This window comes from Mesorhizobium sp. M0340 (assembly GCF_040321535.1).
Lineage (GTDB): Bacteria > Pseudomonadota > Alphaproteobacteria > Rhizobiales > Rhizobiaceae > Mesorhizobium.
The window spans coordinates 224,275-280,565 of sequence record NZ_JAMYRR010000004.1; the positions used below are offsets into that span (position 1 = coordinate 224,275).

Annotated in this window: 54 protein-coding genes and 1 pseudogene; 19 read left to right on the forward strand and 36 right to left on the reverse strand. The window is 63.7% G+C overall.

Annotated elements, in window-relative coordinates:
* Positions 1 to 231: 231 nt before the first annotated feature.
* The gene (locus tag NKI79_RS07840) at positions 232 to 1,332 is read left to right on the forward strand and encodes a GGDEF domain-containing protein (protein WP_352800846.1); all 1,101 of its coding nucleotides are present in this window, start codon (positions 232 to 234) and stop codon (positions 1,330 to 1,332) included.
* On the opposite strand, the gene NKI79_RS07845 is transcribed toward NKI79_RS07840, so the two are convergent.
* Positions 1,302 to 1,553, reverse strand: coding sequence for a hypothetical protein (locus NKI79_RS07845; protein WP_352477031.1), 252 nt, complete (start codon positions 1,551 to 1,553; stop codon positions 1,302 to 1,304). The two genes, NKI79_RS07840 and NKI79_RS07845, sit on opposite strands and share 31 nt — an antisense overlap.
* A gap of 129 nt (positions 1,554 to 1,682) precedes the next feature.
* Between NKI79_RS07845 and dapE the strand changes: the two genes are divergently transcribed.
* Positions 1,683 to 2,882: a succinyl-diaminopimelate desuccinylase gene (dapE, locus tag NKI79_RS07850; protein ID WP_352800848.1), complete on the forward strand. Its 1,200-nt coding sequence runs from the start codon at positions 1,683 to 1,685 to the stop codon at positions 2,880 to 2,882.
* A gap of 2 nt (positions 2,883 to 2,884) precedes the next feature.
* A complete protein-coding gene (locus NKI79_RS07855; RefSeq protein ID WP_254815875.1) occupies positions 2,885 to 3,493 on the forward strand; it encodes a transporter in 609 nt (202 codons plus the stop codon).
* Here the strand turns inward: NKI79_RS07855 and truA are convergent.
* Genes truA through def form a run of 4 tightly spaced genes read right to left on the reverse strand, consistent with a single transcriptional unit; the run spans position 3,475 to position 6,231 of the window.
* Positions 3,475 to 4,230, reverse strand: a complete 756-nt coding sequence (gene truA, locus NKI79_RS07860; protein WP_352744267.1) for a tRNA pseudouridine(38-40) synthase TruA — start codon at positions 4,228 to 4,230, stop codon at positions 3,475 to 3,477. The two genes, NKI79_RS07855 and truA, sit on opposite strands and share 19 nt — an antisense overlap.
* An 18-nt stretch (positions 4,231 to 4,248) precedes the next feature.
* The gene (locus tag NKI79_RS07865; protein WP_352455966.1) at positions 4,249 to 4,758 is read right to left on the reverse strand and encodes a GNAT family N-acetyltransferase; all 510 of its coding nucleotides are present in this window, start codon (positions 4,756 to 4,758) and stop codon (positions 4,249 to 4,251) included.
* The gene (gene fmt, locus NKI79_RS07870) at positions 4,755 to 5,684 is read right to left on the reverse strand and encodes a methionyl-tRNA formyltransferase (protein ID WP_352801085.1); all 930 of its coding nucleotides are present in this window, start codon (positions 5,682 to 5,684) and stop codon (positions 4,755 to 4,757) included. Before fmt ends, NKI79_RS07865 begins: the two co-directional genes overlap by 4 nt.
* Before the next feature lie 16 nt (positions 5,685 to 5,700).
* The gene (def, locus tag NKI79_RS07875; RefSeq protein WP_352800851.1) at positions 5,701 to 6,231 is read right to left on the reverse strand and encodes a peptide deformylase; all 531 of its coding nucleotides are present in this window, start codon (positions 6,229 to 6,231) and stop codon (positions 5,701 to 5,703) included.
* A 103-nt stretch (positions 6,232 to 6,334) separates the two neighbouring features.
* On the opposite strand from def, the gene NKI79_RS07880 reads away from it, so the two are divergent.
* Complete coding sequence (locus NKI79_RS07880) at positions 6,335 to 7,597, forward strand: DNA recombination protein RmuC (RefSeq protein ID WP_352800853.1); 1,263 nt, start codon at positions 6,335 to 6,337, stop codon at positions 7,595 to 7,597.
* A 45-nt stretch (positions 7,598 to 7,642) separates the two neighbouring features.
* Here the strand turns inward: NKI79_RS07880 and NKI79_RS07885 are convergent, their stop codons facing one another.
* The 3 genes from NKI79_RS07885 to NKI79_RS07895 form a co-directional block, all read right to left on the reverse strand.
* Complete coding sequence (locus tag NKI79_RS07885; protein ID WP_254815871.1) at positions 7,643 to 8,047, reverse strand: GFA family protein; 405 nt, start codon at positions 8,045 to 8,047, stop codon at positions 7,643 to 7,645.
* Between the two features lie 79 nt (positions 8,048 to 8,126).
* The gene (locus NKI79_RS07890) at positions 8,127 to 9,092 is read right to left on the reverse strand and encodes a cation diffusion facilitator family transporter (protein ID WP_352477025.1); all 966 of its coding nucleotides are present in this window, start codon (positions 9,090 to 9,092) and stop codon (positions 8,127 to 8,129) included.
* Between the two features lie 122 nt (positions 9,093 to 9,214).
* Positions 9,215 to 10,024: a transglutaminase-like domain-containing protein gene (locus NKI79_RS07895; protein WP_352800856.1), complete on the reverse strand. Its 810-nt coding sequence runs from the start codon at positions 10,022 to 10,024 to the stop codon at positions 9,215 to 9,217.
* Between the two features lie 215 nt (positions 10,025 to 10,239).
* Here NKI79_RS07895 and NKI79_RS07900 point away from each other — a divergent pair, with 215 nt between their 5' ends.
* Positions 10,240 to 10,365, forward strand: a complete 126-nt coding sequence (locus NKI79_RS07900) for a hypothetical protein (RefSeq protein ID WP_013528464.1) — start codon at positions 10,240 to 10,242, stop codon at positions 10,363 to 10,365.
* 179 nt (positions 10,366 to 10,544) lie between these two features.
* Here NKI79_RS07900 and NKI79_RS07905 read toward each other — a convergent pair whose 3' ends face one another.
* A complete protein-coding gene (locus NKI79_RS07905) occupies positions 10,545 to 10,973 on the reverse strand; it encodes a DUF6481 family protein (RefSeq protein WP_023718183.1) in 429 nt (142 codons plus the stop codon).
* 229 nt (positions 10,974 to 11,202) lie between these two features.
* Here NKI79_RS07905 and NKI79_RS07910 point away from each other — a divergent pair.
* The 3 genes and pseudogenes from NKI79_RS07910 to NKI79_RS07920 all read left to right on the forward strand — a co-directional run bounded on the left by NKI79_RS07910 (position 11,203) and on the right by NKI79_RS07920 (position 14,710).
* A pseudogene (locus NKI79_RS07910) lies at positions 11,203 to 12,256 on the forward strand (LLM class flavin-dependent oxidoreductase).
* Between the two features lie 133 nt (positions 12,257 to 12,389).
* Positions 12,390 to 13,550, forward strand: a complete 1,161-nt coding sequence (locus NKI79_RS07915) for an AI-2E family transporter (protein WP_352477022.1) — start codon at positions 12,390 to 12,392, stop codon at positions 13,548 to 13,550.
* A 158-nt stretch (positions 13,551 to 13,708) separates the two neighbouring features.
* Positions 13,709 to 14,710 (forward strand): LLM class flavin-dependent oxidoreductase, encoded by a 1,002-nt coding sequence (locus NKI79_RS07920; protein WP_352800859.1) that lies wholly within the window; start codon positions 13,709 to 13,711, stop codon positions 14,708 to 14,710.
* 156 nt (positions 14,711 to 14,866) lie between these two features.
* On the opposite strand, the gene NKI79_RS07925 is transcribed toward NKI79_RS07920, so the two are convergent.
* Entirely contained in the window at positions 14,867 to 15,490 is a 624-nt protein-coding gene (locus NKI79_RS07925; RefSeq protein WP_352736707.1) for a L,D-transpeptidase, read from the reverse strand.
* 254 nt (positions 15,491 to 15,744) lie between these two features.
* The gene (locus NKI79_RS07930) at positions 15,745 to 16,764 is read right to left on the reverse strand and encodes a LacI family DNA-binding transcriptional regulator (RefSeq protein WP_254815864.1); all 1,020 of its coding nucleotides are present in this window, start codon (positions 16,762 to 16,764) and stop codon (positions 15,745 to 15,747) included.
* 217 nt (positions 16,765 to 16,981) lie between these two features.
* Between NKI79_RS07930 and NKI79_RS07935 the strand changes: the two genes are divergently transcribed.
* From NKI79_RS07935 to NKI79_RS07945, 3 genes are read left to right on the forward strand one after another with little or no spacing between them, the layout of a single operon-like run.
* Complete coding sequence (locus NKI79_RS07935) at positions 16,982 to 18,565, forward strand: sugar ABC transporter ATP-binding protein (RefSeq protein ID WP_352800862.1); 1,584 nt, start codon at positions 16,982 to 16,984, stop codon at positions 18,563 to 18,565.
* Positions 18,562 to 19,875, forward strand: coding sequence for an ABC transporter permease (locus NKI79_RS07940; protein WP_352477019.1), 1,314 nt, complete (start codon positions 18,562 to 18,564; stop codon positions 19,873 to 19,875). Before NKI79_RS07935 ends, NKI79_RS07940 begins: the two co-directional genes overlap by 4 nt.
* Positions 19,872 to 20,837, forward strand: a complete 966-nt coding sequence (locus NKI79_RS07945) for a substrate-binding domain-containing protein (RefSeq protein WP_254815861.1) — start codon at positions 19,872 to 19,874, stop codon at positions 20,835 to 20,837. The genes NKI79_RS07940 and NKI79_RS07945 overlap by 4 nt, the downstream gene beginning before the upstream one ends.
* Positions 20,838 to 20,905: 68 nt before the next feature.
* On the opposite strand, the gene NKI79_RS07950 is transcribed toward NKI79_RS07945, so the two are convergent.
* From NKI79_RS07950 to NKI79_RS07975, 6 genes are read right to left on the reverse strand one after another with little or no spacing between them, the layout of a single operon-like run.
* Positions 20,906 to 21,367: a MarR family winged helix-turn-helix transcriptional regulator gene (locus NKI79_RS07950; protein WP_023718174.1), complete on the reverse strand. Its 462-nt coding sequence runs from the start codon at positions 21,365 to 21,367 to the stop codon at positions 20,906 to 20,908.
* The gene (locus NKI79_RS07955; RefSeq protein WP_352467809.1) at positions 21,364 to 21,948 is read right to left on the reverse strand and encodes an amino acid synthesis family protein; all 585 of its coding nucleotides are present in this window, start codon (positions 21,946 to 21,948) and stop codon (positions 21,364 to 21,366) included. Before NKI79_RS07955 ends, NKI79_RS07950 begins: the two co-directional genes overlap by 4 nt.
* Positions 21,941 to 22,816 (reverse strand): UPF0280 family protein, encoded by an 876-nt coding sequence (locus tag NKI79_RS07960; RefSeq protein ID WP_352800864.1) that lies wholly within the window; start codon positions 22,814 to 22,816, stop codon positions 21,941 to 21,943. Before NKI79_RS07960 ends, NKI79_RS07955 begins: the two co-directional genes overlap by 8 nt.
* Positions 22,813 to 24,357, reverse strand: a complete 1,545-nt coding sequence (locus NKI79_RS07965; protein WP_352477017.1) for a 6-hydroxynicotinate reductase — start codon at positions 24,355 to 24,357, stop codon at positions 22,813 to 22,815. Before NKI79_RS07965 ends, NKI79_RS07960 begins: the two co-directional genes overlap by 4 nt.
* Positions 24,354 to 27,107: a molybdopterin-dependent oxidoreductase gene (locus NKI79_RS07970; protein WP_352477016.1), complete on the reverse strand. Its 2,754-nt coding sequence runs from the start codon at positions 27,105 to 27,107 to the stop codon at positions 24,354 to 24,356. Before NKI79_RS07970 ends, NKI79_RS07965 begins: the two co-directional genes overlap by 4 nt.
* Complete coding sequence (locus NKI79_RS07975; protein ID WP_352477014.1) at positions 27,107 to 27,967, reverse strand: FAD binding domain-containing protein; 861 nt, start codon at positions 27,965 to 27,967, stop codon at positions 27,107 to 27,109. Before NKI79_RS07975 ends, NKI79_RS07970 begins: the two co-directional genes overlap by 1 nt.
* Positions 27,968 to 28,239: 272 nt before the next feature.
* Between NKI79_RS07975 and pncA the strand changes: the two genes are divergently transcribed.
* A complete protein-coding gene (gene pncA / locus NKI79_RS07980; protein WP_352506043.1) occupies positions 28,240 to 28,839 on the forward strand; it encodes a bifunctional nicotinamidase/pyrazinamidase in 600 nt (199 codons plus the stop codon).
* Between the two features lie 40 nt (positions 28,840 to 28,879).
* A complete protein-coding gene (locus NKI79_RS07985) occupies positions 28,880 to 30,307 on the forward strand; it encodes a sodium:proton antiporter (protein WP_352800867.1) in 1,428 nt (475 codons plus the stop codon).
* Here the strand turns inward: NKI79_RS07985 and NKI79_RS07990 are convergent, their stop codons facing one another.
* The 8 genes from NKI79_RS07990 to gcvA (NKI79_RS08025) form a co-directional block, all read right to left on the reverse strand.
* A complete protein-coding gene (locus NKI79_RS07990; protein ID WP_352800869.1) occupies positions 30,308 to 31,051 on the reverse strand; it encodes an ABC transporter ATP-binding protein in 744 nt (247 codons plus the stop codon). It lies immediately after the preceding gene.
* On the reverse strand, positions 31,044 to 31,772 hold the full coding sequence (locus NKI79_RS07995; RefSeq protein ID WP_352506045.1) for an ABC transporter ATP-binding protein: 729 nt from the start codon (positions 31,770 to 31,772) through the stop codon (positions 31,044 to 31,046). Before NKI79_RS07995 ends, NKI79_RS07990 begins: the two co-directional genes overlap by 8 nt.
* Positions 31,769 to 32,731: a branched-chain amino acid ABC transporter permease gene (locus NKI79_RS08000; RefSeq protein WP_352800871.1), complete on the reverse strand. Its 963-nt coding sequence runs from the start codon at positions 32,729 to 32,731 to the stop codon at positions 31,769 to 31,771. The genes NKI79_RS07995 and NKI79_RS08000 overlap by 4 nt, the downstream gene beginning before the upstream one ends.
* On the reverse strand, positions 32,728 to 33,609 hold the full coding sequence (locus NKI79_RS08005; RefSeq protein ID WP_352800873.1) for a branched-chain amino acid ABC transporter permease: 882 nt from the start codon (positions 33,607 to 33,609) through the stop codon (positions 32,728 to 32,730). Before NKI79_RS08005 ends, NKI79_RS08000 begins: the two co-directional genes overlap by 4 nt.
* 107 nt (positions 33,610 to 33,716) lie before the next feature.
* Positions 33,717 to 35,021 (reverse strand): ABC transporter substrate-binding protein, encoded by a 1,305-nt coding sequence (locus NKI79_RS08010; RefSeq protein ID WP_352800874.1) that lies wholly within the window; start codon positions 35,019 to 35,021, stop codon positions 33,717 to 33,719.
* Between the two features lie 161 nt (positions 35,022 to 35,182).
* Entirely contained in the window at positions 35,183 to 36,640 is a 1,458-nt protein-coding gene (locus tag NKI79_RS08015; RefSeq protein WP_352800876.1) for a hypothetical protein, read from the reverse strand.
* A gap of 22 nt (positions 36,641 to 36,662) precedes the next feature.
* Positions 36,663 to 37,967, reverse strand: a complete 1,305-nt coding sequence (pncB, locus tag NKI79_RS08020; RefSeq protein WP_352800878.1) for a nicotinate phosphoribosyltransferase — start codon at positions 37,965 to 37,967, stop codon at positions 36,663 to 36,665.
* A 190-nt stretch (positions 37,968 to 38,157) separates the two neighbouring features.
* The gene (gene gcvA, locus NKI79_RS08025; protein ID WP_352477004.1) at positions 38,158 to 39,132 is read right to left on the reverse strand and encodes a transcriptional regulator GcvA; all 975 of its coding nucleotides are present in this window, start codon (positions 39,130 to 39,132) and stop codon (positions 38,158 to 38,160) included.
* Between the two features lie 183 nt (positions 39,133 to 39,315).
* Here gcvA (NKI79_RS08025) and speB point away from each other — a divergent pair, with 183 nt between their 5' ends.
* From speB to NKI79_RS08045, 4 genes are all read left to right on the forward strand, one after another.
* Positions 39,316 to 40,377, forward strand: a complete 1,062-nt coding sequence (gene speB / locus NKI79_RS08030) for an agmatinase (protein WP_352800880.1) — start codon at positions 39,316 to 39,318, stop codon at positions 40,375 to 40,377.
* 136 nt (positions 40,378 to 40,513) lie between these two features.
* Complete coding sequence (locus tag NKI79_RS08035) at positions 40,514 to 41,323, forward strand: transporter substrate-binding domain-containing protein (protein ID WP_352800882.1); 810 nt, start codon at positions 40,514 to 40,516, stop codon at positions 41,321 to 41,323.
* Positions 41,324 to 41,329: 6 nt separating this feature from the next.
* Positions 41,330 to 41,998 (forward strand): amino acid ABC transporter permease, encoded by a 669-nt coding sequence (locus NKI79_RS08040; RefSeq protein WP_254815843.1) that lies wholly within the window; start codon positions 41,330 to 41,332, stop codon positions 41,996 to 41,998.
* Positions 41,995 to 42,642, forward strand: coding sequence for an amino acid ABC transporter permease (locus NKI79_RS08045; RefSeq protein ID WP_352800884.1), 648 nt, complete (start codon positions 41,995 to 41,997; stop codon positions 42,640 to 42,642). Before NKI79_RS08040 ends, NKI79_RS08045 begins: the two co-directional genes overlap by 4 nt.
* 17 nt (positions 42,643 to 42,659) lie before the next feature.
* Here NKI79_RS08045 and NKI79_RS08050 read toward each other — a convergent pair whose 3' ends face one another.
* Positions 42,660 to 44,063, reverse strand: a complete 1,404-nt coding sequence (locus tag NKI79_RS08050) for an MATE family efflux transporter (RefSeq protein ID WP_352800887.1) — start codon at positions 44,061 to 44,063, stop codon at positions 42,660 to 42,662.
* Positions 44,064 to 44,295: 232 nt separating this feature from the next.
* Between NKI79_RS08050 and NKI79_RS08055 the strand changes: the two genes are divergently transcribed.
* A complete protein-coding gene (locus NKI79_RS08055; RefSeq protein WP_352801087.1) occupies positions 44,296 to 44,877 on the forward strand; it encodes a histidine phosphatase family protein in 582 nt (193 codons plus the stop codon).
* A gap of 18 nt (positions 44,878 to 44,895) precedes the next feature.
* On the opposite strand, the gene NKI79_RS08060 is transcribed toward NKI79_RS08055, so the two are convergent.
* From NKI79_RS08060 to gcvA (NKI79_RS08100), 9 genes are all read right to left on the reverse strand, one after another.
* Entirely contained in the window at positions 44,896 to 46,482 is a 1,587-nt protein-coding gene (locus NKI79_RS08060) for an FGGY-family carbohydrate kinase (protein WP_352800889.1), read from the reverse strand.
* Entirely contained in the window at positions 46,479 to 47,162 is a 684-nt protein-coding gene (locus tag NKI79_RS08065) for an HAD family hydrolase (protein WP_352800891.1), read from the reverse strand. Before NKI79_RS08065 ends, NKI79_RS08060 begins: the two co-directional genes overlap by 4 nt.
* A 15-nt stretch (positions 47,163 to 47,177) precedes the next feature.
* Complete coding sequence (locus NKI79_RS08070) at positions 47,178 to 48,656, reverse strand: mannitol dehydrogenase family protein (protein WP_352800893.1); 1,479 nt, start codon at positions 48,654 to 48,656, stop codon at positions 47,178 to 47,180.
* A gap of 70 nt (positions 48,657 to 48,726) precedes the next feature.
* Positions 48,727 to 49,497, reverse strand: a complete 771-nt coding sequence (locus NKI79_RS08075) for an L-iditol 2-dehydrogenase (RefSeq protein ID WP_352800895.1) — start codon at positions 49,495 to 49,497, stop codon at positions 48,727 to 48,729.
* Complete coding sequence (locus NKI79_RS08080) at positions 49,494 to 50,498, reverse strand: ABC transporter ATP-binding protein (protein WP_352800897.1); 1,005 nt, start codon at positions 50,496 to 50,498, stop codon at positions 49,494 to 49,496. The genes NKI79_RS08075 and NKI79_RS08080 overlap by 4 nt, the downstream gene beginning before the upstream one ends.
* A gap of 51 nt (positions 50,499 to 50,549) precedes the next feature.
* Positions 50,550 to 51,374, reverse strand: a complete 825-nt coding sequence (locus tag NKI79_RS08085; protein ID WP_352476993.1) for a carbohydrate ABC transporter permease — start codon at positions 51,372 to 51,374, stop codon at positions 50,550 to 50,552.
* Between the two features lie 11 nt (positions 51,375 to 51,385).
* A complete protein-coding gene (locus NKI79_RS08090) occupies positions 51,386 to 52,258 on the reverse strand; it encodes a carbohydrate ABC transporter permease (protein ID WP_031195183.1) in 873 nt (290 codons plus the stop codon).
* Between the two features lie 114 nt (positions 52,259 to 52,372).
* Positions 52,373 to 53,683, reverse strand: a complete 1,311-nt coding sequence (locus NKI79_RS08095) for an ABC transporter substrate-binding protein (protein WP_254815834.1) — start codon at positions 53,681 to 53,683, stop codon at positions 52,373 to 52,375.
* A 214-nt stretch (positions 53,684 to 53,897) separates the two neighbouring features.
* Complete coding sequence (gcvA, locus tag NKI79_RS08100; protein ID WP_352476992.1) at positions 53,898 to 54,809, reverse strand: transcriptional regulator GcvA; 912 nt, start codon at positions 54,807 to 54,809, stop codon at positions 53,898 to 53,900.
* Between the two features lie 110 nt (positions 54,810 to 54,919).
* Here gcvA (NKI79_RS08100) and NKI79_RS08105 point away from each other — a divergent pair, with 110 nt between their 5' ends.
* Complete coding sequence (locus tag NKI79_RS08105; protein WP_254815832.1) at positions 54,920 to 55,105, forward strand: hypothetical protein; 186 nt, start codon at positions 54,920 to 54,922, stop codon at positions 55,103 to 55,105.
* A 76-nt stretch (positions 55,106 to 55,181) separates the two neighbouring features.
* Here the strand turns inward: NKI79_RS08105 and NKI79_RS08110 are convergent, their stop codons facing one another.
* On the reverse strand, positions 55,182 to 56,141 hold the full coding sequence (locus NKI79_RS08110) for a sugar-binding transcriptional regulator (RefSeq protein ID WP_023722533.1): 960 nt from the start codon (positions 56,139 to 56,141) through the stop codon (positions 55,182 to 55,184).
* Positions 56,142 to 56,291: the final 150 nt, after the last annotated feature.

Genomic DNA, 56,291 nt, shown 5'->3' on the forward strand with positions numbered 1-56,291 from the left:
CCGGCGACCCGGCGGCAGATCCGCTAGAGCGACAGAGCGCGGAGTTCCGAAAGCCCGGTTTTGCGCCGGATGCTCTAAGCGAATGTTAATCACCCTGGCCCAGCATGCCGGCGAAGACTGTGTCGACCGGCACGGAGCGCTCGACTGGCAAGCGACCTATCCCTGATCACCAAGGAGCCGCGCAAAACGTGGAGCGCCGCCGCTCGCCTGTTTGCCTGGTTCTCTTCGCCAATGAAATTGGAACCGGAAGCTGTCCGCGCCCGGCTTCTCGACACCACCTTCGACCGCAAATTCGCAGTCCTGTTCGGCACCATCAGCGTTCTGTTGGTTGCGGTCAGCGCCGCTCTCGCCACCGGGGATTGGTGGCCCTACGCCTGGATTGCCGCCGACCTGATGCTTTTCACCGTCCGCGTTCTGCTGATGCGGGAATGCGAACAGGCCCGCACGCGCGGCTCGAAAGGGCCGCTGGCGGGCCTGATGGCAGCCAGCGGCGTCTGGTCGGTCGTTTTCGGCCTCGGCTGCTATGGCTGTGTTGCCAGCGGGAATATGGCGCTTTCCGTACTTGCCGCCTTGAATGTCGCAGGCGTCGTCGGCGTGGTGTCGTCACGCAATGCGGCGACCCCGCGCTTCGCCATATTCGTCATGTTGGCCGTAAGCCTGCCTTACGTGGTCGGTGCATTGTTTTCTGCGGCGCCCGGAATGCCGATCGTCGGAATTCAAACGCCGTTCTATGTGGCCGGCGTCATCATCGTGCTGCTTCAGAACCACGCAATCAATGCCCGCATGATCCGCGCCGAACTGGACAATCGCGACCTGGCCATCAAGGACGCGCTGACCGGCCTGCCAAACCGCATCTTCCTGCAGGAGAAATTGCGCGACATGTGCCGCGAGCTTGCGGCGCCGGCCGCCAATGGCGGCAAGCCGTTTGCAGTGCTCAGTATGGATCTCGACGGTTTCAAACAGGTCAACGACCGTTTTGGCCACGCCGTCGGCGACGTGCTGCTGCGCAAGGTGGCCGAACGATTGAAGCGCGGCTTCCGTCCGGGGGACGTTGTCTTCCGCATTGGTGGCGATGAATTTGTCATCCTTTTGCCCGCAACCTCGGAGATCGAGGCCACCTACCTGGCAAAGCGGGCCATCGAAAAGGTCTCGGTGCCTTTCGACCTCGGGGTCGGTTCCGCCATCCATGTCGGCCTGAGCGTCGGCAGCGCCTTCGCACCCGCCGACGGCGGCGATCCGGAAATCCTGCTCACCTGTTCCGACCATGCGCTCTACGAAGCCAAGCGCACCGGCAAGGGCCGTTACTGGGCACCTGTGCGGGCTACCATCTGACGGCGACGGCTTCCGGCGACAGGCAGGGCGATCCGCTTCTCTCCTGCCCGGCCGGCCATGCCTTGCATCGCGCCGCTCTTGACCGTTGCTTGCAGCGCCTTCTCGATGCGCGGCCGCGCCAGCAAAACCATTTTTCGCCCGGCAAGTATCGGGCAGCCGCCGGCGTAGCAGCCGATACTGCCGGCACCGGCGATTACGATTGTCTTGCCATGCGTGATCATGCGATGGCCCTGCCCTGGTCGAGAGGCCTTGCCGCAATCATACGACGTGAAAACCATAATGTCGGCGGCATGTCTGGCCCTTATGTCTGGCCGTGACAGTCCCTGCGCTTTCGACTATCGCTTTTGCCCATGACGCTGCCTACCGATCCGACCAGAAATCTGGCTGCTCTCATCCGCTGCGCTTCCGTGACGCCCGCCGAAGGCGGTGCGCTGAGCGCGCTGGAAGAAATGTTGAAGCCGCTCGGCTTTGCCGTCGAGCGCCCGGTGTTTTCCGAATCCGGCACACCTGACATAGAGAACCTTTACGCGCGGCGTTCCGGCAACGGCCCGCATCTGATGTTTGCCGGCCATACCGATGTCGTGCCGGTGGGCGATGAAACAGCCTGGACGCACCCGCCCTTTGCCGCCGACATCGCCCATGGCGAGATGTTCGGCCGCGGCGCCGTCGACATGAAGGGCGGCATTGCTTGTTTCGTCGCGGCGGTAGCGCGACACATCGCGCAGAAGGGCGGCCCGAAGGGGTCGGTCTCGCTGCTGATAACCGGCGATGAGGAAGGTCCGGCGATCAACGGCACGACGAAACTGCTCGAATGGGCGGCCGCCAAAGGCGAGAAATGGCATGCTGCGATCGTCGGCGAGCCGACCAATCCCGACGTGCTCGGCGACATGATCAAGATCGGCCGGCGCGGCTCGCTATCGGGCACGGTCGTCGTCAACGGCCGCCAGGGACACGCCGCCTATCCGCAACTGGCCGACAACCCGGTGCGCGGCCTGGTGACGCTGGTCGACGCCTTGCTTCACCCCGTCTTCGACAACGGAACAGGGGATTTCCAGCCGACCAATCTTGAGGTGACCTCCATCGATGTCGGCAATCCTGCCACCAACGTCATCCCGGCGAAGGCGGCGGCTACCTTCAATATTCGCTTCAACGACACATGGACCGCCGAGACGATCCAGGCCGAGATCCACAACCGCCTCGACCGGGCGGCGAAACGCAAGAAATACCGCGCCGGCAGGACGACGCCCGTCGACTACGAGATCGCTTGGCGCGACGGACCGAGCCACGTTTTTCTGACACGCGACGACAGGTTGATCGAGACGCTTGGCGGCTCGATCAAGGCGGTGACCGGCAGGAAGCCGGCGCTGTCCACCTCCGGCGGCACCTCCGATGCCCGCTTCATCAAGGATTATTGTCCGGTGGTCGAATTCGGCCTTGTCGGCAAGACCATGCACATGGTCGACGAACGCGTGGCGATTGCCGACCTCGAGACGCTGACGCAGATTTATCTGCGCTTCGTTGAAGACTGGTTTGCGCAGGACATATCCTAGTGATGCTTTCAGCGGATGAAACCTACGCTTCGCTTGCCGGTGCCTGGCGGCTGATGCTCGGCAAGGCCGACGGATTTCGCCTGCTCGACCTTTCGGCGGACGGATTCTGGAACTCCTTTTTTGCCATCGTCGTCGCGGCGCCGGCACTGATCGTCGGCTGGGTCGGTATTGCCAACGAGATCGGCGACCCCAACGCATTCGTCGGCCGTTTCAGCATGTTGATCCGCCTGGCCACCGTCGATATCGGCGCCTGGGTGCTGCCGCTCATAGGCCTCGCGCTGGTGGCGCCGCGGGTCGGCGTCGGCGGCCGTTTCGTCCATTATGTCGTGGCCAGCAACTGGGCCTCGGCGATCATCGCCTGGATGATGCTGCCATCGGCGTTGATCCGGCTTTTCCTGACGTCGGCCAACGAAGTCTCCGGACTCGTGTCGCTGCTGTTGTTCGCGCTGTCGATGGTCTTGACCTGGCGGATGACCAACGTTGCGATCGGCAGGGGTGCGGCGGTCGGCAGCGCCGTTTTTGCCGGCATGTTCGTGGCGTCGCTGATCGTCCTGTTCGGACTGCAGGCGCTGCTCGGGATCAGCGTTCCGGATCAGCCAGGCGTCGGATAATCGACGCCGACGAGAAACAGCCCGTCGGGCGGCGCCACCTGACCGCAGGCCGCACGGTCGCGCGCCTCAAGCGCCGCCTTGAGGTCGGCAACAGTCCAGCCGCCTTCGCCGACGCGTTTGAGCGAGCCGACCATAGAGCGCACCTGGTTGTGCAGGAATGACCGCGCCGAAGCGCGGACCTCAATGAAATCGCCCGCCCGGCTGACATCCAGCCGGTCGAGCGTGCGGACCGGGCTGGTGGCTTGGCACTGGGTCGAGCGGAAGGTGGTGAAATCATGCCGGCCAAGCAGCACCTTTGCCGCTTCGTGCATGGCCCCGGCATCGAGCTGCTTCGGTACCCACCAGATCTTGCCCTTGTCGAGCGCCGCCGGCGCGCGGCGATTGACGATGCGGTAGAGGTAATGGCGGCCGATCGCCGAGAAACGCGCATCGAAACCATCCGGCACGACGGCGGCCTTCAGGATGGCGATGCGCACCTTGGCCGCCTGCAGATGCGCGTTGACGGCGTCGCGCACCTTGTCACCGGGCCATGCCTTGATCAGATCGACATGCGCCACCTGAGCTGTCGCATGGACGCCGGCATCGGTGCGGCCGGCGGCACGCAGCGAAACCTGCTCGCCACAGAACTTCTCGATCGCCTGCTCGATCGCCTGCTGCACCGAAGGCTGGTTGGCCTGGCGCTGCCAGCCGGCGAAGAGACTGCCGTCATATTCGATGTCGAGGCGAAAACGCGGCATTCCCGGATCGAAGCGAAATCAGGCGGCGAGGGCTGAGCCGAAGGCCGAGGCGTAGACCAGCCTGCCGGTCTCCGGCGCCTCGCCCCAGGCAAGCGCCTGCAAAGCCTCGCTTTGGTAGTCGCTCTCGAATTTCGCTGCACGGGCGCGGCTGTAACCGAAACGTCCATAGTAAGCGGGATCGCCGAGCACCACGGCGAGCGTCTCGCCAGCAGCCTTCAGGCGGATATGCGCCTCGCGGACCAGCGCACCGCCGATGCCGGTGCCGTGGAACGACGGCTCGACCGCCAAAGGAGCCAAAGCCACCGCCGGGAAGCTCTTGCCGCCATTCTGCACGAACAGCCGTGAAAACAGGATATGCCCGACCACTTGCCCGTCTTCGTCCGCCACCAGTTCGACGACGGCATCACCGCCGGTGACCAGCGCGTCGACCAGTCCGGCCTCCGTCTGCTGGCCGAATGCGTGTTCTTCGACAAGGCGGATTGCCTCGCGGTCCCGCGGCGTCGCCGCGCGTATGGACATCATGCTCATGACAATTTCATTCCTTTTTCGAGCTTGGCCCCGCGCAGAAACTCCTGCGCGGCAATGGGCCTTGCGCCCGCACGCTGAACTTCGACCAGCCTGATCGCGCCTGACTCGCAGGCGACCGTCAGCCGGTCATCGAGAATTCCTCCCGGTTCGCCGGCGCCTTGCGAGAGCGTCGAGCGAAGCAGTTTCAGCCGTTCTACACGGCCGCCGATTTCGGCCTCGCACCATGCACCGGGAAAGGGCGACAAGCCGCGAATCTGGTTGTGCACGTCGCCGGCAGGTCGCAGCCAGTCTATGCGAGTCTCCGATTTATCGATTTTCTTGGCGTAGGTCACCCCCACCTCCGCCTGTGTGGTAAATGTCAGCGTATTTCGTTCCAGCCGTTCCAGCGCTTGCACCATCAGCGCAGCACCGAGGACCATCAGCCGGTCGTGCAGATCGCCGGCCGTCATGTCGGGTCCAATCGGACATTTTTCAACCATTGCCACCGGCCCGGTGTCGAGGCCTTCCTCCATCCGCATCACCATCATGCCCGTTTCGGTATCGCCGGCCATGATGGCGCGCTGGATAGGGGCAGCGCCGCGCCAGCGCGGCAACAACGATGCGTGGCCATTGAGGCAACCGAGCCGCGGCGCCTCGAGAATGGGTTTGGGCAGAAGCAGCCCGTAGGCGACGACCACGGCGACATCGGCGCGCAAGGCGCGGAACGCCTCCTGCTCCGCCTCGCCCTTCAGCGACACGGGCGTCCGCACCTCGACGCCCAACTGATCCGCCTCGCGCTGCACCGGCGACGGCGTCAGCTCGAGCCCGCGCCGGCCGCCGGCGCGCGGCGGCTGCGTATAGACGGCGGTCAACCCGTGCCCGGCCCCGGCAATCGCCCGCAGCGTCGGCACGGAGAATTCGGGCGTACCCATGAAGATGACACGCAGGGGCATTCGTCGACCCCTACCCCACCATCTTGCCCGGCGCCTTGTCCCTGGCGAGCTTTTTGAACTTCTTGACCACCATGTCGCGCTTCAGTTTTGAGATGTGGTCGATGAACAGCACGCCGTTGAGATGGTCGATCTCGTGCTGCAGGCAGGTCGCCATCAGCCCCTCGGCCTCGATCTCCTGCAGCTTGCCGTCGCGATCGAGATATTTCACCCGCACCGCCGCCGGACGCTCGACCTCGGCGTAGTAGTCAGGGATCGACAGGCAGCCTTCCTCGTAGACCGAACGCTGGTCGGCGCTTTCGAGGATTTCGGGATTGATGAAGACGTGCGGTGCCGGCGTCTCGTCCTCCTTGGCGAGGTCGATCACCAGCATGCGCAAGGGTTCGCCGACCTGGATCGCTGCGAGGCCGATGCCGGGCGCGTCATACATGGTGTCCAGCATGTCGCCGGCCAGTTTGCGCAAATCGCCATCGACACGCTCGACCGGTTTTGAAACCTGGCGCAGGACGGGATCGGGGAGGATGATAAGCGGCTTGATCGACATAGCGTCTCACCTAAGACCTCGCAGGAAAAGCGTCAACCGGGACGGCTTCGGGTCGTTCACGTTTTGATCTGTGCCGGCAGACCGAATCATCTATGCTGTCGGCATGAACGATCTGGCCACCATCCTGTCCGAACCTGTCGCCCGCCTCGGCGCCACCACGCTCACGCTCGGCCAAGCCCTGGGTTTCGGCGCAATGCTATTCCTTGGACTGTTCGTGGCGCTCGTCGTTGCGCTCTGGCGATCGGCCAAGGCGCGTGCAGTGGCGGCCGCCGAAGCCGCCGACCACGCCCGTGACGCCGAGCTGCGGATGGCCGGCATCTTGGCAAGCCAGGCGGAAATGCAGGGCCGCATGGGCGCCATCGCCGAAGTGTTCGGGGCGCGCCAGGCGGAACTGACCCAGTCGATCGGCCAGCGCCTCGATGCCATGACCGGCCGCCTGGGCCAGACCATGACCGAGCAGACGAGATCGACGCATGAGAGCCTCGCCAAGCTGCAGGAACGGCTGGCGGTTATCGATATCGCGCAAGGCAATATCCAGTCGCTGGCCGGCCAGGTCGTGCAATTGCAGGCGATCCTTTCCAACAAGCAGACGCGCGGCGCCTTCGGCCAGTCGCGCATGGAGGCCATCGTCGCCGACGGATTGCCGCACGGCGCCTATGAATTCCAGGCGACCTTGTCGAATGGCAGCCGGCCCGACTGCCTGGTGAAGATGCCGAACGGCGCGCCGTCACTTGCCATCGACGCAAAGTTTCCGCTCGAGGCGTGGAATGCCATCCGTGCCGCCGAAGGCGCCGACCTGCAGAAGTCGGCCGCACAGGCTTTCCGCCGCGACATCGAGGTGCATGTCCGGGATATTTCCGAAAAATACCTGATCCAGGGCGAGACGCAGGACACCGCCTTCATGTTCGTGCCCTCGGAATCGGTGTTCGCCGAAATCCATGAGAATTTCGAGGCCGTTGTCCAAAAGGCGCATCGATCGCGGATCGTCATCGTCTCGCCATCGCTTTTGATGCTGTCGATCCAGGTCATCCAGGCAATCCTCAAGGATGCACGCATGCGCGAGCAGGCGCACCTGATCCAGGGCGAAGTCATCCGGCTGATGGAAGATGTTTCCCGGCTCGACGAGCGGGTGCGCAAATTGCAGACGCATTTCGGTCAATCGGCCAAGGATATCGAGGACATCCTTGTCTCGACATCGAAGGTGACCCGGCGCGGACAAAAGATCGAGGCGCTGGAGTTTGGTGTACAGCCGGCGGAGGATACCGCTGGTTCGAATGGCAGCGGAGCAAAAGCGGAAAGCAGTGCGCGTGTCGCCGATTCGAAAACCGGGCAGTTGAGGCTAAGGGTCGTCGAAGGCGACGATTGAGAGCTACGCCGGAACCGGAGGCGAGCGCTTCGCCCCGGTCTGGCGCTACTGCTCCTCGATGATGGTGGTGCCTTCGAATTCCGGCAGCCAATGCAGCGCCGAGCGATGCCAGATCTGCTTTCTCGGCACCAGTTGCTCGCGCTGCCGTGCCGTGCCGACCCTGATGCCGTAAACCTTCGGTCCCTCGCCCGCCGACGTGGCGTAGAGATGCGAGCCACACTCACCGCAAAACGCCTGGGCGCGCTTGGCGCCGCTCGAACCGGTCTTGATGTAGATTTTCGGCTTGCCCTTGGTGATCCTGTAATTGTCCTCGGACGCCGGCACGGTGACGCGAAAGGCCGTTCCGGTTAGCTTCTGACAATCGATGCAGTGACAAATGGTGGTCTTTTCCGGATCAACCTCGGCCTCGTAAGTGATGGCGCCGCAATGACACCCGCCGTCGATTTTCATCTTCGTTCCTCCCGAGCTTTTGCCTGCGATCATAGCCGGGACTGCCCGACGGCGCATCGATTTCCTCAAGCCATTTTCCTTAGGCCGGTTCTTGTCCGGATGCCCCCGCCAAGGCCTTGCTCCGGCGTTCCCAGGTGCCGGTGGTCTGAGGCTTGACGAACAGCCGCGTCACCTCCGGCATCTCCGCTTTCAGCCGCGTCTCAAGGCGTTCGACGCAGGTCTCTATCTCGGGCGCCGACAAGTGGTCCTCGAACTCGATGCTCAGAGCGGCGACGATCTCCTGCGGACCCATATGCAGCGTCAGCGCGCCATTCGCCCGCTGCACCGCCGGGTCCTGCTGGACGATGTCCAATACTTTCATTTGCACCTCGGGCGAAGCCGGCTCGCCGAGCAGCAGGCTTTTGCTTTCGCGCGCCAGGAAGATCGCGGTTGCGCCCAGGATCAGCGCGATGCCGATCGACGCGGCGCCGTCGAGCTTCGGCATGTCCAGCAGTTCCGCCGCCGATATGCCGGCGAAGGCGACAACGAGGCCGAGAAGTGCCGCGCTGTCCTCGAAGAGTACGGTGTAGACGCTCGGATCCTTGCTGAGCTGCACCGCCTCGAGCCAGCCGTGGCTGCCTTTTTGGTGGCGGAACTCCTTCAGCGCCACCAGCCAAGAGGTGCCTTCGAAGAGGAAGGAAAGGCCAAGGACAGCGTAGTTCACCTTGGCGTTGGCAATCGGCTCCGGCGTCATGATGTGCGTCACGCCTTCGTAGAACGATATGCCGGCGCCCAGTGCAAAGACGAGGAGCGCAACGATGAAGCTCCAGAAGTACAGCTCGCGGCCATGGCCGAGCGGATGCGTACGGTCGGCCGGGCGCGCGGCACGGTGCATGCCGTAAAGCAGCAGGCTGCCATTGCCGGTATCGACGAGCGAGTGGACGCCTTCCGAGAGCATTGCCGAGCTGCCCGTGAACAAGGCAGCGGCGAATTTGGTCAGTGCGATCGCAAGATTTCCGGCGAGCGCCGCATAGATCACTTTTTTCGACCCGCCATGCGCCGCCACGGTGTGCTGCCTTGGTTGATGCACCGAGATTGGCGGAGCGTCCGCCCACGCTCCACAGCTCTCACAACGCCTGAAGCGCCGAGTTGTTCACAAGGTCAGTTGTTCAAAAGGGCGGCGCGGGGCTATTCGACGACCTCGTGCGTCCAGACCTTGAAGCCAGCCAGCGCGCCCGGCCCGAAAATGTGGGTCAGCGGCACATCCGCGGCATCGCGCCCGGAGGCAATCAGGATGCGGCCGATGCGCGGCGCGTTGTTGCGCGGGTCGAACGCGTGCCAGCGGCCGCCGAGGTAGACCTCCATCCAGGCGGCGAAATCCATGTCCGACCACGGCTTTGGCAGGCCGATGTCACTGATATAGCCGGTGCAGTAGCGGGTTGGAATATTCAGGGCGCGGCAGAAGGCAACAGCGAGGTGAGCAAAGTCGCGGCACACACCACTCTGCTCGCGGTAGGCCTCGGCGGCGGTGCGCGTCGGCCGTGCATTGAAATAGTTGAAGACGATGTGGTTATGGACGAAGTCGCAGACCGCCTGGACGCGCGGAATGCCGAGCGGGGTGCTGCCGAACAGCCGCCACGCTTCATTCGACAGCACGTCGCTCTCGCAATAACGGCTGGGCAGCAGGAACAGCAGCGTCTCCGACGGCAGATCGCGCACCTCGTGCTGCCACGCCGTCAGCTCGCGCGTCTCAAAGGAGCCGGGGTCGCGGATGACCGCGTCGGTGCCGAAGGCAAAGCGCCCGGCCGGCGCAACGAGACGGTTGCACCAATTGCCGAAACTGTCGCGGTAGCTCTCGATCGGCGCCGGCGGGTTCGACGTCAGAAAGTCCGGCCGCTCAAGATCGGATGCACGCGAATAATGGACATTTAGCATCGCGATCAGCGGTGTTTCCTGCGGGAAGTCGAAGCTCATCTGGCAACCGATGTGGATCCGCATTGTCGTCCTGACCGGCCTGCCTGATCATCAGCCGGCGAAACGCGAGGGCTGATGCTGCAGTGCGAAGAAGACCATGGCACGGACCACTGCGGTTTACGAGGGAATTAGAAACCGGTTGACAGCCATCGGTCAGGGCGACTGCCCGGCAGCGGCCTCTTGCAGTCGAGCGTTTTCTCTTGTTTCACTTCGCCAGACATCAACTGGAGGAACGAATCATGGCTAAGGGTGCGATGAAGGCAGGCAAGGAAGCCCGCAAGCCGAAGAAGGACGCGAAGAAACCAGCTCCGGCGCCGGCCCTGAAGGCACCGCCGGTGAAGGCGATGAAGCTGAAGGACAAGTAGGGCCGCAGCTACCGTTTCGGCTTATTTCGACCGGCCGCAAACGCGGCTGGTATGATTGTTCATTAAGCTCACGCGCATCCCCTATGGATGCGGCGAAGACAGATTTCGCGCATTCAAGAAATCGGCCGAAAGCCATCGAAACGGAGCGTTCCGATGGCTTGAATCAGTGCCGGAAGGCGTTATCGCGCGGAGAAGCCGGGTGGCGTCCTGCCGGTGCGCTGCTTGCGCGCGGCATAGCGTGCGTCACGCTTGGCCTTGCGTTCGGCCTCGTCGGCAAGAAAACGGGCGATGCGCTCGTTCTCTTCAGCTTCCCGGATCTTCGCTTCGGCCTGTGCGGCCTCTTCGGCGGCGATGCGTGCCGCTTCGGCGGCTGCCTCGCGCTCGGCCTTTTCGGCCGCTTCGCGCGCCAGCTTTTCCTGCTTCAGCCTGGCCTTTTCGGCCTCGCGTATCGCGCGGGCCTCGAGGATCGCCTTGCGCTCGGCCTGTCGTGCCAGCACCGCTGGATCATCTGCCGCCGGCTTTGCCTTGAAGCGCTCCAGAAGCGCCTTCTTTGCCTCGTTCGCGGCATTGCGCCGCTCGAAAACGTCTTTTTCCCTATAGATAGCCAAGTCCACTTCCCTGAAGTCAATTTGCGAGGCTTACATACGCGTGAAAACCGAGAGTTCAAGCGCCAAAACGGTATGCCAGCCATGAAATTCTGATCTGTTGCAGCCGGGAGACGCCATTTCGATTGAATTCGGCTGAAAGGCACCCGCACTGTTCACCATCCAGCCATCTGGCGGGGCGGCGGACTGATCGCTACCTGTAGCGCCAGGACAAACGCTGGGATGACACGCTATGGAACTCGGTCTCTACACTTTCGCCGACGTCAGCCCGGAACCGGGTCCCGGTGCGATTGGTGCGCACGAGCGGCTGCGCAATTTGATCGAGGAGATCGAGCTCGCCGACCAGGTCGGGCTGGACGTCTTTGGTCTCGGCGAGCACCACCGTCCCGACTACGCTGCCTCCGCTCCGGTGGTGGCACTGGCGGCGGCCGCCGAACGAACCAGGCGCATAAGGCTGACCAGCGCTGTCACCGTGCTGTCGTCCGACGATCCGGTGCGCGTCTTCCAGCAGTTTGCTACCCTCGACCTTCTGTCCGGCGGCCGGGCGGAGATCATGGCCGGGCGCGGCTCGTTCATCGAGTCGTTTCCGCTGTTCGGCTACAATCTCGAAGATTATGACGAGCTCTTTGCCGAGAAGCTCGACCTGCTGCTCGCCATCCGCGATCATGTCAAGGTGACCTGGTCGGGCAGTCTGCGCGCTCCGATCAATGATCGCGCCCCGGCCCTTGCAGGACAAATTGCCGATCTGGATCGCCGTCGGTGGAACACCGCAATCCGTCGCCCGCGCCGGCGTGCTCGGGTTGCCGCTGGCACTGGCGATCATCGGTGGCGAGCCGGCGCGGTTCGCACCGCTGTTCGACATCTACAGGGATGCAGCCAGACGCGCCGGCAACGATCCGGCAAGCCTTGCCACCAGTCTCAACGTGCACGGCTTCATCGCGGACAGCACGGACCAGGCAGCCGACGATTTTTACGGGCCGCAGGCCGAGGTGATGAACCGTATCGGCCGCGAGCGCGGCTGGGGGCCGACATCGCGGGCGCATTTCGACCAATCGCGCGGCCCAAACGGCGCGCTGTTCGTCGGCAATCCAGAACAGGTGGCCGAGAAGATCATTGCCCAGCACAGGATATTCGGCAACGACCGCTTCCTGCTGCAAATGGCGATCGGCACCATGCCGCACGCCAAGGTGATGAAGGCCATCGAACTCTACGGCACCAAGGTGGCGCCGATCGTGCGCCGGGAAACTGCGAGGGCCGTTCCCGCCGTGGCGGCGCCGGTTGCCTGATTCCCAGTCACCTGATTCATTGCCAAGGCCGCGAGGCGGCCTTGCCGGTGACGCCGGCTAACGGAACCTTGAAGCGACAGAGGCGTTTTCGCCAACGGTCTGCACCAATCGCGGTGTGCCGCCGAGGGTCAGAATGAAAGCCGAACCCGCCGCTTCGGGCGCAAGCGCTGCCGAAAGCCCGGATCCGCGCGTCGAGGCGCGGGCGGATGCGCATCTGATGCGTTCGCTGCTCGTCGGCATCTTCATCCTCATGGCGATCTACGCGCTTTACTTCGCCCGCGCCTTCTTCATGCCGGTCATTCTGGCTTTCCTGCTGGCGCTGACGCTGACGCCGATCGTTCGCTTCCTGCGCAAGCATGGCATGCCCGATGTCATTTCGGCGACACTGCTGGTGCTGCTTTCGTTCTGCCTCGTCGCCGTCGCGGGATATCTGCTCAGCGGCCCGGTCATCGACCTCATCAACAACACCTCGACGATCGGCCAGCAGCTTACCGAACGTCTGGCACAACTGCGCCGTCCGTTCGAGCGGATCGTGGAGATTTCGCGCCAGATCGAGGGCCTGACACAGACATCCCAGGAGCCGGGCGTTCAGCGGGTGGCGATGGCGCCATCCGGTATTCTCTCGCAGGCGGCCGGCAATGTGCTGTCGGCTGGCGTCAGCGTTACCATCGTCTTCGTCCTGTCGCTGTTCCTGCTCGCCTCGGGCACGATGTTCTATGAAAAGATCGTCCAGTCCTTCCCCAGTCTCAGCGAAAAGAAGCGGGCGCTACGCGTCGTCTACGACGTCGAACGTGAAATCTCGCATTATCTGCTTACCGTCACGGTGATCAATACATGTCTCGGCATTGTCATCGGGCTCGGCCTTTGGGCGCTCGGCGTGCCCAACGCGCAGGTCTGGGGCGCGGCAGCGGCTCTGCTCAATTTCCTGCCTTATATCGGGGCGCTGACCACCATCACGCTGGTCACGATCATCGCGCTGATCAGCTTCGACACGATTTCCTATGCGCTGCTGGCGCCGGCCTTCGTCCTTATGTGCGATGTCGTCGAAGGCCAGTTCGTGACGCCGACGGTCGTCGGCCGCCGTCTTGAGATCAACGCAGTGGCGATCCTCATCGCCATCGCCTTCTGGTCCTGGCTGTGGGGTTTCGTCGGCGCGTTGCTGGCGGTGCCGCTGCTGGTCGTGATCAAGGTGTTCTGCGATCATTTCGACGGCCTCAGTCATGTCGGCAATTTCCTCGCGGCGCAGCATACGGCGGTGATCGAGGACGAAGAAATTCACGAGGCGAAAAAGTAGCGGCTTAAAGGGTCAAAAGCGTCCCCCCGATTGGGGCGGATCACGACCTTGCATCGGTCGCACGTCCGTTGTGCCTGCAGTGCTCAATCAACATTTTGAATTTGCCGCCTCGGCAACGGCTTCCTACATCCGTTCGGCCCACAGGAAACCCCGCGCCGATGACCGCTCTTTCCGTTCTCGACCTGTCGCCGATCGTCGAAGGCAGCAACGCTTCGCAGTCACTCGCCAATTCGCTCGATCTCGCCCGCCATGCCGAGCGGCTGGGATATAAGCGCTACTGGCTGGCTGAACATCACAACATGCCGGGCATCGCCAGCGCCGCCACCTCCGTTGTCATTGCCCATGTCGCCGGAGGTACCCGTACGATACGCGTCGGCGCCGGCGGTATCATGCTGCCCAATCATTCGCCGCTGGTCATCGCCGAGCAGTTCGGCACGCTCAACGCTCTGCATCCCGGTCGCATCGATCTCGGCCTCGGGCGGGCGCCCGGCACCGACATGGCCACGGCACGGGCGCTGCGCCGCAACCTCGATGCTGGCGCCGACAATTTCCCGCAGGACGTCGTCGAGCTGATGGGTTACTTCCAGCCGGCCGAAGACGGCCAACGCATCCGCGCGGTGCCCGGCGAAGGCGAAAAGGTGCCGATCTGGATTCTCGGTTCCAGCCTCTACGGCGCGCAGCTTGCCGCCATGCTCGGCCTGCCCTACGCCTTCGCTTCGCATTTTGCGCCGGCCGAGCTCGACCATGCGCTGGAGATCTACCGCTCGCGTTTCCAGCCTTCGGAGCAGCTCGACAGGCCCTATGTGATGCTCGGCCTCAATGTCTTCGCCGCTTCTTCCGATGCCGAGGCGCGGCTTCTGTTCACCTCGCTGCAGCAGGCCTTCGTCAATCTGCGCACCGGCCGGCCCGGCCGATTGCCGCCGCCTGTCGAAGGATATGAGCGCGACCTCGATCCAATGGCCAAGACCATGCTCGGCCAAGCGCTTTCCTGCGCCGTCGTCGGCTCTCCCGAAACGGTCAGGCAAGGCATCGAGGCCTTCGTGCGCCGCACCGGCGCCGACGAGCTGATGGTCACAGCGCAGATTTTCGACCATGCGGCGCGGGTGCGCTCGTTCGAGATCCTGGCCGACGCTCACGAATCGCTGTCGGAAGCTGCCTGAGAGTTGGTTCGCCACTTGCCACTGTTGCGGGCAAGGCCGGCCTTAGGCAGGGAACATCGCGAACCGGTGCGCGAAGACATAGCGAACATTTCCCGCGTTTTACGCGGAGGTTTTCGATCCGTCATGCTCGTCCGTTTGCGGGAAACGCGGCGTCCACTAAACGACGATCACCTTGGTGCCGATTGTGGCGCGGTCATAGAGATCGATGATGTCCTGGTTCATGAGGCGAATGCAGCCCGCCGACACAGCTTTGCCGATGGACCACCATTCAGGGCTACCGTGCAGGCGATATCCAGTGTCACCTTTCTCGTTAAAAAGATAGAGCGCCCGCGCCCCGAGCGGGTTCATGAGTCCGCCCTCCATATGGGCCGGTATGATGCGGCCTCGCTTCTGCTCGCGCACGATCATCGCAGACGGCGCGCTCCAATCCGGCCATTCGCGCTTCCTCGCAACGTGAGCAGTGCCATGCCACTCGAAGCCCGCCTTGCCAACGCCGATTCCGTAGCGCAGCGCCTGACCGTCTCCCAACACGTAGTAGAGGAACTTCGCTCCTGTATCGACAATGATGGTGCCCGGCGCCTCTTCAGTCGCATAAGGTACTGTCTGCCGATGGAACTTTGGGTCAACCTTGTAGATCGGAACCGGCGGAACGCGAAAACCGGCGTCGGTGAGGCCGCCATAGGCCGAGGGGAAAGTCTTTAATGCGCCGCCGGTAGTGCAGCCGAAGAATACGGCCATCCCAGCAAGAACCAGCCCGATTAGGATCGATTTCACGCGCATGACTCAAGCCGGCGCCCGTGTGAACGATCAGCCGCATCTCGTCATATTCCTAATCCGACATGCTTCGATTGCCAAGATTTTCCTGACTGTCGGCTGGCTGATCGTTGGCCACTTGGCTCGATCGGCGCCGCGTCCTTCCATTGCTCGGTTTTCGAACGACGAACGCCCGTAGTGGCTGCGAAGGCCCGGGTCGGCAGGACAGGGGGAGCGCTGGTCCGTCCGGCATTGCAAAGTTTCTGAACGGAGCCCAAGCGCTACGCGCTGACGCTCTGCGCAGTCGCACCTAGCGGACGGCATGAATTGCGGATCATCAGGCGACCCTTGAGCGTCAGCTTGCGCGGCGGCGCATCCCTGTTTCCGGCGAGCCGGTCGAGCAGCAGATTGGCCGCCTGTTCGCCAATCGCCTGCACCGGCTGGGCGACCGTGGTCAATTGCGGCCGGAACACATCCGACCACGGAAAGTCGTCGAAGCAGGCGACCGAAATATCCTCCGGACAGGACAGGCCGATATCGCGAATGGCCTTCATCGTGCCGATCACCATCGGGTTGTTGGCCGAAAAGATGGCGCTCGGCCGGTCGTGCAGCGAAAGCAGCTGCATGGTGGCGTTGTAGCCGTCGACTTCATGGAAGTTGCCGAAGCGGACGAGCTCGGGCTCGGCCGGCAGGCCGGCGGCCTGGAGGGCCTCGCGGTATCCCGCCATGCGGTCATGCATCGGCGAGATATCGAACGAGCCGGAGATGTAGCCGATGCGCCGATGGCCGAGATCGATCAGGTAGGTGATGGCGTCGAACACCGCGCGCTGATTGTCGAGAACGACGGCATCGGTATCGACACCCTGGCAAACACGGTCGAGCAGCACGACCGGCACGTTGGCGTCGTCGACAATCCGTTTGAGGATCGCGCCGTCGCCGACACGCGCGACGATCAGTCCGTCGACCATGCGGTCGAGCAGCAGTCTGATCTGGTCGTCCTGCGTGTTGAGGTGCTCGTCGGTGCAGCACAGCATTACGGCGTAGCCGGCCCTGTCGAAAGCCTGCTGGATGACCGAAACCACGTCGGTGAAGAACGGGTTGGTGATGTGGGGGACGGTGAGCCCGATGGTGCGTGTGGTGCCCATCTTCAGGCTGCGGGCGATGGCATTGCGCTTATAGCCGATGTCGCGGATCGCCTGTTCGATGCGCTGGCTGAGCTCGGGGCTGACGGTCGCGGTGCCGTTGATCAGCGCCGATACCGTGGCCACGGAAACGCGCGCGGCCTCGGCCACGTGAAGCATGGTCGGAGCAGTGAATTTGCGCTGCTTTTTTCGTCCTGACGCTGTCATTTTCGAAACGTTTCACCACTCCACGGCAGCAATACGTACGGAATCTTATGATTTTGCGCAAGAATTGAAATGGAACAATCTCGGACTCCAGATATTGCCTTGACATGATCGAAACGTTTAGATTAGCGTTTGAGGTGTTCGGTGGCGACGGAGGGAGGCCGTCCTTGTCATGCAGCACGGCAATTCCATCCCTGCGCAAGGCGTTGTGGCGGACGGCTCGGCTATCGTGCTGAGCGCCGAGCACATCTCCAAGTCCTTCGGTGGCATCGCCGCGCTTGTCGATGTCGATTTCGAACTGCGGCGCGGCGAGGTCCATGCGCTGATGGGCGAGAACGGCGCCGGCAAGTCGACGCTGATGAAGATCCTGTCCGGCGTCTATACGGACTATAACGGAACGGTCAGTATCGATGGCGATGCGGTGCGCTTTGCCGGCGTCCGCGAAGCCGAGCGCGCCGGCATCGCCATCATCCACCAGGAGCTGAATCTCGTCCCCGAACTCAGCGTCGCCGACAATATCTTTCTCGGCCGCGAGAAGCTGATCGCCGGGCTGATCGTCGACCGCAAGGCGAGCAGCCGCGCTGCCGGCGCGCTGCTGCAAAGGCTCGGCATCGAGCTCGATCCGGATGCGCGCGTCGGTGCCTTGCGCGTCGGCGAACAGCAACTGGTCGAGATCGCCAAGGCGCTGTCGATGTCGGCACGCATTCTGATCATGGACGAGCCGACCTCGGCGCTTTCGCCAGCCGAATGCCAGCGGCTGTTCCGCATCATCCGCCAGCTCGCCGACAGCGGCGTGGCGATCGTCTACATTTCGCACCGCATCGACGAAGTCATGCATCTGGCCAGCCGGGTCACCGTGTTCCGCGATGGACGCCACGTCCTGACGCGGGCGATGGACAAGCTCGACGAAGACGCCATAATTTCTGCGATGGTCGGGCGAAACCTGCTGGCTTCCTCCCAGGAGCACCGCGTCCCCGGTGTCAACACCGTCCTTTCCGTAAGCGAGCTGTCGCTGTCGAAACCCAATCGCCATGGCTGGCGCGCCGTGCTCGACGGCGTCAGTTTCGATCTTGCCGCAGGTGAAATCCTGGGTATCGGCGGGCTGCTGGGCTCGGGCCGGACCGAAATCCTGGAAACCATCTTCGGGTCCAGCGGCGGACGTGCCGGCGGTGAGATCAGGCTCGATGGCGAGGTGGTAGAAATCCGTTCGCCGCGCGATGCGCGCCGGCTCGGCATCGCCCTGGTCACGGAAGACCGCAAGACGCAAGGCCTGCATCTCGAGGCCTCGATCACCGACAATGTCGCGCTGCCGCTGGTCGGTGCGCTGGCGCGGTTCGGCCTGCGCTCGCTGGCCGGTGAGCAAGGGCTGGCACGGGACGCCGTCAAGGCGCTCGGCATTCGCTGCGAGACCGTCGAGCAGCCGGCCGGCACGCTGTCCGGCGGCAACCAGCAGAAGGTCGTCATCGGCAAATGGCTGGCGACGAGGCCGCGGGTGCTGCTGCTCGACGAGCCGACGCGCGGCATCGATGTCGGCGCCAAGCGGGAAATCTACGATCTCATCATCAAGCTGGCGCGAGACGGGCTGGCGATCGCGGTAATCAGCTCGGAATTGCCGGAGCTGCTGCATCTTTCCGACCGTATCCTGGTCATGGCCGACGGCCGCCAGACGGGAATCCTGTCCCGCGCGCAAGCCAGTGAGGAGGCCATCATGCGGCTTGCGGCGCCGCGACGGACGATGACGAGGCCTGCCGCATGAGCATTTTGCATATCCTGTCCCGGACGAAGCTCTATTGGGGCCTGATCGCCATCTTCCTGATCGGCGTGCTCGGCTCGCCGATCAGCTCCAAGGGCAACAACATTTTCCTGTCCTACGGCAACCTGCTCGACGTGCTGCGCCAGGTGTCGACCACGGGCCTGATTGCCACCGGCATGACGGCCGTGATCATTACCGGCGGTATCGACCTTTCCGTCGGCTCGCTGATGGCGATCTGTACGGTGGTCTGTGCCATGCTGCTGACGGTCCCCGGCGTGACGCCGGCGGTGGTGCTTGGGGTGCCGACAGTTGCCGTGGCAGCCCTTTGCCTCGGCATTCTCGTCACTCGTTTCATCCTGCTGAACGTCGAAAAATCCCGTGCCGGCGCGCAGGCGACGCACGACATCAGGCTGGACAGCGTTCGCGGGCTGGTGACGCCCGGCATTGTCGGGGTGATCCTGTGCAGTCTGGTGCTGTGGTTCCTGCTGCCGCAGGTAGGCTCAAAATTCGGCGTGCTCGGCGTGCTGCTGGTGGCGCCTTGCGTCGGCCTGCTGTTCGGCGCGCTCAACGGCTTCATCATCGTCGCGGGGCGGCTGCAGCCCTTCATCGTGACGCTGGCGATGATGGTTACTGCGCTCGGCATCGCCCGGCTGACAGCCGGCCAGAACAATGCGGTGCTGCCGGTCTATACCGGCTCGAACGCCACGGCCGATTTCGAAATGCTGCGCTCGCTGGTATTCGGCGTGATCCCGATGCCGGGCCTGTTCTTCCTCGGCGCCATCCTGATCTACGGCGCCGTGCTGCGCTTCACCCCGTTCGGCCGCTATGTCTATGCAATCGGCGGCAATGAGGAGGCGGCGCGGCTGTCGGGCATCGCCGCAGGCCGCGTGAAGATCGCCACCTATGCCGTGTCAGGGCTGCTGGCCGGCATCGCGGCGGTGCTCTATGTCGCGCAGTACCGGCAAGGCAAGCCGGACGCCGGCGCCGGCCTGGAGCTCGACGCGATTGCCGCCGTGGTCATCGGCGGCACCAGCCTGATGGGCGGACGCGGCAGCCTCACCGGGACGTTCTGCGGCGTGCTGATCTTCGGGCTGCTCTCCAACATCCTGCAGCTGCACAACATCAATTCGAACCTTCAGCTGGTGCTGAAGGGGATGATCATCATCGGTACCGTGCTCGTACAGGAGCGCAATGCCGGTGATCTTCTCTTCTATCTGCGGCTGCCCGGTGGGCAAGCGCACAAGGAAACGGCCGCGGCAAAGCGGCCGTCGCAAGAGACCGCGTCTCTGAATATTGGAGGAAACAAGAAATGAAACGACGTGAATTGTTGAAGCTCGCCGGGCTGACAGCGGCACTCCTGACCACGACCGCCATGCTTGCCGGCGGCGCCCATGCGCAGGACAAGAAGTGGAAGATCGGCTTCTCGCAGGTGACGACCATCGAACCCTGGCGGGCTCAGTTCAACAAGGACATCCTGGCCGAAGCGGCCAAGCATCCGGAAGTCGAACTGATCATCACCGACGGCGAGGACAAGACCGAGAAGCAGGTGGCCGACGTCGAGAACCTGATCCGTCAGGAGGTCGATGCGCTCTTGGTATCGCCGAAAGAATCCGCCGGTCTGACCGGTGTCGTGCAGCAGGCGATCGATGCGAAGATCCCGGTCTTCGTGCTCGACCGCAACGTCGAAACCAATGACTACACGCAGTTCGTCGGTGGCGACAACAAGCTGATCGGCCGGGCTGCCGGTGAATATGCCGTCGAGCTGCTTGGGGGCAAGGGCAAGGCCGCCGGCAACGTCGTCGAGATCTGGGGCGGCATGGGCACCCAGCCGGCACACGATCGCCATGACGGCTTCCATGAATTCACCGACAAGGAGCCGGGCATAAAATATCTGCTCGACCAGCAGTCGGGCGACTGGAAGCAGGACCAGGCCTACAACATCATGGCGACCGCGTTGCGCAACAACGAGAAGATCGATCTTGTCTACGGCCATAATGATCCGATGGCCTATGGTGCCTATCTTGCCGCCAAGGACGTCGGACGTGAGAAGGACATCAAGTTCATCGGCATCGACGGCCTGCCCAATGAAGGCGTGCAGCTGGTCGCCAATGGCGAACTGACGGCGACGTTCACTTATGTGACGCCGGGCGCCGAAGGGCTGCGGCAGGCGATCAAGTTCCTGAACGGGGAGAAGGTGGAAAAGACCATCACCCTGCCGACGCAGAAGATCACCAAGGAAAATGCCGCCCAGATACTGAAGGACAACGGCCTCTGAGACGAGGCCTTCCTGCCGGGCGTTCAGCGCCCGGCAGGAACAACAATCAAACGCCGGCAGGCAGCAGATTAAGCCAGCTTGGCCAGCAGCTTCATGAAAATGGCCGCCTCCTTGGCGGAAAGCGGCGCCAGCGTTTCCTGCGTGATCTCGCGGGCAAGCGGGATCAGCCGCTCGATCGCGTCGCGACCCTCGGCCGTCAGATTGACCAGCAGGCGCCGTTTGTCGACTTCGTGTTTGCTAAGTTCGACAAAGCCACGCGCTTTCAGCCGGTCGATGACGCCCTTCACGGTCGCCGCATCCATGGCGATCAGGCTGCCAAGCTGGTTCTGCGAGGTCTCGCCAACATCGCGCAATTTGGCCAAAGCGGCAAATTGCGGCGGCGTCAGATCGGCGATGTGTGCGGCGAAGATCGAGACATGGCGCTGATGCGCCTTGCGCAGGATGAAGCCGACCTGCTCCTGCAAGCGATAGTCGTTCTCGTCAGGTTCCTCGGCCTCGACCAGCTTGAGCAGATTGTCTTCGGCGCTCACCGCAGCCCGTCCCATGCCTTGATATCCTTGGCCGCCAGCCCGCCCATGCGGTCGTGCACACGCGGGCCGCAGGTCATTGCGAGGCAGAACAGGATCTCGTCGGGACGCGGGCCATCGCTGATGCCGATTTCCATGGCATCGAAATGGCTGCGCACATAGGCGGCGTTGATGTGGCCGAGCGGCACATCGAGCCGCGCACCGAAAGCGCCGACCTTCTTTGCCGACGGCACGATCGCCTTGGCGTCGCCGAGCCGCTCGCGCATGGCATAGCCGCCCGGCACATGCCACAGCGCGCCATGCTCCAGCTCGCCCGCCATGCCGACGATGGCGCCCTTGCCGTAACCGTCGATCTGTTTCACGTCGCCGCCCAATGCGGCAATAAGCCTGTCGGAGAGCAGCAGCCCGAGCGGCTTCAAATCCTCCATGGCGCTCTGCAGTTCCTCGACGTAACGGCCGGCGAACGGGTTCTTGACCACAGCCATGGCCGCGGCGCGGCGCCGCGGCACCTTCGCCACCGGCCCGCCCTCGTGAAAAATCTCTTCGGTCAGCACGGCGATCTTGCGGATCGGAAACTCAGGCATGAGCAATTTCCCTCTCTAAAGCTTTATCGGCGAGCGCCATCGGACCTGCGATGCGCGCCTGACCGCCGAGGAAAAGCGCCGCGGCGGCAATCAGGCCGCGCCGCCGAAACTCCTCGGCAACGGCAAATCCACCTTCGAGTGCAATAGCGATTTCAGCGGCGGAAAGCGGCCCCACGCCCTGCGTCACCAAACGGTCGCCGAGATCGCTGTCAGGCGCGAGATCGCGCGCCCGTACGCGCCTAACGGCTGGATGACCGGGCAGGTCGACGGCGTTGGCGATCAAGGTCGCGGCGGCATCGGCTTCAGCACCCGTCCGCGCCAGCACCGTGACCGCGTCTGCGATGCCCAGCGAAAAGGAGCGGCCGCGCCAGCCGCTGGTCGCGACGCCGCGGATCCCGTCTTCGGCGCGGATCGTGAGACGATCTGCCAGCCCATGACCTGTCCCGGCAATGGCAAGCGTCATCGACTGCCCGCTGCCGAGATGGATCGCGCTGTCGCCGCCATTGTTGACATAGGCGCGCTCGAGCCGGCGGCCGGCAAGCAGCGCCCCAAGCACTTCGTCGGCTACCGAGCCGGCGACGGCCGCCATCGGTGTGATAAATTGTTTCGCTAGCGGAACGACCGCCGCTTCCATGCGGCGCGCCGTCGGGCCAGCGAAAGGACGTGGCCGCGAGGCGGCCGGGCGCCGTAGTTCGGGCAGCTCTTCGACCAGTTCAACCAGGATTGGCTGGAAGCGCGCCACTGCCTGGCCATAGGCAGTCCGGCATTCGCTTGCCTCGCCGAAGGCCTCGACGATCAGGTCGATCGGCCCATGATTGAGGTGAAGCCTCCGGCCGTCCTCGAGCCAATGCGCCTGCGGGCCGTTCATCGCCCGGCCCCGTTTGCGGCCGCGCGACGCAACTGAGCCAGCGGCGGCCAGGGATTGTCCCGGGGTGCGGCCGTGCCGCGGCGCGGATTGAGATATTCGCCGCCCTTGGCCAGGATATCGTCGACGCTGCGGATTTCGGCTTCGTAGCCGCCAAGCCTGACATAATCGTCGCGGCGCATGGTGAACTCGATCGGCGCCACCAGCGCCGGCGTCGGCACATAGCCGAAGGCGCCTTCCGGCACGCGGGTGACGTCGACCATCAGCGTGATGCCGCCGCCCGGCCAGACATAGACCGGCGCGCCGCCGACCGTCACATAGGTCTTGAGGCCCTGCACCGAGCGGGTCAGATTGACCGGGTTCTCGGTGACGCCGGCGCGCAGCGAGCCGCCGGCGCCGCCGACGAAAAGCACGGTGCAGAGCGCCGGCTCACAATTGTCCTCGATCAGTTCAACCGACTTCCGCAGCCGCTCCGGGAACGGTTTCTGCACAGGCTTCAATTCGTCGTCGAGCTCGTAATAGGCGAATTGCTCGCCGGTGGTCGAGACCATCAGCAGCGACATGCCGGGGCGCGCACCCTTTTTGGCGTTCCATTCACCAAGGATCGACAGCGGGTCGGAGATACTGGTGCCGCCCCAGCCGAGGCCGGGCTCCGACACCTTGAAATAACGGCCCGGCGTCGAACGGCGGCCGATGATCTTGATGCCGGTATCCTGCCAGCCAAGCACCTTGCCGGCCTGATGCTCGGAGACGACGCCGGTGATGTGGTCATCGACCACCACCACCTCGTCGACAAGGCCGCGCCATTGGGTCGCGAACATGCCTATGGTGGCCGAACCGCAGCCGACGCGCATGCGCTGCTCGAGCTTGCCGTCGATGACCGGCGGCTTGCCGGCTTCGACGATGACGGTGGCGCCGCCGTCGATGACGAGTTCGACCGGTTTGCGGTTGCACAGGGCGAGCATGGCGTCGCAGGTGGCGCGCCCTTCAGCCTTCGAGCCGCCGGTCAAATGATGCACGCCGCCCAGCGACAGCATCTGCGAGCCGTATTCGCCGGTGGTGACATGGCCGATCGCCTCGCCTTGGGCACGGACCGTCGCCGTTTCGGGGCCGATATGACGGTCGGTGTCGATCTTCACCTTGACGCCGCAATAGGAGAAGATGCCCTCGGTGACGACGGTGACCAGATCGACGCCTTCGACCTCCTGGCTGACGATGAAGGGCGCCGGCTTGTAATCGGGATAGGTGGTGCCGGCGCCGATGGCGGTGACGAAGCGGCGGCCGGTGTTGACCAGTTCGCCGTTCCATGCCTCGCCTTCTTCGGCAAAGGGTACGATTGCGGCTCCGGTCTCGGCCGCGTGATCGAGGATGGTCAGCGGATCCATCCGCACGATCCTGCCGCCAACATTGCCGTAGCGGTCGCAGGCGCCGGTGCGGCCATCGGCGATGTAGCACATGACCGGACAGGCATCGCAGCGGATCTTCTCGGCCACCAGCTTCTCGCCGGGATCATGCGTCTCGAAGCGTTCGGCAAGCTCGCTCATCGGGGCGCCTCCTTGTCGAGGATGGCGGCGCGGATGCGGGTCGGCGTCGCCGGAATTTTGGTGACCAGCACACCTGTTGCATGGCGGATGGCGTTGAGGATCGCCGGCGCCGTCGGAATCAGCACATGCTCGCCCAACCCCTTGGCCCCGAAGGGTCCTTCCGGATCCGGAACTTCTATCAGGATGGTCTCGATCGGCGGCACGTCGCCGATCGTCGGGATCAGATAGTCGTGCAGGTTTTCGGTGCGGCCGGGGATATATTCTTCCATCAGCGCCATGCCGATGCCCTGGGCGATGCCACCCTCAATCTGGCCCTCGGCAAGCAAGGGATTGATGGCCTTGCCGACATCGTGGGCGGCGGTGATTTTTATCAGCTTCACGGTGCCGAGCTTGAGATCGACCTCCAGTTCGGCGATCTGAGCGCCATAACCATAGACGGCGTAAGGCTTGCCCTGACCTTTTGCATCGAGCGGCTGTGTCGGCGGGTCGTAGCTTTCCTCGGCCCGGAAGACAAAACCTTCGGCGTCTGCCTTCAGCGAGGAAAGATCGATGCGGCGCGTCGCTTCGCCTTCCCTAATGCTCAGGCTTGTGCCGTCCAGCGCAATCGCCGCCTTTTGCGAGACATTGGCAAAACGCAAGATCTCCTCGCGCAAGGCGCGGCCGGCCTTTTCGGCGGCCTTGCCGGTGACGAAAGTCTGGCGCGAGGCCGAGGTCTTGCCGGCGTCGGGGGTGATCGCCGTATCAGCGCCTTTCAGCCGCAACTTCTCCAATTGCAGACCCAACGCGTCGGCGCAGATCTGCGCGATGACGGTGTTGGAGCCTTGCCCGATATCGACCGCCCCCTGATGCAGGACGACTTCGCCCGATATCGAGATGCCGACCTTGATGGTCGACGGATTGGGCAGCGAGGTGTTGCCGCAGCCGTACCAGCAAGAAGCGATGCCGACGCCGCGTTTTTTGATGCTGCTACCGGCATTGAACGCTTCGGCATCGCGAACGGCACGCTGCCAATGTGAACGGAGGGCCTCCAGGCAGTCGGCGATGCCGACACCCGACTCAAGCCGCTGCCCGGTAACTGTTTCGGATCCGTTCCGAAGGCAGTTCTTCAGGCGAAAGGCGAGCCGATCCATGCCGAGCTTGTCGGCCAGCTCGTCATAGAGGGTCTCCTGCATGATCGTCGCCTGCGGCACGCCGAAACCGCGAAAGGCGCCGGCAATCGGGCCGTTGGTGTGGATGGCACGGCCTTCGGCGCGATAGTTCGGCGTAGCATAGGGGCCGGAGGCGTGCACCGGCACGCGGTTGGCGACCGTCGGCCCCCAGCTGGCATAGGCGCCGGTGTTGAAATCGCCGGCGAAGACCATGCCGGTGACACGGCCGTCGGCATCGGCGCCGATGCTCGCTCTCATTAGGGCCGGATGGCGCTTGGTGGTCGAGATCATCGATTCGGTGCGGCTGTAGGCGAGCGCCGCCGGCCGGCCGGTTTTCATGGCGACGAGGCCGATGAGCGGTTGCAGCGAGACGTCGAGCTTCGAGCCGAAGCCGCCGCCGGTCGCGGTCGGCACGATGCGCACCTTTTCCGGGGTAAGGCCGAGCACTTTTGCCGTGTCGTCACGGTCCATATAGGGCGCCTGCGTGCAGGCGACGACGACCAGCGTGTCGCCGTCCATGAAGGCATAGCCGGCTTCCGGTTCGATATAGGCGTGCTCGACATAGGAGGTGTCGATGGCGCCAGAAACGACGAAAGCCGCACCGGCAAGCGCGGCTTCGGGGTCGCCACGCTCGACAAAGCCGGAGGTGAGCAGGTTCGCGGGCCGGTTTTCATGGACCAGTGGCGCGCCGCCGGCCTGCGCTTCGCCAGTTTCCAGAAAATGCGGCAACTCGGTCCAACTGACAGGGAAATCGGCCAGGTCGAGATCGAGGATAGCCTCGCGTTCGCCGGCAACCAGCGCCACCGCCTCGCCGCGAAAGCGCGAAACCCCTTCGGCCAGCGCCGGCTGGTCGGCGAAGGGCGCGATGACGCCGAAACAATTCTTTCCCGGAATGTCGGCGGCGGTGAAGACGCCGGCAATGCCGGGACGGGATTTCACCCAGCTGCCGAGATCGCCGAAGCTGAAGGCGGCATGATAGTGCGGTGAGCGGACCACCAGCACCGACAGCGCATCGGCGGGGAAGGAATCGCCGCCGAATTTTTCGCCGCCAGTGACTTTCGGCACGCCATCGAGGCGGATCGGGGAGGAGCCGACGGCATGGCCAGAGGATGGCATGCGCTGATCGAGACCGCCGTCGTGGCGCCAAGCATCCATCACCGCCGCGACGATCTTGCGGTAGCCGGTGCAGCGGCAGAGTACACCGCCGAGCGCATCCTGCGTTTCAGCCTCGCTCGGGTAAGGCGTCCTGTCCAGGAGTGCCGTTGCGGCGACCAGCAGGCCGGGCGTGCAGGCGCCGCACTGTGCTGCGCCATGGCTGAGAAACGAGGCCTGCAGTGCCGACAGCCTGCCATTGCCGAGACCTTCGACGGTCGTCACGACGGTGCCGGAGGCGGAAGCCGCGGGCATCAGGCAGGCGCAGACCGGCTCGCCGTCGACCAGCACCGTGCAGGCGCCGCAATCGCCGGCATCACAGCCGACCTTGGTGCCGGTCAGCCGCAGCTCGTCGCGCAACACCGCGGACAGCCGCCGCACCGGCGGCACGCAAACGCTGACGGCGGCGCCATTGACCTCGAAGGCGATGTCGGCGCGCTCCATCCCCATCAGGCCACCGCCCTTTCGCCAGGGATTGCGCCCACAGCACCAAGCACAGCACGGACGACGATCTCGCGCGCCGCATCCAGCCGATATTCGGCGCTGCCGCGTACGTCGCCGATCGGCGACAGCTCGTCCATCGGCGCGGATTGGATCGCAGTGGCCAGCGCGGGGCCGACGGGCAGGCCGTGCAGCGCCGCCTCGACACTCGCCAGGCGCCTGGCGAGTGTCGAGCAGGACCCGACGGCGACGGCCGCGTTCCTGACGATACCATTTTCGACGGCCAGGCGTGCGGCGGCCATGGCGATGGAGATGACGAGATAACGCCGCGCGCCGAGTTTCACGAAGGCGGAGCCGCCGGCGGTAGCAGGTTTGGGAATACGGATTGCCGTCACCATTTCGCCGGACTGCAGAGCGGTGCGACGGTTGCCAAGGATGAACTTTGCAAGGGGCAGATGCCGGGTCGCGACCGAGGAACGCAGTTCGACTTCGGCATCGAGCACCAGCAGCGCCGGCACACCGTCGGCGGCCGGCGAGGCATTGCAGAGATTGCCGGCTATCGAGGCAACGTTTTGGATCTGCACCGAGCCGACTTCCCGCGCCGCCTGCTTCAGCGCGTCGAAGGCCGCCGGCAGTGGATGACGGACGAGATCGGTCCAGGCGGTGCGGGCGCCAATGAGCCAATGGTTTTCGGCTTCGGCAATGCCGCGCAATGCCGCCAAGCCATTGATGTCGAGGATATTGTCGCGGAAAGGCTTGCTGCCCTGTGCCGGGTAAAAATCGGTGCCGCCGGCAAGGATGCGCCATTGTCCTTCGCCCAGCAACGCGAGGGCGTCGTCGACCGTCGTGGGTTTTGCGTAACGGATCACGCTTTGCCTTCCCAGAATGGGCTTCCCGAGAGGGGATCCTGCCGAAAGACTTTCCCGAGCATTCAAGGCAGGAAATTCATTCGTATGCAAATGATATCAAGCCGGCAGGAATTGTCAAAGCCAGAGTTTGCACGGCTGTTGGCACCGGTGCGCCCGGAACGCATTTGTTATGCCGTGAGAGGTTGACGCAGCCGGCCATCTGGTCAAGTTTCTGCGTCCGGTCGCGTTTTCATTGGAGCCTAAGCTCAGGACGAAGAAAATAAGGAGGCTCCATGGCCGACGAAGCGCTTGTCATTATCGACCTGCAGAACGATTTCTGCCCGGGTGGCGCCCTGGAAGTGGCCGGTGGCGACGAAATCGTGCCGTTGGTCAATGATCTGATCCGGCGGACCGAGCACGTCCTGCTGACGCAGGACTGGCACCCTGCCGGCCATTCGAGCTTTGCCTCCAGCCACCCCGGCAAGCGACCGTTCGAAACGATCGACATGCCTTATGGCGAGCAGACGCTGTGGCCTGATCACTGCATCCAGGGCAGCCTTGGTTCGGACTTCCATTCCGGCTTGGCCTGGAGCAAGGCCGAGCTGGTGATCCGCAAGGGGTTCCGTCCTGCGATCGACAGCTATTCGGCATTCTTCGAGAACGACCGGACGACGCCGACCGGCCTTGCCGGCTATCTCCGGGAGCGAAATATCGATACGCTGACCCTGGTCGGCCTGGCGACGGATTTCTGCGTCGCCTTTTCGGCACTCGACGCGGTCAAGCTCGGCTTTGCGACATCAGTGCGGCTCGACGCCTGCCGCGGCATCGATCTCAACGGCTCCATGGAGACGATGCTGGGCCGGATGCGCGATGCCGGCGTGGCACTGATTTGAACGTCATCCAGCCGAACCTGACAGACTTTTGAGGGGCTTCATGCGTTTTGCGGCGTTGACGGCAGGTGCTGCACTTATTGCCGCAATCCTTTCTCCAGGAGCGGTTCTCGCGGCCGAAGCGCACGAATTGCCGGGCGCCGCCATGTCGCTGTGGTGGGTGTTGCCGTTTGCCGGGCTGTTGCTTTGCATCGCGACCGGCCCGCTGCTGTTCCATCATGCCTGGGAGCACCATTACGGCAAGATCGCTGCCTTCTGGGCGGCATTGGTGACCGGGCCGCTGGCAATCGCCTTCGGCATCCCGTCGGCCACGCAGGCGGTGCTGCATGCGCTGCTCACCGAATACATGTCGTTCATCATCCTGTTGTTTGCGCTGTTCACCATTTCGGGCGGCATCTTCGTTGCCGGCAACATACACGGCACGCCGCTGGTCAATGCCGGGCTGTTGCTGGGCGGGGCGGTGCTTGCCTCGATCATCGGCACAACCGGCGCCTCGATGATCCTGATCCGGCCGCTCATCCGCGCCAACGATAACCGGCGCTTCAACGCCCATGTCGTCATCTTCTTCATCTTCCTGGTGTCCAACATCGGCGGCTCGCTGACGCCGCTCGGCGATCCGCCGCTGTTCGTCGGCTTTCTGCGCGGCGTCGATTTCTTCTGGACGACAGTTCACCTGTTGCCCGAGACGCTGTTCGTCGCCGGCGTGGTGCTGGTGGTTTTCCTGGCGATCGACATCATCATGCATCATCGGGAGGAAGGCGCGCCGAAGATCAAGGATCCGACGCCCGACAGCAAGGTGCGCATCCGCGGCCTGGCCAACATCCCGCTGCTGGCCGGTGTAATCGCCGCGATCCTGATTTCTGCTGCCTGGAAGCCGGGAGTGAGTTTCGCTTTTCAGGGCGTCAGCCTCGAGCTGCAGAATCTGGTGCGCGACGCCGTCATCCTGATACTGGCCTTCATGTCGCTTGTCGTCTCGCCGAAGGAGTTTCGCGGCGCAAACGCCTTCAGCTGGGGGCCGATCGCCGAGGTGGCGAAGCTGTTCGCCAGCATCTTCATCTGCATCGTTCCGGTCGTCGCCATATTGCGGGCCGGCCTCGATGGCGCGCTGGCGCCGTTGGTGCTGCTGGTCAGTTCGCCGACCGGCGCGCCCGACAATCTCGCGTATTTCTGGCTGACCGGGGCGCTGTCATCCTTCCTCGACAATGCGCCGACCTATCTGGTGTTCTTCGAACTGGCCGGCGGCGATGCGCAGCATCTGATGACCGAGCTCGCCTCGACGCTGGCGGCGATCTCGGCAGGCGCAGTGTTCATGGGCGCCAACACCTACGTCGGCAACGCGCCGAATTTCATGGTCTACGCCATTGCCAGGCATCGCGGCATCAAGATGCCGAGCTTCTTTGGCTATATGGCGTGGTCGGGCGCCGTGCTGATCCCGACTTTCCTGCTCGCCGGCTTGCTGTTTTTTGCCTGATCAGCCGACGCCGACATAGCGACGGACCGCCGAGGGATCGGCACGCAGTTCCTCGACATCGACCGTCTCGCGGTTGCGGCCGTTTTCGATGAAGCAAACGCGGTCTGCGACCGAGAGCACGGCATCGACGCGCTGCTCGACAAGAATTGTCGACACGCCGAGCGCTCGCAGTTTCGACACGGTTTCACGGATCTTGGCGATCATCGACGGCATCAGCCCTTCGGTCGGTTCATCGAGCAGGAGCACCTGCGGTTCCAGACACAGGGCGCGGGCCATGGCCAGCATCTGCTGCTCGCCGCCGGACAGCGTGCCGGAACGCTGCCTGAGGCGCTGGCGCAGCAGCGGGAAAAGATCGAGCACGTTCTCGCGCGTCGCCTTGCCCTTGTTGCGGGCCATCAGGCCGATCTCGATGTTTTCCGCCACGGTCATCTCGGCGAACAGCCGCCGGCCCTGCGGCACGTAGGCGACGCCAGCCTTGGGCACCTCATGTGCCGGCAGACCGGTCAATTCCCGGCCTTCGAGCCGGATCGAGCCGGCGCTTGCCGGCACCAGGCCCATGATCGCCTTCAGCGTCGTCGTCTTGCCGGCGCCGTTGCGGCCGAACAGGCAGAGCACCTCGCCCTCGTTCAACACAAGATCCAAGCCATAGAGCACCTGGACTTCGCCATAGAAGCAATCGAGCCCGGATATGGCCAACGCCTTGGACTGGGCCTTGGACTGAGCCTTGGACTGGACCTCAGCCATGGGTGGTCCCCAGATAGGCGTCCTGCACCGCGGCATTGGCGCGGATCTGCTCGGGCGTGCCTTCAGCCAAGATCCGGCCGGCGTTGAAGACGGTGATGCGGTCGGCGAGTTGCATGACCACCGGCATGTTGTGCTCGATCAAAAGCACGGTGGCACTATCGGCGATCTCGCGCACCAGCTCGATGAAATTGTCGATTTCGCTATCGGCCAACCCTTGCGTCGGTTCGTCGAGGATCAGCAGCCGCGGCTTCAGTGCCAGTCCCATTGCCACTTCCAGCAGCCGCTGGTGACCGTAGGACAATTGCCCGGCCGGCATTTGCGCCCGGTCGGCAAGGCCGGTGCGCTCGAGAGCCGCCATGACGCCGGTGTGAACCGCGCCCTTCGAGCGGCCGTCGGTCAGCGTGCGCTGCACCGGCAGGGCAACATTGTCGTAGGCGCTGAGATTGGCAAAGACGCTGGTGATCTGGAACGTGTAGGCGATGCCAAGGCGAACCCTGGCGTAAGCAGGCAGGCTGGTGATGTCGGCGCCGTCGAAGACGATCATGCCCGACGAGGGCTGGATGCGGCCGCTGACCAGGCTGACGAAGGTGGTCTTGCCGGCACCGTTGGGGCCGATGATGGCGCGGATCTCGCCCGGCATCAGCGCGAAGTCGACGCCGTCGACGGCGCGCAAGCCACCGAAACTGCGCGACAGGCCTTTGGTGGTGAGCAACGGCATCATGGCAACCACCCGAGCCAGCGCTGGCGGATGCTGCCGAGAATGCCTCTCGGGAAGAACAGCACCAGCAGGATGAGCGCTATGCCGACGATCAGCAGATAGGCCGAGGTGTAGCCGCTGGCGATGTCGATGACATAATACATGAACAGCGTGCCGATCAGCGGACCGAGCGTGGTGGCGGCACCGCCTAGCAGCACCCAGAGCAGCGGCAGGATGGAATACTGCACCGAAGCGAAGCTCGAGCCGACATAGCCGAACAGCAGCGCATAGGCGGCGCCGGAAGCCGCGCAGATGCTGCCGGAGATGACGACGGCGGCAAGCTTGCTGGAGAACGTGTCGTAGCCGAGCATCTTGGTCCGCTCCTCGTTCTCGCGGATCGCTACCAGCACACGGCCATAGCCGGAGCGGACTATCGCCAGGCTTATGAGCAGCACGATCGAGAACAGTGCCAGCGCACTCATATAGCGCACGGTCGGGTTGGTGAGGTCGAATGACGTGCTGCCCAGGACAAGGACCCGCATCGGCTGCGGCACCACCAAGCCCTGGTCGCCGCCGGTCCAGGCGGCGAAATAAAGAATGAGGAGATAAAATACCTGAGCGAACATCATGGTGACGATCATGAAGGCGACACCGGAGGTGCGCAGCGCCAGCAGCCCGATCACCAGCGCAAGCAGGGCGCCGCAGGCAAGCCCGGCTGCGAAGGCGGCCGGCACGCTCCAGCCGAGATGGATGACGGCAAGGCCGGCGCCATAGAGTCCGGCTGAAAAGAACATGGCATGGCCGAGGCTGAGCAGCCCGACATAGCCGAACAGCAGATTGTAGCCCATGGCGAAGACCGCCAGCACCATAATGCGGGCGAGCAGGCCGTGATGATATTCCGGCAGGACAAAACTAAGCCCGAAAAGCAGGGCGATGACGCCGAGATGCAGCGCATATGGCTTTGCCGGCGAAGCATCCTTCATCGCGATGCTGTCCCGAACAGGCCCTGCGGCCGGAACACCAGCACCATGGCGACAAGCAAGGTGGCTATGATCTTGGCCAGCGTCGGCGAGAAGAACACCGAGATAATGCCGTCGGACAGGCCGATCAGCACTGCGGCGAGCACCGTGCCGCGCAACGAGCCGAGGCCGCCGATGATGACGACGATGAACGAGAGCAGCAGCGGGTCCTGTCCCATCAGATAATGCGCCTGGCTGATCGGCACGATCAGCACCGCAGCCACAGCCGCCAGCATGGCGCCGAGCGCGAAAACGCCGGCATAGACTCTGGTCACCGGGATGCCGAAGGCCTGCGCCGTCTCGCTGTCATATTGCGTAGCGCGCATGACGAGGCCGATTTTCGTGCGCGTCAGCACCAGCCAGGTCGCGATCAGCAGCAGCGCCGACGCGGCGATGATCGACAGCTTGTAGCCGGAATAGCCGAACCACGGCAGGAGGATGCGGTAGCTGAACGGCGGCTCGACCGGCCGCGCCTCCGGGCCGTAGAAGGTCAGCGCCAATTGCTGGATGATGTAGAGCATGCCGATGGTGGCGACGATGGTGGCTTCCGGATTGTAGTTGAGCCGGCGCAGCACCAGCCGTTCGGCGACCAGCGCGATCAGGCCGACGATCAGTGGCGCCAGCGCCAGGGCGGCCAGGAAGCCGAGCGCGGGATGGCCGGATATCGCCGTAGAGATCGCCCAGGCAAGCACCGCGCCGAGCATGAAGAACTCGCCATGCGCGACATTGACGACGCGCATGACGCCGAACACCAGCGACAGGCCAAGCGCGGTCAGCGCCAGCACGGCGGAGGTGACGAGGCCTTCGAGAGCGGCGAGGAGAAGGTGGGGTCCGAAGTGCATCGGCTAAGCACCGGCGGATGCGCGAAGCACCCCCCTCTGGCCTGCCTGCCTGGCCGGCAGGCCGGAGGGGGGTGTCTTGGCGCTCACGCTTGCTGCGGCAGCCAAGCTCACAGCGCCTGCGTCGTGTAATCCCCTTCCGGCTCGTAGAGGCCGTCCTCGATCTTGGTCTTGTGGACGACATTCAGCCGGCCGCCTTCGACCTTGGAGATGTTCTGGATGCCAAAACACTGGTGGATCTTGCCGTTGAAGGTTTTCGGCCCCTGCGGATGCTCGGGCCCTTCGGCGAACTCGGTCAATGCCTCGGTCGCCTCGACCAGCTTGGCGCGGTCTTCCGGGCCCTTGTAGCCGGCATCTTCCATCGCCTTCTTGACGACATAGAGCGTTTCCCAGCAGCCGAACATATGCGCGGCGGTGGAGACGTCCTTGGGGTCGCCGACGGCGGCACCGTTGTCGTCGATGCCGACGGCGGCGCGGTAGGCCTTCTGCGCGGGGGAATCATCAGGCTGCGCGTAGCGCGGCGAACCTTCCCAGAAATGGCTGCCGTCAAGGAATTCGAGGCCGGGGCTGTTGATGTCGGTAGCTTCGAGCGAATCGATGAAGCCGAACAATTGTGGCCGATTGGAGCCGTAGAACTCGCCGAGCTCCTTGACGAAGGTGAGCACCGCCGGGCCGACCATGACGTGGTAGATCACCTCGGTCTCCGCTGGGATCTGCGGGAAATATTTGGTGAAGGAGGATTCCGTCGGGGGGATGGCGATCTGCGCGATGACCTCGGCGCCTTGCGCCTTCAGGGCCGGCGGCAGGTAGTCGCGATGGTCGTAGCCGAACGCGAAATCGGGAAATATCTGCGTCACCTTCTTGCCGGCATTGGCGGCAATCCACGGCGCCATCGACTGGATCTGGCTCTTCACATCGGTGATGCCGGGCTGGAAGACGTAGCGGTTCAACTTGGTCGACGCGACGTGGTGGCCTTCGCTGACGACGAAATAGGGCATCTTGGCCTCGCCGGCGGCCGGCGCCGAGCCGATGACGACATGCGAAAACAGCGTGCCGTAGACGATGTCGGTCTTGTGCTGGGAGGCGAACTTGCCGACGACTTCGGCGCCCCGGCCGGGATCGGTGCCGTCATCCTCGATGATCACCTCGACCGGCCGGCCGTTGATGCCGCCAGCATCGTTGATAGCCTTGACGGCAGCGGCCGTGGTCTTCTCGTACCAGCGGCCATAGGCGGCGCCGATGCCGGTGCGGTGCGACTGAAAGCCGATCTTGATCGGCGCCGAGCTCTGCGCCTGGCTGTAACCCACGAAACCCGGCGCGACGGCAAGACCGGCGCCGGCGGCAAGGCCTTTCAGCGCCGTGCGGCGGGTGAGAGCGGATCTGGAGAGATCGAAAAACCCATTCTTGTCAGTCACGGCAGTTCCCCTTTTTTTGAGCTTTGACCAATGGCTGTAGCAGGCAGGCCACTCTTGTTAAGAGGGCCGAAAATTGCATGTGTACAAACTAAATCACCAAAGCTCTGACGTGGCAAGCGAGCTTTCCCCAAGGTTCGATTGACGGCCATCGCGCACCTCGTTCATCCGGCGCTCGGCGTCGCAAGCAGCCATAGGCCGAGCACGGTATAGGCGATCATCAGCACGGTGAGCGGGAACTGGCTGAGCGCGGCGCGAGCCGGAACGGGATGCAGCCGCCAGGCCAAGCCATGAGCGACAAGCACGGCAAGCATGTGGCCGGCAATGATGACGCCGGCCTGGAAGTTCCACAGCCACCACGCCGAGCCGGCGCCGGCGACAACGCCGGCTTCAATTGACATGTCGGCGGTACCGAACAGGTTCCAGCCCAGCGCAAATGGGTCGGAAAGAGCGGCAATCGCATATTGGCCGTCGACCAGCAGCGCCGTCAGATAATGCGCGAAGTGGTAGGCGAGCGCGATCGGTACGATCGACCAGACCAAAAGCCCGGCGGCGTGACCGAGCGAATGCTTGCTGCCGGCAAGGTGCTGGCCAAGAAAGACGGCGAGCGCGAACACCGCCGCAAGCACGGCAAAGCTCAGCGCAAGGCCGAAACTGCCGATGCCGATCAAAGCGGTGCGTCCAGGAAACTCCAGCGGATTGATCCCGAACCAGCCTAGCCAGAAGAAGGTTTTCGACAGGCCGTCGAAGGACACAGACGATAGCGCAAGCAGCAGGAAAGCGACGCCGCTGAGCGGTAGCGGCGCGGCACCGAGCAGCTTGGCACCCGGCCAGCAGAGTTTGAGCCGGCCGTCCTCGTTGCGCTCGACGATGGAGAAGTGCGCTACCATGGAAAAGAACACCGTCAGGAACTCACCGCGCAGGCTCCAGTCGCGGTATCCGAAGACCTGCATGGCGGCAAAGCTCAGCAGCCAATAGGCGCCGGCGGCCCAGGCCAGCCGCGCCGGATCGTCGGGCGCAGGGTCGATCAGCTCGAACCAGGCGAAGGCGAAGAACAGCACGAAAGCCGGCCAATAGCCGAGCCACTGGGGGAGCAACTGCGGCTGCGATCTGCCGAACAGGTGCGAGACGACGCGGCACGGCCCGTACCACGGATTGGCCCACGACCAGAGATCGCCGGCCAGCCCCTGCAGCAGAGCCAGCCCAACCCAGAGCAATGTCCATACGGTCAGCGGCAGCGGATTGGAGAGCGGATCGCGGCTGCCGAACAGGCCGGCGGCAATCAGAATTGCAAAGCCGGCAAAGGATACCAGGCTGACGGCAGTCCGCGCGCCGTCGCCGAAGGCGAAAAGCGGCAAGCGTTTGCGCCAGAAGCGGTCGAGGGAGTCCGGCGGGAGTAGGGCGAGGATCAGGAAGCTGGCGGCAACCGCGAGCGCGCCACCGACGACGTAGTAGCCGGTGGGGAGGAGCAGGACGTGGCCGCGGTCGGAGGCGTGGGTGAAGGCGGGAGTGGGCGAAAATGCAAAGGCAACAACGACGAGAGCTAAACTGTAACGACGGCGCTCTACGGCGCCCCCCTCTGTCCTGCCGGACAGGACAGAGGGGGGCGCGAAGGAACTCATACTACGCAAGAGTTCCCCCACCTCACACTTTCACCAGTTGCTCCACGCGATCCTTCTGGCCGAATATCCGCAAATAGCGCTCGATCTCTTTCTCGTCGCCGGTCGACTTGGCCGGATTGTCGGAAAGCTTGACCGCCGGCCTGCCGTTGGCTTCGGTGACCTTGCAGACCAGCGAGATGGCGTCTAGCCGGTTGGTCTCGGTCGGCGCGCAGCCCTCGAAATCATTGGTCAGGTTGGTGCCCCAGCCGAAGGACATGCGCACCTTGCCGCGGAAGTGGCGGTAGGTCTCCTCGATGGTCTCGACCTCGAGCCCATCCGAGAAGATGAGCAGCTTCTGCTTGGGGTCCTTGCCCTTGTCGCGCCACCAGGAAATGATCTTCTCGCCGCCTTCGATCGGCGGCGCGCTGTCGGGGCGGAAGCCGGTCCAGTCGGCGACCCAGTCCGGTGCATCGCGAAGGAACGCCGCGGTGCCGAAGGTGTCCGGCAATACGATAAGCAAGTTACCGCCGTAGTAGCGCTGCCAATCCTGCAGCACGTTGTAGGGCGACTGTTTCAATTCCTTTTCCGAATTGGTGAGCGCGGCGAACACCATCGGCAGTTCATGCGCGTTGGTGCCGAGCGCCTCGAGATCGTTGTCCATGGCGAGCAGCACATTGGAGGTACCGGTGAAGGCCTCGCCGATGCCCTCCTTCAACGCTTCGACGCACCAGCGCTGCCACAGGAAAGAATGGCGGCGGCGGGTGCCGAAATCCGAGATGCGGATGCCGGGCAGCGCCTTCAGCCGCTCGGTCTTGGCCCACATCTTGGCCTTGGCGCGGGCATAGAGCACGTCGAGCGCGAACGGCCCGAACGCCCGCATGGCCGCGCGAGATCGAAGTTCATTGATAATTGCCAGCGCCGGGATCTCCCACAGCGTCGTGTACATCCACGGGCCGCTGAAGGCGAGTTCGTATTGGCCGTCGCGCTTGGAAAGCTCGTATTCGGGCAGCCGGAAATTTTCCAGCCAGGCGAGGAATTCCGGTTCGAAGATCTGCTTGCGGCCATAGAAAGTGTTGCCGCCGAGCCAGATCATCTCTTTCTTCGAGAAGCGCAAGGTGCGGGCATGGTCGAGCTGCTCGCGCAGCTCCGTCTCATCGATCTCCTCGGCAAGGCGGACCGAGGTGGTTCGGTTGATCAGCGAGAAGGTGGCGTCGACCTTGGGATACATGCCCCATATCATCTGCAGCATCAGAAGCTTGTAGAAATCGGTGTCGAGCAAGCTACGGACGATCGGGTCGAGCTTCCAGGTGTGGTTGTAGACGCGCCGCGCTATATCGGTCTTTGCCATCGCTCAATGCGCCTTCGCTGCTCGCTCTAGCTTTGTCTATCGCAATTCCGGATGGAAAACCGCTGCGCACTTTCCTGGAATTACTCCAAATGCCTCTTAGCATCGAATTTTTGAACGCGCCTCCCGCTTTGCGGGCTGGCCCGACAAAAAGAAGCCCCTGCGGCAAGCGGCGCCTGCGGCAGTTTCGGCCTCAGGATGCGGTCTTGGAGCCGACCACCTTGAGCGCTGGACGCTTGCGGCGAATGCCGATGCGACCTGCCACCGGCGCGTCGGCGCGGCGGTCGGCCTGCTCTTTCTCGGCAAACAGCCAGTCGATGAACAATTGCACGATCGGCGCCGACCGCATCTCGTTGCGGCAGACGACGTAGAAATCGTCGACCGCCGGCACGGAAAGGCTGAACGGGGCGACAAGCAGACCCCGGGCGAGCAGTCCGCTTGCCGTCACCGTATCGCCGAGCGCCACGCCATGGCCGTGGACGGCGGCTTCGGTCGCCATGCGCGCATCGCCGAGATGATGGCGGCGGCCGCGCTCGAGGTCCAGTGCGTCGGCGGCGGCCAGCCAGGTGTGCCATTCGCGGCCGTCGTCGCCATGCAGGAAGACGTGATCGGCGAGGTCGCGGACGGTGCGGATCGGGCGGTTGTTGATCAGCGTCGGACTGACCACCGGGAACAGTTCGAGACCCGACCATTTGCGCATCCAGCAGTCGGTCCAGCTGCCGTCGCCATAGTGCACGCAGACATCGATGTGCGGGGCGCGGACGTCCTTGGCGTCATTGGATGGGATCAGCGTGAGCCTGATATCCGGATATTGCGAGGTGAAGCTGCCCAGCCGCGGGATCATCCACAGCAACAGCAGAGCCGGCACGCACGATACCGACAGCGCGCCGGTGCTGGCCGGCCGTGTCATGCGCTGCGTGGCGGCGGCAATGCCGTCGAAGGCGGTCGACACCGCCGGCAGCAACTCGGCGCCGTGCGGCGTCAGCTTCACCCGCTGGCCGGCACGCTCGAACAGCTTGACGCCCAATGATTGCTCGAGCGCCTTGATCTGATGACTGATGGCGCCGTGGGTGACGTTCAGCTCGGCCGCCGCCTTGCTCAGTGAGGCATGGCGCGCCGTCGCCTCGAAGGCGCGCAGCGGGTTGAGCGGTGGCAAACGCTTGGCCATTTGGAACCTGAGCTCTGTGAGATTTTCTCACAGCGAACACCCTAACAATATCAATTGATTTTTCAATGCAGCTACAGGACACTTTGCCCAGGCATTGCATCAAGACGTGAAATCTGCAGGCAGCCGGCGGCTGCGGCTATCGAGGCCGCCGCCCGCGCACCGCACCAGCCATGGAGGACCGACATGGGTTACGACCGCGGCAAGCTCGAAGCGTTGCGCCGTAAATATGGCGAGAGCCATGGCGGCGAAATGTTCGACCCGAAATTCCAGCGTGTCGCCGACAAGATCTTCTCCAAGACCGGCACGCGGCTGGCGCCCTATTCCGGCATCCCGACCTTCCTCGCGGCGCCCTATCGTGAAATCGCCGCCGACAATCCGGATTTCGGCGATCTGCAGGTGGCGATGATCGGCGTGCCGATGGATCTTGGCGTCACCAACCGGCCGGGCGCCCGTTTCGGGCCACGGGCGTTGCGCGCCATCGAGCGCATCGGCCCCTACAACCATGTGCTGGAATGCGCGCCGACGCATGAGCTGAAGGTCGCCGACATCGGTGACGTGCCGTTCCAGAGCCGCTACCGGCTGGAGACCAGCCATGACGACATCGAACGCCGCACCAACCAGATCGTCGACGCAGGGGTTCTTCCGCTTTCAGTCGGCGGCGATCATTCGATCAGCCACCCGATCCTGAAGGCTGTCGGCAGACAAGCGCCGGTGGGCATGATCCATATCGACGCCCACTGCGACACCAGCGGCCTGTTCGACATGACCAAGTTCCACCATGGCGGGCCGTTCCGCAACGCGGTGCTGGACGGCGTGCTCGACCCGAGCCGCACCATCCAGATCGGCATTCGCGGCTCGGCCGAATATTTGTGGGAGTTCACCTATGAGTCCGGCATGACCGTGGTGCATGCCGAAGAGGTGACCGGCCTCGGCATTCCCGCCATTATCGAGAAGGCGCGCAGGATAGTCGGCGACGGCCCGACCTATGTCTCCTTCGACATCGACAGCATCGATCCGGCCTTCGCACCGGGCACCGGCACGCCGGAGGTCGGCGGGCTGACGACGCGGGAAGTGCTCGAGCTGCTGCGCGGCCTGAAGGGCCTCAACATCGTCGGCGGCGACGTCGTCGAGGTGGCGCCGCAATATGACGCGACCACCAACACGGCGCATGCCGGCGCGCAGGTGCTGTTCGAGATCCTCAGCCTGATGGTGTTCAGCCCGGCAATCACCAGGAAAGCGGGCTAACACGCTCGACCATGATCCCGAAAAGTGGGAACCGGTTTTCGGAAAAGATCATGGTCCACTAGAGAACCCAAAGGCGACCGCCGCGCTGGAGCCGGCGGTTGCATTCAACAAACAAGCTTCCAGCAGGGGAATAACAATGACACTTCACATGAAACTCAAATCATCCATCGCCGCCGTGCTGATGCTCGCCGCGACCGGTCTTGTTTTCACCACCCAGGCCGTCAATGCCGACGCCATCGACGACATCACCAAGGCCGGTGCGATCAATGTCGGCATCTTTTCCGACTTCCCGCCCTTCTCCTCGGCCAGCGCCGACATGAGCATCAAGGGCTACGACATCGACGTGGCGCAATCCATCGCCGACCAGCTCAAGGTCAAGCTCAATCTGGTCAGCGTGACCGGCCAGAACCGCATTCCGTACCTGACCGACAAGCGCGTCGACCTGCTGATGAGCGTCGGCTATTCCAAGGAGCGTGAGCAGGTGATCGATTTCGCCGCCGCCTACGCACCCTACTACATCGCCGTCATCGGCCCGGCAGCACTCTCGGTCAAAGGCAAGGAAGACCTTGCCGACAAGTCGATCGCCGTCAATCGCGGCACGCTGGAGGACACCTCGCTGACCGAGGCGGCACCCGCCTCGGCCGACATCCGCCGTTTCGACAACTATAATTCCGTCATCCAGGCGTTCATCTCGGGCCAGACCCAACTGATGGTGGTCGGCAACGATGTCGGCGCCCAGGTGCTGGCTCGCCAGGAGGAACTGAAGCCGGAGCAGAAATTCCAGCTTCTCACCTCGCCCTCGCATATCGGCCTCAACAAGAAGGAAGACCGCCTCAAGCAAGCGGTCAACGATGCGGTCGCCAAGATGCTGGCCGACGGCAAACTGGACGAAAGCTCGAAGGCCTGGCTGAAGACACCGCTCGATCCCGCCAATCTCAAGGATTGACGGCCAGTGACCTATAGCCTCGACTTCGGCTGGCTTGCCGGGGCGACAGGGGCGATCGCGCGCGGCGCGGCCACGACGATCCTGCTGATCGCTGTGACCACGCTGGCGGGAACGTTGCTCAGCATCCTCGGCGCGGCAGGGCGGCGGAACGGTCCGCTGCTGCTCAAGCGGGCGATCGGCTGGTATGTCGAGGTGATCCGCAACACGCCGTTCCTGGTGCAGCTGTTCTTCATCTTCTTCGGGCTGCCCAGCATCGGCGTCAGGCTCGATCCGGTGCTGGCAGCCATGTTGGCGATGACGCTCAACATGGCCGCCTACACGATCGAGATCGTTGGCGCCGGGCTCGACGCGGTGCCGCCCGGGCAGACGGAAGCGGCACTGGCGCTTGGGCTCAGGCCGCGCCAGGTCTTCATCAAGATCGTGCTGCCGCAGGCGCTCAAGGTGATCTATCCGGCGCTGACCAGCCAGATCGTCATTATGATGCTGGAATCCGCCGTGGTGTCGCAGATCGCGGTGCGCGAGCTGACCTATGAAGCCGACATGCTGCAGGCGCGCACGTTCCGGGCTTTCGAGACCTATTTCGTGGTGACGATGGTCTATCTCGCCCTGTCGATCGGGCTGCGCCGGCTGCTGGTCGGCGGCGGCCGGCGGCTTCTTGGAGCCGGCGTGTCATGATCGAATTCACCTTCTGGGACATTCTGCGCAACCTGCTGCTGGCGGCGCGCTGGACGGTGCTCTTGTCGTTGGCTGCGTTTATGGGCGGCGCCGTGGTTGGTATGGTCGTGCTGTTCTTCCGGATCGCCAAGAATAAATGGGCGCGGCGGCTTGCCTCCGGCTACATCGCGCTTTTCCAGGGCACACCGCTGCTGATGCAGCTCTTCCTGATGTTCTTCGGCTTGCCGATGCTTGGCTTGCGCATCGAGCCGTGGACCGCGGCGGTGCTTGGCCTGACCTTCTTCGCCAGCGCCTATCTCGCCGAGATCTGGCGCGGCGGCGTCGATGCGCTGCCGCCCGGCCAGTGGGACGCCGGCGCCAGCCTCGGCCTGCACTACCTGCAGGAGCTCAGGCTGATCATCCTGCCGCAGGCGTTTTCGATCACCCGGGCGCCGACCGTCGGCTTCTTGGTGCAGCTGATCAAGTCGACCGCGCTGACCTCGATCATCGGTTTCGAGGAGCTGGTGAGGACATCCAACGCGATCAACAATGCGACCTTCGAACCGTTCAAAGTCTATGGGCTGGTAGCGCTGATCTTCTTCGTCATGTGTTTCCCGCTAACGCAATACGCACGTTCGCTCGAGCAGCGGGCGGCGGTGCGCTGAGCCGGGCGACCAGCAATTCAACGCCCGAATACCAGCGGCGGCGCGATTCTGTCCCGCCGCAGCCAGCGACCCAGCAGGAGTGCGGCAACCACCGCCAATCCCGATGACAGGCCGATCCAGATGCCGACGCCATGGAAGCCGAAACGGAAGGCGAGCAGCACGCCGAGCGGCAGGCCGATGCCCCAATAGCCGATCGCGGCGTAGATCATCGGCACCTTGGTGTCGTGCAGCCCGCGCAGCATGCCGCTGGCTACCGCCTGCGCGCCGTCAAAAACCTGGAACAGCGCGGCAAAAGCGAGGAACGACACGGCAAGCGCCACCACCTCGGCATTAGCCGGATTGCCCACATCGATGAAGGCGCCGATCAAGAGATGCGGCCACAAGATCATCACCAGCCCCATCAGCGCCATGAAGGAGACACCGACGACATAGGCGGTCCACCCAGCCCGGCTGACACCTTCCGGATTGCCGGCGCCGTGGGCAAGTCCGACGCGCACCGTCACCGCCTGGTTGAGGCCGAGCGGCACCATGAAGGTGATCGAGGCGATCTGGATGGCGATCGCATGGGCGGCAAGCGAAGCCGCATCGATCAGGCCCATGAGAAAGGCCGCCGCGTTGAAGATCGTCACCTCGAAGGCCAGCAGGCCCGCGATCGGCAGGCCGAGCCGCAGCAGGCCCTTGAAGCGCGGCCAATCGGCGCGCCAGAAGCGTCCGAACAGACGATAGCGCCGGAATTTCTTCTCAAGCATCACCACCGTCGCCATGCCGGCGAACATCAGCGTGCTGGACAAAGTGGTGGCAAGGCCGGAGCCGGCGATGCCCATCGATTGGATGCCGAGATTGCCGAACATGAACAGCCAGTTGAAGAAGGCATTGCAGGCGACGGCAACGAAAACGATGATCAGTGCCCAGCCCGGCCGCTCCAGCGCCGAAATGAACGAGCGCAGGACGATGTAGCCGAAAAAGGGCAGCACCGCCCATTCGAGCCAGCGCAGATAGATACCCGCCTGATGCGCCAGCGCCGGCTCCTGCCCCATGGCCAGCAACACGCTCTCGCCGTGCCAGAGAAGGACCCATATCGGAAGGCAGATGAGGATCGCCAGCCACAGACCCTGGCGCACGGTGCGGCGCAGGTCGCGCACCGAGTGGCGGCGACGGCCGAGCTCGGTCGCCATAATCGGCGAGGTCGCCAGCATCAGGCCAAGTCCAAAGATCAGCGGCATGAAATAGAGGTTGGCGCCAAGCGCGCCGCTGGCCAGCGTGTCCGGCCCCAGCCGCCCCATCATCATGACGTCGGTAGCGGTCATCGCGGTCTGGCCGAGATTGGTCAGCACCATCGGCCAGGCGAGCGCCAGCATCGCCCTGATTTCCCGACGCCAAAGGTTTTCCGGCGCGCGAGCGTCGGCTTCGATCGCAGACATTCCAGTTTTCCGCCTATCCGATTGCGGCACGTCGGCAAGAGCCGGAAGCCGCGTCTCAGCGCGGAAAATGGCCAAGATCGGCCGGATTCCGCATTACGACGGGTTTGTCTATCAAATGGGCACCGGTGGCAAGAGGCTGACTTGCGGAAGGGTTAAGCCAGTCAGCTCAATGCAGGCTGTTGGAGAGGCCATGGAAGCCGCTATGGTCACGGTGGATTCATTTGAAGGCACCCTGATGAGCGCGTTTCCCGAAATCTATCTGGTTCGGCATGGCGAGACGGAATGGAGCGCGTCCGGAAAACATACCGGCCGTACCGACATACCGCTGACGCCGGCCGGCGAGGACGCTGCGAGGCGGGTCACTGAGCGGCTAAAGGGCCTGTCCTTCTCGGCGGTGTGGTCGAGCCCGTCGCAGCGCGCCTTCAACACCTGTGCGCTGGCCGGCTTCGGCTCTTCGGGCGTGAAGAAGGACGATCTGGCGGAGTGGGATTATGGTGCCTATGAGGGATTGACCACCAAGCAAATCCTTGCCGAACGTCCAGGTTGGCGTCTCTTTCGCGACGGTTGCCCGAGGGGCGAATCAGCCGCGGACGTCGGCTCGAGGGCGGACCGCATCGTCAGCCAGCTGCGCCAGGCCAACGGCAACATCCTGGTGTTTTCAAGCTCGCATTTCCTGCGAGTGCTGGCTGCGCGCTGGCTCGGCCTGCCGCCGCAAGACGGCGCGCTGTTCGTGCTGGATACCGCCAGCATAAGCGTGCTCGGCTATGAGCATGATCTCGACGAGCCGATTGTTCGGCGCTGGAACCAGCGATAGCGCGTGAAGCCGTTCGACCTATATGATCGCGTCCAGCGCCCGCCTTTGCCTGTGCATTTCGAGGAACACGCGGTAGTCGCGGTCGAACCGGCCGGCGGCAGCCGGATTGGGCTCTCGCGTCCTGCCGCCTTGCTGCATGGCAACGCAGGCGGCATTCAAATCGGGAAAAAGCCTGGCCGCGGTGGCGGCAATCATGCCGGTGCCGAGCAGCACCGCCTCGTCCGCCAGCGGCTCGACCACCGTGCAGCCGGTGGCGTCGGCATAGAGTTCCATCAACAGCGGGTTCTTGGTGTGGCCGCCGGTGACGTGCAGCGTGTCGATCAGATAGCCGTTTTCGTTCAGTGCTTCCAGCACATGGCGGACGCCAAGCGCGATGCTGACGGCGGTGCGCCAGTAAAGCTTGCACAGGCTGTCGAAGGAGGAATCCAGCGTCAGTCCGCTGATGACGCCGACGGCATGCGGGTCGGCAAGCGGCGAGCGGTTGCCATGGAAATCCGGCAATACATGCAGCCTTGCGGCGAGGTTGCCGCCCTCGGCGGCGCGCAGCTCGGCGACGCGGCGGGCGATCCTGGCATGCATGACGGCATCCGGCTCGCCGCCGGCGCCATGCCAGCGGATGATGTGATCGAGCAGCGCTCCGGTGGCCGACTGGCCGCCTTCCGACAGCCAAAGACCGGGAAGCGCTGCGCCATAATATGGGCCCCAGACACCGGCGAAAGGCTGCGGATCGGGCGACATCGCCATGACGCAACTCGACGTACCGGCAATCAGGGCCAGATGGCGGCCGATGTTCGTCGCGTCACCTGCGAAACCGCCGAGCACGCCGAGCGCGCCGGCATAGGCATCGATGACGCCGGCGCCGACCCGGCATTTTTCGGTGAGGCCAAGCTCCGCCGCGACTTGCGCGCTGAGCGGACCGATATCTGCGCCGACCGGGCTCGCCTTGTCCGGCAAATTGCCGTGCTCGAAAAGGTCGTCGAGCCCGACCGCTTCGAAGAAGTCGCGCCGCCAGCCGGTCGCTTCATGGGCCAGATAGGTCCATTTGGCGGTCAGCGTGCATTGCGAACGGGCGAGCGAGCCGGTCGCCTTCCAGGTGAGGAAGTCGGTGAGGTCGAATAGGTAGCCGGCTTCGTTCCATGTTCCGGGCAGGTTGCGCTTCAGCCACATCAGCTTCGGCGTTTCCATTTCCGGCGACATGACGCCGCCGATATAGTCGAGCACGGCGTGGCCGCTTTCGGTGCATTCATCGGCCTCGGCAATTGCGCGATGGTCGAGCCAGACGATGGTGTCCCAGCGCCTTTCGCCAGTAACGGACACGCTGAGCTGGCCGCCATGCCGGTCCCGCACCACCAGCGAGCAGGTGGCGTCAAAAGAGATGCCGACGATATCCTCAGCCTTCACGCGCGCCTTTTCGCGGGCAGCGCGCACGGCACTGCACACCGCCGACCAGATATCCTGCGAATCGTGCTCGGCGTGATCGGCCTTCGGCCGTTGCATGGCGATCGGGTGCTCAGCGCGGCCGAGCAAGGCGCCACCGGTGTCGAGAATGCCGGCACGGGCGCTTCCGGTGCCGACATCGACCGCGCAAACGAAACTGTTGGTCAAGGTGTTCTTGCTCTCGCTCCCAGGCCTGCAATCAGATCGGGCAATTGCAGCATGTCAGCGAATATAAAGTCCGGCTCACTCGACGCAAGCCGAGCTTTCAAGGCCGGGTTGCCGGTGTGCGAGCCGCCGGTGAAGGCAAGGACGCGCATGCCGGCCGCCCGCGCCGCTTCGATGCCGGCCGGGCTGTCCTCGACGACGAGGCAGTTTCGCGGGGCCGCTCTCATTTTATCTGCTGCATGGAGAAAGAGATCGGGCGCCGGTTTGCCCCGCGCCACCATGGCAGCGCTGAACAGATGCGGCTCCAGCAGCCCAAGCAGCCCCGTAACCTCGAGCGCATAGCGGATGCGCTCCAGCGTGCCGGAGGAGGCGACGCAGCACGGCACGCCGAGCTTCGGCAGGACCTGTGCGATGCCTGGCATCGGTTTCAGCTCCTGGCGGAACTTGCGCATCAGTTCGGAGCGCATCTCGGTCAGATGCTGGTCGGTGAGATCGAGCCCGAAGTCGCTTGCGAGGATTTCGCGGACGCTCTTCATGCTCTTGCCGAGGAAGTGCTCGTAGGCAATGTCCTCGCTGACGTTGCCGCCGGCAAGCGCGATCATCTCCAGCAATGCCGAGACGGACAGCATCTCACTGTCAACCAGCACGCCGTCACAGTCGAAAATGACCAGTTCAGGCGCCATCGCGCTGGATCGGCTTCAGAGGTCGCCGGCGAGATAGCGCGTCAGTGTCGCGCGCGCGCCGTCCGCCCACAGCGATTTGAGCGCATAGGCGAACGCTTCGGCGAAGGGCGGCGAGCGGCCGACATCGCCATAGATGTCCTCCATGGCAAGCCAGGCGCCAGGCATGTCCCTGGCCGCCTTGGCCGTCGACTGCAACCGGCCCCAGTTCGGGTCGTTGGGCTCGGTGACGGCGCCGGAATCCGTCGTGCCGAAGCAGTAGCGACACCAGAGCGCAGATTCCAGCGCCAGGCCGGTGACGCTTTTGCCAGCCTTCAGCCGGTCGGCGATCGTCGGAATGATGAATTTCGGCTGGCGGTTGGAGCCGTCGAGGCAAAGCCGGCGTATGGTGTCGCCGATCTTCGGATTGGAGAAGCGGTGCTCGATGAGCTGGAAGTAATCTTCGAGGTCGGTGTCCGGAACCGGCGGCACGGTCGGGATGATCTCATTATGCTCGAGCTTGTCAAGGAAGCCGCGTACCAGCGGCTCCTGCATCGCCTCATGGACGAAATGGATGTCCATCAGCCCGGCCGGATAGGCGATGGTCGCATGGCCGCCATTGAGGATGCGGATCTTCATCAGCTCATAGGGCGCGACGTCGCTGACGAACTGCACGCCGACCTTTTCCAGCGGCGGGCGGCCGTCGGTGAAACGGTCCTCCAGCACCCATTGCTTGAACGGTTCGCAAAACACCGGCCAATTGTCGTCGAGGCCGAACTCGCTGGCGAGAATGCCGCGCTCGCGGTCGGTGGTGGCCGGCGTGATGCGATCGACCATGCCATTGGGAAAGGCAACCTTCTCGCTCACCCAGTTTGCCAAACCTTCGTCGATCAGCCGCGCAAGGCCGATGACGCCATCTGAGGTGACATGGCCGTTATGGGGGATGTTGTCGCAGGACATGACGGTGAAGGGCACGATACCGTCGGCGCGGCGGCGTAGCAGCCCGGCGAGGATGAGGCCGAAGACGGTCTTCGGCGTCGCCCCCGGCTCAGCGTCGGCAACGATGTCGGGATGTGTCGGATTGAAGACGCCAGAAGCCGGATCGATGAAATAGCCGCCCTCGGTGATAGTCAGGGAAACGATCTTGATCGCCGGATCGGCAAGCCGCTCGACAATTGCGATCGCGTCGCCAGGCACCAGGAAGTCGATCATGACGCCGGTGACGCGCGCGCTCATATGGCCGCTGTCCTGCTCGACCACGGTGGTCAGCCAGTCCTGCTCCTGCAGCTTGCCGCGGCCGACCTTCTCGCCCTCGAAGACGCCGGCGCCGACGATAGCCCAGTCGTGGCCAACACCCGAGTTGAACAGGTCGTCGAGGTAGACGGCCTGGTGCGAGCGATGGAAATTGCCGACGCCGAAATGCACGATGCCGGCCTTGAGCGCGGCGCGATCGTATTTCGGGCCGGCGACCTTGGGCGGCAGCTTGGCCAGGATAGAAGAAGAGAGTTTCACGGTCATCTGCTTTACCCTTTAGCGGGACGGCTCTTCCCCCCGTGGAGGAGACGGGGAGAAGAGCGCCTTCGCCCCCTCAACTCATCCACTGGCCGCCATCGACATTGTAGGTCTGGGCGACGATGTATTCGGCCTCATCGCTGGCCAGGAACACCGCCATGCCGGTGAGGTCTTGCGCCGTGCCCATGCGGCCATAAGGCACGGCTTCGCCGACCAGTCTCTTCTTCTCGCCCCTCGGCCGGTTCTCGAACTTGGCGAACAAGGCATCGACATGATCCCAGTGCTCGCCGTCGACGACCCCCGGTGCTATCGCGTTGACATTGATGCCGTGTTTGATCAGGTCGAGCCCTGCCGACTGGGTGAGCGAGATGACCGCCGCCTTGGTAGCGCAGTAGACGGCGACCAGCGCCTCGCCGCGGCGTCCGGCCTGGCTTGCCATGTTGATGATCTTGCCGCCCTTGCCGCGGGCAATCATAGAACGGGCGGCGGCCTGCAACGTAAACAGCGTGCCGGCGACGTTGACCGAAAACAATTTGTCGTAGCTTGTCTTGGTGATCTCGACGATCGGCGCCAGGTCGAACAGGGCGGCGTTGTTGATCAAGATATCGAGGCCGCCGGTCCTGGTTTCGACCGTCTTGACGGCCGCATCGATCGACGCGAGATCGGTGACGTCCAGCATCACCGCGTAGGTATTGCGGCCGATTTCCGAAGCCGCCTTCTCGGCAGCCTCGAGATTGATGTCGCCGATGGCGACGGTCGCCCCCTCTCGCATGTAGGCTTCGGCAAACGCCCTGCCGATGCCGCGCGCCGATCCGGTGATCAGCGCCGATTTACCCCGGAGCCTCATTGCAGCATCGCCTTCCCATCGGCGCCGAAACGATGCAGCTTGGCCTTGTCCGGCGTCAGATAGATCGTGTCGCCGTGATGGGCGGCCAATTCGCCGTCGGCACGCACCGTCAGCTGCCCGACGCCATCCGCCTGGACGTGCAAAAACGTGTCGGAGCCGAGACGCTCGGCAACGCCGACCGTCGCCTTCCAGTCGCCTGACGTCTTCGAAATGTTCATATGCTCCGGGCGGATGCCGACTGTCTTGGCGCCATATTTGGCGGCCGGCGCGCCTTCGATCAGGTTCATCTTCGGCGAACCTATGAAGCCGGCGACGAACAGGTTCTTCGGCGTCTTGTAGAGCTCCATCGGCGAGCCGACCTGCTCGATATTGCCGGCATTGAGCACGACGATCTTGTCGGCCATGGTCATCGCCTCGATCTGGTCGTGGGTGACGTAGACCATGGTGGTCTGGAGCTGGTGGTGCAGTTCACTGATCTCCAGCCGCATGGTGCCGCGCAGCGCCGCGTCGAGATTGGACAACGGTTCGTCGAACAGGAAGGCCGATGGCTGGCGGACGATGGCGCGGCCGATGGCGACACGCTGCCGCTGGCCGCCGGAGAGCTGGCCGGGGCGGCGGTCGAGGTAGTTGGTGAGGTTCAGGATCCGCGCGGCGTCCTTCACCTTCTTGTCGATGGTCGCCTGGTCCTCGCCCGCCATCTTCAGCGGGAAGGCGATGTTCTTGGCCACCGTCATGTGCGGGTAGAGCGCATAGGACTGGAACACCATGGCCAGCTTACGCTTGGCCGGCGCCTCGCCGGTGACGTCGCGGCCATCGATGATGATGGTGCCGCCGCTGGTATCCTCCAGACCGGCGATCAGACGCAACAGGGTGGATTTGCCGCAGCCCGACGGACCGACGAAGACGACGAACTCTCCGTCCTCGATGACCAGGTCGAGGCCGGGGATGATGGACGTCGCCCCGAAGGATTTGGAGACGTTCTTGAGCGTGATGTTTCCCATGGTTTCCTCCCCCGAAGGGCTATCTTTTCGTTTTGCGTCAGGCGATGCCCGCTACTTTACCGCACCGAATGTCAGGCCTCGGACCAGCTGCTTCTGGCTGAACCAGCCCATGATCAGGATCGGCGCGATCGCCAGCGTCGAGGCGGCCGAAAGCTTGGCCCAGAACAGCCCCTGCGGACTGGAGAAGGAGCTGATGAAAGCGGTGAGCGGCGCTGCCTCGGTGGTGGTCAGCCGGATCGTCCAGAACGCCTCGTTCCAGGCGAGAATGATGTTGAGCAGCATGGTCGAGGCGATGCCGGGCACCGCCATCGGTGTCAGCACGTAGATTATCTCGTTCCACAGCGATGCGCCGTCCATGCGCGCCGCTTCCAGGATCTCTCCCGGGATCTCGCGAAAATAGGTGTAGAGCATCCAGACCACGATCGGCAGGTTGATCAGCATCAGCATGACCATCAGGCCGATGCGGCTGTCGAGCAATCCGGTGTCGCGGAAGATCAGATAGATCGGAAACAGCACCGCGACGGCCGGCATCATCTTGGTGGAAAGCATCCACATCAGAATGTCCTTGGTGCGTTTGCCCGGCGAAAACGCCATCGACCAAGCCGCCGGTATGGCGACGAGCAGAGCCAGGACGGTCGAGCCGACCGAGAGGAACACCGAGTTGAGGAAGAATTTGAAATAGCCGTTCTGCGCCTGGACCTCGGAATAGCTCTCCATGGTTCCCGACGGGAACAGGTTGAAGCCCTGGATGGCCTCCTGCTCCGACTTGAACGAGGTGATGATCGTATAGAGGATCGGGAAGAAGATCAGCAGGGCGACGATCCAGGCGGCCGCGGTCGCAATCGTCTTGTGCCGGGTGGTGACTGCACGTGCCATCTTATCCTCCCTTATTTGTCCAGGTTCTTGCCGACGGCGCGCATGGCGAAGAAGGCGACGATGTTGGCGAGAATGACGGCGATGATGCCGCCGGCGGACGCCTGGCCGATTTTGAACTCCAGCAATGCCTTCTGGTAGACGAGGAAGGGCAGGTTGGTGGAGGCATAACCCGGGCCGCCATTGGTGGTGACCAGGATCTCGGCATAGACCGACAGCAGGAAGATCGTCTGGATCAGGATGACGACGGTTATGGCGCGCGACATATGCGGCAGCGTCAAATAGATGAAGCGGCTGATGAAGCCGGCGCCGTCCATTTCGGCGGCTTCCTTCTGCTCGCCGTCGAGCGACTGAAGCGCGGTCAACAGGATCAGCGTCGCAAACGGCAGCCACTGCCAGGCGACGATGATGATGATCGCCAGGAGCGGGTGCTGCCCGAACCAGTCGATCGGCTGCCCGCCGAAGAAACGCGCAATATCGGCGAAGACGCCGTATTGCGGATGCATGATCATGTTCTTCCAGACAAGTGCCGCCACCGGCGGCATGACGAAGAACGGCGAGATGACGAGGATGCGGACGATGCCTTGTCCCCACATCGGCTGGTCGAGCAGAAGGGCCAGCAGGATGCCGCCGATCACCGTGATCAAAAGCACGCTGACGACGATGGTGAGCGTGTTGAGGATCGACTGCAGGAATGCCGGGTTGGAATAGAACAGCGCGTAATTCGAAAACCCGACGAAGCCGTCGCGCATCGGATTGAGTGGGTTGTACTGCTGGAAGGAGAACCACAGCGTGAATGCCAGCGGCACAATCATCCAAACCAGCAGCAGCACCACGGATGGCGCCATCATGAAGCGGGCAAGCGAACGGGTCTGCTGAGTAGCCATGACGGTCACCCTTCGAGGTCGGCCAAGTTTTTCAGCGGCGTAAAGTTGGCCGCCCGAACTGGGATTCGGGCGGCCCGTGCCGGCTGCCATGGGCAACCGGCACCGGGAGGCGCCTTATTTGATGTACCCGCCCTCGGTCATCGTCGCGGTGGCGGCGTCCTGTGCCTGCTTCAAGGCGTCGTCGACGCTCGTCTGGCCGGCAAGGGCCGCCGAGAAGAGCTGGCCGACGGTGGTGCCAAGGCCCTGGAACTCAGGAATGGCGACGAACTGGACGCCGACATAAGGCACCGGCTTGACGGTCGGGTGCGTCGGATCGGCGGCGTTGATGGAATCCAGCGTCATTTTCGCGAAAGGCGCCGCCTTCTGGTACTCCGGGTTGTTGTAGAGCGAGGTGCGCGTTCCGGGCGGAACGTTGGCCCAGCCTTCCTTTGAAGCGACCAGTTCGAGATAGTGCTTCGAAGTCGCCCAGGAAACGAACTTTTGAGCGGCGTCGGCCTTCTGCGTGCCGGCGGGGATGGCCAGCGACCAGGCCCACAGCCAATTGCCGCGCTTGCCGAGGCCATTGTCCGGGGCCAGCGCATAGCCGACCTTGTCGGCGACGGTCGAGTTCTTCGGGTCGGAGACGAAGGACGCAGCGACGGTAGCGTCGATCCACATGCCGCATTTGCCCTGCTGGAACAGCGCCAGGTTTTCGTTGAAGCCGTTGGACGACGCGCCCTCGGGGCCGTCGGCCTTCATCAGGTCGACATAGAACTGCAGCGTGTTCTTCCATTCGGGCTGGTCGAATTGCGGCTTCCAGTTCTCGTCGAACCAGCGCGCGCCGAAGGAGTTCGACATGGCGGTCAGGAAGGCCATGTTCTCGCCCCAGCCGGCCTTGCCGCGCAGGCAGACGCCGTTCACGCCGTTGGCGCGGTCGGTCATCTTGTCGGCGGCCTGCTTGATGAAGTCCCAGGTCGGTGCATCGGGCATTTTGAGCCCGGCCTTGTCCATCAGGTCCTTGCGGTACATGACGAAGGAGCTTTCGCCGTAAAACGGCGCTGCGTAGAGCTTGCCGTCGACCGACAGGCCGCCGGCTATGGCCGGGATGATGTCCTTGACGTCATAATCATCACCGAGCTTGTCGAGCGGCAAAAGCCAGTTCTGCTTGGCCCAGATCGGCACCTCATAGGTGCCGATGGTCATCACGTCGTACTGGCCACCCTTGGTGGCGATGTCGGTGGTGACGCGCTCGCGCAGGACGTTTTCCTCGAGCGTGACCCACTGCAGCTGAATGTCGGGATTTTTGGCGGTGAAGTCGTCGGTCAGCTTCTGCATGCGGACCATGTCGCCATTGTTGACCGTGGCGATGGTGATGGATTCGGCATGCGCGGCGAAAGCGAGGGCGCTGGCCGAGAACAGGCCTAGGGTGAACGTGCGAAGTTTCATCAAAATTCCTCCCATAAACCAAGATGAGCATTTGCCTTGGCTGTGGGCAATTACTCACTTGCGATGAAATATGTCAAGACGGAATCGTTGCTGCAGCGCAGCACGCCGGGTCTCGTGCGGCGACAAGCCGGGACGTTTGCGGCATGTCTGACGAAGAATTTCAGCCGGGCTGATTGGGCCCGGAGCTTTGCTGTCGGGCTTGCTGGGATTCAGCCTATTGGCAAGCGATCTCGCTCAGGATCCAATCGCGGAAGGCGCGGATCTTCGGCACGTTGCGCCGCGCCGTCGGATAGACCAGCCAATAGGCGTGGCCGTCGTCACCGACCAGATGAAAGGGCTGGATCAGGCGGCCGTCGGCAAGTTCGGCCTTGAACAGCGCCTTGGTGACGATCGCCACGCCGTGGCCGGCAATCGCGGCATTGGCCTCATAGGCCTGCGCGCCCATGCTGGTGCCGGGGCGCTTGGCCAGTTCCTCGACCGGCAGGCCGGCGGCGGCAAACCAGTCCCGCCACCAGATGTCGCCCGGGTCGAGGATCGGCAGCCGCAGCAGGTCGGCCGGCTCCTTGACGCCGCCGATGCTTGCCGCGAGCTTTGGACTAAGGACCGGTGTGAAATCGGCCCTGAAAAGCATATGGGTCTCGACGCCCGGCCAGTTGCCGCCGCCGGAGCGGATGGCGATGTCGATATCCTCTCTGGCAAAGTCGACAACCCTGTTCGAAGTATCGACGCGCACCGCCAGCGACGGATGCGCGACCTGGAACGAACCGAGATGCTGGGCCAGCCAATTGGAGGCAAAGGTCAGCAGCGTCGAAACGCAAAGCACGCCGTCGGCGCCGGTGCGCGCGGCGGCATAGGCGCCGCTCAACAGCGCGAATGCTTCGCTGACCGCGGGCGCCAGGCGTTGGCCGGGTTCGGTCAGCACGATCTGTTTTGGCTGGCGCAGGAACAGGGGCGCACCGATGCGCTCCTCCAGAAGCTTGATCTGATAGCTTGCCGCCGCCTGCGTCATGCCAAGCTCCTGGGCGGCCTTGGTGAACGAGAGATGCCGCGCCACCGCTTCGAATACCCGGATCGCCTGAAGCGGAGGAAGCTGCGAAACCAGCTGTCGTGAATTGAGCTCCGGCATAAGCCCTCCTTATGGGCAGTGATCGACGTTTGATTGGCGGCACCGGCCGGGCCTACCGATATTCCGTATTGAAGATCAACTACGCCTAGAGATAGCGAAGGCTGACGATCATGACCACAATACAGGAAAAGCTGCTTCTTGCTCCAGCCCATGGCTGGTTTTCACGGCTGGCGCGGGGATTGGCAAGGCACGCGGCGCGGAAACGGGCCTATCTCGACGTCCGGGAGCTGCCGCCGCATCTGCAGCGCGACATGGGCTTTCTCGACGGCAACGATCCATGCGGCCGGCACCAGTAGTGACGCTCGTTTTTATCAGGGATTCAGATGCGTTTCGATTTCACATGATCGTTTCCGACCGCCAGCGGCTCGGAGATCATGCGCCCGCTAGCAAGGCGGCGGCGGTCCGCTCATCGGTGATCAGGCCGTTGACCAGCCGCCGGTTGACGGCGGCAAAGATGCCCGGCAGCTTGCGGTCGCCCATGGCAAGCGCGATCACCAGCGACTTTTCGCGCGACGGCAGCGGTGCCGACGACACCCGATCATTGGTAATACCCTCGATCATACGGCCGTCACGATCGAACACCCAGCCGACGATCTCGGCGACGCCGCCGGCCTTCTGCAACGCCTTTAATTCACCCTCCGAAATGAAGCCGTCCTCGTAAAGCGGCGCCTTCGGGCCGAGATCGCCTATGCCGACAAAGGTGACGTCGGCCTCGGCCGCAAGCGCCAGCGTCGGCTGGATCATCGGCTGGCTCAGCAGCATCTCGCGCTCCTCCGGCGAGGAGGCGATGACCGGCAAAGGCATCGGAAACGAGCGCGCCTTGACCCTGTCGGCCATGGTGAAGATGACGTTGTAGAAGGCGGCCGAGCCGTCCGGCGAGATGTTGCCGGTCAGCGACACCACCTTGTGCTGCGGACATTCCATCGGCGGCAGTTGCTCGATCGCGGCCTTCAGCGTGCGGCCGGTGCCGATCGCCATGACGATCGGCGTCGGCGACCGCAGCCGCCGTTCGATCTCGGCCGCCGCAGCCTCGGCGACGCCGATGACGGTGGAGGAAGAGGAAGGGTCGCTGGGCACCACCTCGACCAGATCAAGCGCAAAGCGCGATTTCAGCCGTGCCGCAAGATCAAGGCAATTGGCGATCGGATGGTCGACGCGCACCTTGATCAATCCTTCGGAGACTGCGAGCGACACCAGCCGCTGCGCCGTCTGGCGGGAGATGCCAAGCGTGGCGGCGATCTGGTCCTGGGTGTTGCCGGCAACGTAATAAAGCCAGCCGGCGCGCGCCGCATCGTCCAGCCTGTTGCCGCCGCTATCCTGCCGCGAATTCAAGTTCCTGCCTCCCAACCCCGCCGGGCATAAGAGGCGGAGCGCCGTAGTTTCGCAGGGAATGAACTTGCGCGCAATTGCCTATTGCAAGAGCAATTGCTTAGGGCTGAGACTTGGGTATTTGGAGCGAAGTGGCGGGTCGACCCAGTCTCG

Coding starts and splice junctions, on each gene's coding strand:
- NKI79_RS08015 (WP_352800876.1), bottom strand. CDS start 36,640: ATGAGTTCCTTCGCGCCCCCCTCTGTCCTGTCCGGCAGGACAGAGGGG.
- speB (WP_352800880.1), top strand. CDS start 39,316: ATGGGTTACGACCGCGGCAAGCTCGAAGCGTTGCGCCGTAAATATGGC.
- NKI79_RS08065 (WP_352800891.1), bottom strand. CDS start 47,162: ATGGCGCCTGAACTGGTCATTTTCGACTGTGACGGCGTGCTGGTTGAC.
- NKI79_RS07990 (WP_352800869.1), bottom strand. CDS start 31,051: ATGGCTGAGGTCCAGTCCAAGGCTCAGTCCAAGGCCCAGTCCAAGGCG.
- gcvA (WP_352476992.1), bottom strand. CDS start 54,809: ATGCCGGAGCTCAATTCACGACAGCTGGTTTCGCAGCTTCCTCCGCTT.
- NKI79_RS07865 (WP_352455966.1), bottom strand. CDS start 4,758: ATGAGCATGATGTCCATACGCGCGGCGACGCCGCGGGACCGCGAGGCA.
- NKI79_RS07895 (WP_352800856.1), bottom strand. CDS start 10,024: ATGCGGATCCACATCGGTTGCCAGATGAGCTTCGACTTCCCGCAGGAA.
- NKI79_RS07855 (WP_254815875.1), top strand. CDS start 2,885: ATGCTTTCAGCGGATGAAACCTACGCTTCGCTTGCCGGTGCCTGGCGG.
- def (WP_352800851.1), bottom strand. CDS start 6,231: ATGTCGATCAAGCCGCTTATCATCCTCCCCGATCCCGTCCTGCGCCAG.
- NKI79_RS07845 (WP_352477031.1), bottom strand. CDS start 1,553: ATGATCACGCATGGCAAGACAATCGTAATCGCCGGTGCCGGCAGTATC.
- NKI79_RS08095 (WP_254815834.1), bottom strand. CDS start 53,683: ATGAAACTTCGCACGTTCACCCTAGGCCTGTTCTCGGCCAGCGCCCTC.
- NKI79_RS07885 (WP_254815871.1), bottom strand. CDS start 8,047: ATGAAAATCGACGGCGGGTGTCATTGCGGCGCCATCACTTACGAGGCC.
- NKI79_RS07970 (WP_352477016.1), bottom strand. CDS start 27,107: ATGGGGATGGAGCGCGCCGACATCGCCTTCGAGGTCAATGGCGCCGCC.
- NKI79_RS07840 (WP_352800846.1), top strand. CDS start 232: ATGAAATTGGAACCGGAAGCTGTCCGCGCCCGGCTTCTCGACACCACC.
- NKI79_RS08080 (WP_352800897.1), bottom strand. CDS start 50,498: ATGGGAAACATCACGCTCAAGAACGTCTCCAAATCCTTCGGGGCGACG.
- NKI79_RS07925 (WP_352736707.1), bottom strand. CDS start 15,490: ATGCGCGTGAAATCGATCCTAATCGGGCTGGTTCTTGCTGGGATGGCC.
- NKI79_RS07880 (WP_352800853.1), top strand. CDS start 6,335: ATGAACGATCTGGCCACCATCCTGTCCGAACCTGTCGCCCGCCTCGGC.
- pncA (WP_352506043.1), top strand. CDS start 28,240: ATGGCCGACGAAGCGCTTGTCATTATCGACCTGCAGAACGATTTCTGC.
- gcvA (WP_352477004.1), bottom strand. CDS start 39,132: ATGGCCAAGCGTTTGCCACCGCTCAACCCGCTGCGCGCCTTCGAGGCG.
- NKI79_RS08000 (WP_352800871.1), bottom strand. CDS start 32,731: ATGAAGGATGCTTCGCCGGCAAAGCCATATGCGCTGCATCTCGGCGTC.
- NKI79_RS07915 (WP_352477022.1), top strand. CDS start 12,390: ATGAAAGCCGAACCCGCCGCTTCGGGCGCAAGCGCTGCCGAAAGCCCG.
- NKI79_RS07985 (WP_352800867.1), top strand. CDS start 28,880: ATGCGTTTTGCGGCGTTGACGGCAGGTGCTGCACTTATTGCCGCAATC.
- NKI79_RS08045 (WP_352800884.1), top strand. CDS start 41,995: ATGATCGAATTCACCTTCTGGGACATTCTGCGCAACCTGCTGCTGGCG.
- dapE (WP_352800848.1), top strand. CDS start 1,683: ATGACGCTGCCTACCGATCCGACCAGAAATCTGGCTGCTCTCATCCGC.
- NKI79_RS07940 (WP_352477019.1), top strand. CDS start 18,562: ATGAGCATTTTGCATATCCTGTCCCGGACGAAGCTCTATTGGGGCCTG.
- NKI79_RS08085 (WP_352476993.1), bottom strand. CDS start 51,374: ATGGCACGTGCAGTCACCACCCGGCACAAGACGATTGCGACCGCGGCC.
- NKI79_RS08005 (WP_352800873.1), bottom strand. CDS start 33,609: ATGCACTTCGGACCCCACCTTCTCCTCGCCGCTCTCGAAGGCCTCGTC.
- NKI79_RS07965 (WP_352477017.1), bottom strand. CDS start 24,357: ATGAGCGAGCTTGCCGAACGCTTCGAGACGCATGATCCCGGCGAGAAG.
- NKI79_RS07995 (WP_352506045.1), bottom strand. CDS start 31,772: ATGATGCCGTTGCTCACCACCAAAGGCCTGTCGCGCAGTTTCGGTGGC.
- NKI79_RS07920 (WP_352800859.1), top strand. CDS start 13,709: ATGACCGCTCTTTCCGTTCTCGACCTGTCGCCGATCGTCGAAGGCAGC.
- NKI79_RS08090 (WP_031195183.1), bottom strand. CDS start 52,258: ATGGCTACTCAGCAGACCCGTTCGCTTGCCCGCTTCATGATGGCGCCA.
- NKI79_RS08050 (WP_352800887.1), bottom strand. CDS start 44,063: ATGTCTGCGATCGAAGCCGACGCTCGCGCGCCGGAAAACCTTTGGCGT.
- NKI79_RS07935 (WP_352800862.1), top strand. CDS start 16,982: ATGCAGCACGGCAATTCCATCCCTGCGCAAGGCGTTGTGGCGGACGGC.
- truA (WP_352744267.1), bottom strand. CDS start 4,230: ATGCCGCGTTTTCGCCTCGACATCGAATATGACGGCAGTCTCTTCGCC.
- pncB (WP_352800878.1), bottom strand. CDS start 37,967: ATGGCAAAGACCGATATAGCGCGGCGCGTCTACAACCACACCTGGAAG.
- NKI79_RS08070 (WP_352800893.1), bottom strand. CDS start 48,656: ATGACCGTGAAACTCTCTTCTTCTATCCTGGCCAAGCTGCCGCCCAAG.
- NKI79_RS08035 (WP_352800882.1), top strand. CDS start 40,514: ATGACACTTCACATGAAACTCAAATCATCCATCGCCGCCGTGCTGATG.
- NKI79_RS07930 (WP_254815864.1), bottom strand. CDS start 16,764: ATGCTTCACGTGGCCGAGGCCGCGCGCGTTTCCGTGGCCACGGTATCG.
- NKI79_RS08075 (WP_352800895.1), bottom strand. CDS start 49,497: ATGAGGCTCCGGGGTAAATCGGCGCTGATCACCGGATCGGCGCGCGGC.
- NKI79_RS07955 (WP_352467809.1), bottom strand. CDS start 21,948: ATGCCTGAGTTTCCGATCCGCAAGATCGCCGTGCTGACCGAAGAGATT.
- NKI79_RS07900 (WP_013528464.1), top strand. CDS start 10,240: ATGGCTAAGGGTGCGATGAAGGCAGGCAAGGAAGCCCGCAAGCCGAAG.
- NKI79_RS07960 (WP_352800864.1), bottom strand. CDS start 22,816: ATGAACGGCCCGCAGGCGCATTGGCTCGAGGACGGCCGGAGGCTTCAC.
- NKI79_RS07945 (WP_254815861.1), top strand. CDS start 19,872: ATGAAACGACGTGAATTGTTGAAGCTCGCCGGGCTGACAGCGGCACTC.
- NKI79_RS08105 (WP_254815832.1), top strand. CDS start 54,920: ATGACCACAATACAGGAAAAGCTGCTTCTTGCTCCAGCCCATGGCTGG.